The organism is Streptomyces flavochromogenes (assembly GCF_000717595.1).
Classification (GTDB): Bacteria; Actinomycetota; Actinomycetes; order Streptomycetales; family Streptomycetaceae; genus Streptomyces; species Streptomyces flavochromogenes.
In genome coordinates, this window is sequence record NZ_JNZO01000002.1 from 110,381 (window position 1) to 164,918 (window position 54,538).

56 protein-coding genes, 1 tRNA gene and 2 pseudogenes (2 of these 59 cut by a window edge) are annotated in these 54,538 nt (G+C 70.6%); 30 read left to right on the forward strand and 29 right to left on the reverse strand.

Features of this window, described 5'->3' with window-relative positions; all coding sequences use genetic code 11:
• On the forward strand, window positions 1-361 hold the 3' portion of the coding sequence (locus tag IF00_RS0102600; RefSeq protein ID WP_030313744.1) for a GTP-binding protein. The gene continues 263 nt to the left of window position 1, outside the view; only the last 361 of its 624 coding nucleotides appear in the window; its start codon lies beyond the left edge, outside the window; it ends in the stop codon at window positions 359-361.
• Window positions 358-924, forward strand: a pseudogene (locus IF00_RS43345) (GAF domain-containing protein); the annotation flags it as partial. The gene IF00_RS0102600 and the pseudogene IF00_RS43345, both read left to right, overlap by 4 nt.
• Before the next feature lie 38 nt (window positions 925-962).
• Here IF00_RS43345 and IF00_RS0102610 read toward each other — a convergent pair.
• The gene (locus IF00_RS0102610; RefSeq protein WP_030313746.1) at window positions 963-2,171 is read right to left on the reverse strand and encodes an acyl-CoA dehydrogenase family protein; all 1,209 of its coding nucleotides are present in this window, start codon (window positions 2,169-2,171) and stop codon (window positions 963-965) included.
• Between the two features lie 578 nt (window positions 2,172-2,749).
• On the opposite strand from IF00_RS0102610, the gene IF00_RS0102615 reads away from it, so the two are divergent.
• Window positions 2,750-2,823: transfer RNA gene (locus tag IF00_RS0102615), tRNA-Pro, on the forward strand.
• Window positions 2,824-3,887: 1,064 nt separating this feature from the next.
• On the opposite strand, the gene IF00_RS0102620 is transcribed toward IF00_RS0102615, so the two are convergent.
• The 3 genes from IF00_RS0102620 to IF00_RS0102630 are packed head-to-tail and all read right to left on the reverse strand — an operon-like array spanning window position 3,888 to window position 7,356.
• On the reverse strand, window positions 3,888-4,622 hold the full coding sequence (locus IF00_RS0102620) for an ATP-binding cassette domain-containing protein (protein ID WP_388308126.1): 735 nt from the start codon (window positions 4,620-4,622) through the stop codon (window positions 3,888-3,890).
• Window positions 4,610-6,442: a phosphate ABC transporter permease subunit PstC gene (gene pstC, locus IF00_RS0102625; RefSeq protein WP_078944507.1), complete on the reverse strand. Its 1,833-nt coding sequence runs from the start codon at window positions 6,440-6,442 to the stop codon at window positions 4,610-4,612. Before pstC ends, IF00_RS0102620 begins: the two co-directional genes overlap by 13 nt.
• A gap of 2 nt (window positions 6,443-6,444) precedes the next feature.
• A complete protein-coding gene (locus IF00_RS0102630; protein WP_030313750.1) occupies window positions 6,445-7,356 on the reverse strand; it encodes a phosphate ABC transporter substrate-binding protein in 912 nt (303 codons plus the stop codon).
• Between the two features lie 865 nt (window positions 7,357-8,221).
• Here IF00_RS0102630 and arsL point away from each other — a divergent pair.
• The 5 genes from arsL (at window position 8,222) to IF00_RS0102655 (ending at window position 13,259) form a co-directional block, all read left to right on the forward strand.
• Entirely contained in the window at window positions 8,222-9,472 is a 1,251-nt protein-coding gene (arsL, locus tag IF00_RS0102635; RefSeq protein ID WP_245234407.1) for an arsinothricin biosynthesis radical SAM protein ArsL, read from the forward strand.
• 30 nt (window positions 9,473-9,502) lie between these two features.
• Entirely contained in the window at window positions 9,503-10,765 is a 1,263-nt protein-coding gene (locus tag IF00_RS0102640; protein WP_030313754.1) for a GNAT family N-acetyltransferase, read from the forward strand.
• A gap of 37 nt (window positions 10,766-10,802) precedes the next feature.
• Complete coding sequence (locus tag IF00_RS0102645) at window positions 10,803-11,909, forward strand: GTP-binding protein (protein ID WP_030313756.1); 1,107 nt, start codon at window positions 10,803-10,805, stop codon at window positions 11,907-11,909.
• 19 nt (window positions 11,910-11,928) lie between these two features.
• The gene (locus IF00_RS0102650) at window positions 11,929-12,717 is read left to right on the forward strand and encodes a methyltransferase domain-containing protein (RefSeq protein ID WP_037637400.1); all 789 of its coding nucleotides are present in this window, start codon (window positions 11,929-11,931) and stop codon (window positions 12,715-12,717) included.
• 206 nt (window positions 12,718-12,923) lie between these two features.
• On the forward strand, window positions 12,924-13,259 hold the full coding sequence (locus IF00_RS0102655; protein ID WP_030313759.1) for an ArsR/SmtB family transcription factor: 336 nt from the start codon (window positions 12,924-12,926) through the stop codon (window positions 13,257-13,259).
• Between the two features lie 224 nt (window positions 13,260-13,483).
• On the opposite strand, the gene trxB is transcribed toward IF00_RS0102655, so the two are convergent.
• Window positions 13,484-14,482 (reverse strand): thioredoxin-disulfide reductase, encoded by a 999-nt coding sequence (trxB, locus tag IF00_RS0102660; protein ID WP_030313760.1) that lies wholly within the window; start codon window positions 14,480-14,482, stop codon window positions 13,484-13,486.
• Window positions 14,483-14,487: 5 nt separating this feature from the next.
• Window positions 14,488-14,907, reverse strand: coding sequence for an arsenate reductase ArsC (locus tag IF00_RS0102665; protein WP_030313762.1), 420 nt, complete (start codon window positions 14,905-14,907; stop codon window positions 14,488-14,490).
• A gap of 71 nt (window positions 14,908-14,978) precedes the next feature.
• On the opposite strand from IF00_RS0102665, the gene IF00_RS0102670 reads away from it, so the two are divergent.
• The 4 genes from IF00_RS0102670 to IF00_RS0102685 all read left to right on the forward strand — a co-directional run bounded on the left by IF00_RS0102670 (window position 14,979) and on the right by IF00_RS0102685 (window position 17,972).
• On the forward strand, window positions 14,979-15,287 hold the full coding sequence (locus IF00_RS0102670; RefSeq protein ID WP_030313764.1) for an ArsR/SmtB family transcription factor: 309 nt from the start codon (window positions 14,979-14,981) through the stop codon (window positions 15,285-15,287).
• Window positions 15,284-16,369, forward strand: coding sequence for an ACR3 family arsenite efflux transporter (gene arsB, locus IF00_RS0102675; RefSeq protein WP_030313765.1), 1,086 nt, complete (start codon window positions 15,284-15,286; stop codon window positions 16,367-16,369). Before IF00_RS0102670 ends, arsB begins: the two co-directional genes overlap by 4 nt.
• A gap of 75 nt (window positions 16,370-16,444) precedes the next feature.
• Window positions 16,445-17,503 (forward strand): ArsO family NAD(P)H-dependent flavin-containing monooxygenase, encoded by a 1,059-nt coding sequence (locus IF00_RS0102680; protein ID WP_030313767.1) that lies wholly within the window; start codon window positions 16,445-16,447, stop codon window positions 17,501-17,503.
• A gap of 88 nt (window positions 17,504-17,591) precedes the next feature.
• A complete protein-coding gene (locus tag IF00_RS0102685) occupies window positions 17,592-17,972 on the forward strand; it encodes an ArsR/SmtB family transcription factor (RefSeq protein WP_051819704.1) in 381 nt (126 codons plus the stop codon).
• 10 nt (window positions 17,973-17,982) lie between these two features.
• Here IF00_RS0102685 and IF00_RS0102690 read toward each other — a convergent pair whose 3' ends face one another.
• Window positions 17,983-18,396 carry an arsenate reductase ArsC gene (locus IF00_RS0102690; RefSeq protein WP_030313770.1) on the reverse strand — a complete coding sequence of 138 codons (414 nt, stop codon included), beginning with the start codon at window positions 18,394-18,396 and terminating at the stop codon, window positions 17,983-17,985.
• Window positions 18,397-18,483: 87 nt separating this feature from the next.
• Here IF00_RS0102690 and IF00_RS0102695 point away from each other — a divergent pair, with 87 nt between their 5' ends.
• The 7 genes from IF00_RS0102695 to IF00_RS0102725 all read left to right on the forward strand — a co-directional run bounded on the left by IF00_RS0102695 (window position 18,484) and on the right by IF00_RS0102725 (window position 24,580).
• Window positions 18,484-18,792: an ArsR/SmtB family transcription factor gene (locus IF00_RS0102695; protein ID WP_030313772.1), complete on the forward strand. Its 309-nt coding sequence runs from the start codon at window positions 18,484-18,486 to the stop codon at window positions 18,790-18,792.
• Between the two features lie 585 nt (window positions 18,793-19,377).
• Window positions 19,378-20,640, forward strand: a complete 1,263-nt coding sequence (locus IF00_RS0102700; RefSeq protein WP_051819705.1) for an ATP-grasp domain-containing protein — start codon at window positions 19,378-19,380, stop codon at window positions 20,638-20,640.
• A gap of 57 nt (window positions 20,641-20,697) precedes the next feature.
• Window positions 20,698-21,723, forward strand: a complete 1,026-nt coding sequence (gene mtnA / locus IF00_RS46715) for an S-methyl-5-thioribose-1-phosphate isomerase (RefSeq protein ID WP_030313775.1) — start codon at window positions 20,698-20,700, stop codon at window positions 21,721-21,723.
• On the forward strand, window positions 21,720-22,412 hold the full coding sequence (mtnB, locus tag IF00_RS46720) for a methylthioribulose 1-phosphate dehydratase (protein ID WP_051819707.1): 693 nt from the start codon (window positions 21,720-21,722) through the stop codon (window positions 22,410-22,412). Before mtnA ends, mtnB begins: the two co-directional genes overlap by 4 nt.
• A complete protein-coding gene (locus IF00_RS0102715) occupies window positions 22,409-22,984 on the forward strand; it encodes a 1,2-dihydroxy-3-keto-5-methylthiopentene dioxygenase (RefSeq protein ID WP_030313779.1) in 576 nt (191 codons plus the stop codon). Before mtnB ends, IF00_RS0102715 begins: the two co-directional genes overlap by 4 nt.
• Window positions 22,984-23,766, forward strand: a complete 783-nt coding sequence (gene mtnC / locus IF00_RS40880; protein WP_051819713.1) for an acireductone synthase — start codon at window positions 22,984-22,986, stop codon at window positions 23,764-23,766. Before IF00_RS0102715 ends, mtnC begins: the two co-directional genes overlap by 1 nt.
• Entirely contained in the window at window positions 23,759-24,580 is an 822-nt protein-coding gene (locus IF00_RS0102725; protein ID WP_030313782.1) for an S-methyl-5'-thioadenosine phosphorylase, read from the forward strand. The genes mtnC and IF00_RS0102725 overlap by 8 nt, the downstream gene beginning before the upstream one ends.
• Window positions 24,581-24,660: 80 nt before the next feature.
• On the opposite strand, the gene IF00_RS0102730 is transcribed toward IF00_RS0102725, so the two are convergent.
• Complete coding sequence (locus IF00_RS0102730; protein ID WP_030313785.1) at window positions 24,661-25,173, reverse strand: GNAT family N-acetyltransferase; 513 nt, start codon at window positions 25,171-25,173, stop codon at window positions 24,661-24,663.
• 117 nt (window positions 25,174-25,290) lie between these two features.
• The gene (locus IF00_RS0102735) at window positions 25,291-26,406 is read right to left on the reverse strand and encodes a permease (protein ID WP_030313787.1); all 1,116 of its coding nucleotides are present in this window, start codon (window positions 26,404-26,406) and stop codon (window positions 25,291-25,293) included.
• A 399-nt stretch (window positions 26,407-26,805) separates the two neighbouring features.
• Between IF00_RS0102735 and IF00_RS0102740 the strand changes: the two genes are divergently transcribed.
• Both IF00_RS0102740 and IF00_RS0102745 read left to right on the forward strand, forming a co-directional pair.
• Entirely contained in the window at window positions 26,806-27,135 is a 330-nt protein-coding gene (locus IF00_RS0102740; RefSeq protein WP_229902042.1) for an ArsR/SmtB family transcription factor, read from the forward strand.
• Window positions 27,136-27,146: 11 nt separating this feature from the next.
• Window positions 27,147-27,542: an ArsR/SmtB family transcription factor gene (locus tag IF00_RS0102745; protein ID WP_051819715.1), complete on the forward strand. Its 396-nt coding sequence runs from the start codon at window positions 27,147-27,149 to the stop codon at window positions 27,540-27,542.
• Between the two features lie 93 nt (window positions 27,543-27,635).
• On the opposite strand, the pseudogene IF00_RS46725 reads toward IF00_RS0102745, so the two are convergent.
• Window positions 27,636-27,719 (reverse strand): annotated as a pseudogene (locus tag IF00_RS46725) (GNAT family N-acetyltransferase); the annotation flags it as partial.
• A 15-nt stretch (window positions 27,720-27,734) separates the two neighbouring features.
• On the opposite strand from IF00_RS46725, the gene IF00_RS46730 reads away from it, so the two are divergent.
• Entirely contained in the window at window positions 27,735-28,184 is a 450-nt protein-coding gene (locus IF00_RS46730; protein WP_245234423.1) for a hypothetical protein, read from the forward strand.
• Between the two features lie 147 nt (window positions 28,185-28,331).
• A complete protein-coding gene (locus IF00_RS46735; RefSeq protein ID WP_245234408.1) occupies window positions 28,332-28,502 on the forward strand; it encodes a hypothetical protein in 171 nt (56 codons plus the stop codon).
• A gap of 90 nt (window positions 28,503-28,592) precedes the next feature.
• On the opposite strand, the gene IF00_RS0102755 is transcribed toward IF00_RS46735, so the two are convergent.
• The gene (locus IF00_RS0102755; protein WP_030313792.1) at window positions 28,593-28,955 is read right to left on the reverse strand and encodes an ArsR/SmtB family transcription factor; all 363 of its coding nucleotides are present in this window, start codon (window positions 28,953-28,955) and stop codon (window positions 28,593-28,595) included.
• Between the two features lie 64 nt (window positions 28,956-29,019).
• Window positions 29,020-29,232: a hypothetical protein gene (locus tag IF00_RS0102760; RefSeq protein WP_030313794.1), complete on the reverse strand. Its 213-nt coding sequence runs from the start codon at window positions 29,230-29,232 to the stop codon at window positions 29,020-29,022.
• A 451-nt stretch (window positions 29,233-29,683) separates the two neighbouring features.
• Here IF00_RS0102760 and IF00_RS0102765 point away from each other — a divergent pair, with 451 nt between their 5' ends.
• The 4 genes from IF00_RS0102765 to IF00_RS0102780 all read left to right on the forward strand — a co-directional run bounded on the left by IF00_RS0102765 (window position 29,684) and on the right by IF00_RS0102780 (window position 33,495).
• Window positions 29,684-31,051 carry an NAD(P)-binding domain-containing protein gene (locus IF00_RS0102765; RefSeq protein ID WP_030313796.1) on the forward strand — a complete coding sequence of 456 codons (1,368 nt, stop codon included), beginning with the start codon at window positions 29,684-29,686 and terminating at the stop codon, window positions 31,049-31,051.
• A 38-nt stretch (window positions 31,052-31,089) separates the two neighbouring features.
• Complete coding sequence (locus IF00_RS0102770) at window positions 31,090-31,557, forward strand: ArsI/CadI family heavy metal resistance metalloenzyme (RefSeq protein ID WP_030313797.1); 468 nt, start codon at window positions 31,090-31,092, stop codon at window positions 31,555-31,557.
• A 7-nt stretch (window positions 31,558-31,564) separates the two neighbouring features.
• Window positions 31,565-32,782 carry an MFS transporter gene (locus IF00_RS0102775; protein ID WP_030313799.1) on the forward strand — a complete coding sequence of 406 codons (1,218 nt, stop codon included), beginning with the start codon at window positions 31,565-31,567 and terminating at the stop codon, window positions 32,780-32,782.
• 377 nt (window positions 32,783-33,159) lie between these two features.
• Window positions 33,160-33,495 (forward strand): SCO4225 family membrane protein, encoded by a 336-nt coding sequence (locus tag IF00_RS0102780; RefSeq protein WP_030313800.1) that lies wholly within the window; start codon window positions 33,160-33,162, stop codon window positions 33,493-33,495.
• A 255-nt stretch (window positions 33,496-33,750) separates the two neighbouring features.
• Here the strand turns inward: IF00_RS0102780 and IF00_RS0102785 are convergent, their stop codons facing one another.
• The 9 genes from IF00_RS0102785 to IF00_RS0102825 form a co-directional block, all read right to left on the reverse strand.
• Window positions 33,751-34,428, reverse strand: a complete 678-nt coding sequence (locus tag IF00_RS0102785; protein WP_030313802.1) for a response regulator — start codon at window positions 34,426-34,428, stop codon at window positions 33,751-33,753.
• Entirely contained in the window at window positions 34,425-35,747 is a 1,323-nt protein-coding gene (locus IF00_RS0102790; protein ID WP_342451024.1) for a sensor histidine kinase, read from the reverse strand. The genes IF00_RS0102785 and IF00_RS0102790 overlap by 4 nt, the downstream gene beginning before the upstream one ends.
• Window position 35,748: 1 nt before the next feature.
• A complete protein-coding gene (locus IF00_RS0102795) occupies window positions 35,749-36,915 on the reverse strand; it encodes an acyltransferase family protein (protein ID WP_030313806.1) in 1,167 nt (388 codons plus the stop codon).
• Window positions 36,908-37,861, reverse strand: a complete 954-nt coding sequence (locus IF00_RS0102800; RefSeq protein ID WP_030313807.1) for an alpha/beta hydrolase — start codon at window positions 37,859-37,861, stop codon at window positions 36,908-36,910. The genes IF00_RS0102795 and IF00_RS0102800 overlap by 8 nt, the downstream gene beginning before the upstream one ends.
• A gap of 292 nt (window positions 37,862-38,153) precedes the next feature.
• The gene (locus IF00_RS0102805) at window positions 38,154-38,414 is read right to left on the reverse strand and encodes a GlsB/YeaQ/YmgE family stress response membrane protein (protein WP_030313809.1); all 261 of its coding nucleotides are present in this window, start codon (window positions 38,412-38,414) and stop codon (window positions 38,154-38,156) included.
• A 466-nt stretch (window positions 38,415-38,880) separates the two neighbouring features.
• Entirely contained in the window at window positions 38,881-39,891 is a 1,011-nt protein-coding gene (locus IF00_RS0102810) for a glutathione S-transferase family protein (protein WP_030313811.1), read from the reverse strand.
• Window positions 39,892-40,259: 368 nt separating this feature from the next.
• Window positions 40,260-43,541, reverse strand: a complete 3,282-nt coding sequence (locus IF00_RS0102815; protein ID WP_078944509.1) for a S8 family peptidase — start codon at window positions 43,539-43,541, stop codon at window positions 40,260-40,262.
• Between the two features lie 478 nt (window positions 43,542-44,019).
• Entirely contained in the window at window positions 44,020-45,261 is a 1,242-nt protein-coding gene (locus tag IF00_RS0102820) for a serine hydrolase domain-containing protein (RefSeq protein ID WP_051819717.1), read from the reverse strand.
• 281 nt (window positions 45,262-45,542) lie between these two features.
• The gene (locus IF00_RS0102825; protein ID WP_051819719.1) at window positions 45,543-46,073 is read right to left on the reverse strand and encodes an RrF2 family transcriptional regulator; all 531 of its coding nucleotides are present in this window, start codon (window positions 46,071-46,073) and stop codon (window positions 45,543-45,545) included.
• A gap of 111 nt (window positions 46,074-46,184) precedes the next feature.
• On the opposite strand from IF00_RS0102825, the gene IF00_RS0102830 reads away from it, so the two are divergent.
• Window positions 46,185-46,931, forward strand: a complete 747-nt coding sequence (locus IF00_RS0102830) for an SDR family oxidoreductase (RefSeq protein WP_030313824.1) — start codon at window positions 46,185-46,187, stop codon at window positions 46,929-46,931.
• A 156-nt stretch (window positions 46,932-47,087) separates the two neighbouring features.
• On the opposite strand, the gene IF00_RS0102835 is transcribed toward IF00_RS0102830, so the two are convergent.
• Complete coding sequence (locus IF00_RS0102835) at window positions 47,088-48,302, reverse strand: glycoside hydrolase family 64 protein (protein ID WP_051819721.1); 1,215 nt, start codon at window positions 48,300-48,302, stop codon at window positions 47,088-47,090.
• A 545-nt stretch (window positions 48,303-48,847) separates the two neighbouring features.
• Between IF00_RS0102835 and IF00_RS0102845 the strand changes: the two genes are divergently transcribed.
• The gene (locus IF00_RS0102845) at window positions 48,848-49,672 is read left to right on the forward strand and encodes a class I SAM-dependent methyltransferase (protein ID WP_030313831.1); all 825 of its coding nucleotides are present in this window, start codon (window positions 48,848-48,850) and stop codon (window positions 49,670-49,672) included.
• Window positions 49,673-49,944: 272 nt separating this feature from the next.
• On the opposite strand, the gene IF00_RS0102850 is transcribed toward IF00_RS0102845, so the two are convergent.
• The 5 genes from IF00_RS0102850 to IF00_RS0102865 form a co-directional block, all read right to left on the reverse strand.
• Complete coding sequence (locus IF00_RS0102850) at window positions 49,945-50,238, reverse strand: hypothetical protein (protein ID WP_425338253.1); 294 nt, start codon at window positions 50,236-50,238, stop codon at window positions 49,945-49,947.
• A gap of 141 nt (window positions 50,239-50,379) precedes the next feature.
• Window positions 50,380-51,051: a cation:proton antiporter domain-containing protein gene (locus IF00_RS0102855; RefSeq protein ID WP_051819722.1), complete on the reverse strand. Its 672-nt coding sequence runs from the start codon at window positions 51,049-51,051 to the stop codon at window positions 50,380-50,382.
• A 17-nt stretch (window positions 51,052-51,068) separates the two neighbouring features.
• Window positions 51,069-51,254 carry a hypothetical protein gene (locus IF00_RS46740; protein WP_051819723.1) on the reverse strand — a complete coding sequence of 62 codons (186 nt, stop codon included), beginning with the start codon at window positions 51,252-51,254 and terminating at the stop codon, window positions 51,069-51,071.
• A 164-nt stretch (window positions 51,255-51,418) separates the two neighbouring features.
• Window positions 51,419-51,835, reverse strand: a complete 417-nt coding sequence (locus IF00_RS0102860; RefSeq protein ID WP_030313839.1) for an SRPBCC family protein — start codon at window positions 51,833-51,835, stop codon at window positions 51,419-51,421.
• 44 nt (window positions 51,836-51,879) lie between these two features.
• The gene (locus IF00_RS0102865; RefSeq protein WP_030313841.1) at window positions 51,880-52,227 is read right to left on the reverse strand and encodes an ArsR/SmtB family transcription factor; all 348 of its coding nucleotides are present in this window, start codon (window positions 52,225-52,227) and stop codon (window positions 51,880-51,882) included.
• A 175-nt stretch (window positions 52,228-52,402) separates the two neighbouring features.
• On the opposite strand from IF00_RS0102865, the gene IF00_RS0102870 reads away from it, so the two are divergent.
• A complete protein-coding gene (locus IF00_RS0102870) occupies window positions 52,403-53,200 on the forward strand; it encodes a VOC family protein (RefSeq protein WP_030313842.1) in 798 nt (265 codons plus the stop codon).
• A gap of 73 nt (window positions 53,201-53,273) precedes the next feature.
• Here the strand turns inward: IF00_RS0102870 and IF00_RS46745 are convergent, their stop codons facing one another.
• Complete coding sequence (locus IF00_RS46745; protein ID WP_030313844.1) at window positions 53,274-53,618, reverse strand: GNAT family N-acetyltransferase; 345 nt, start codon at window positions 53,616-53,618, stop codon at window positions 53,274-53,276.
• A 75-nt stretch (window positions 53,619-53,693) separates the two neighbouring features.
• Window positions 53,694-54,538: the 3' portion of a pirin family protein gene (locus IF00_RS0102880; protein WP_030313846.1), read on the reverse strand. Its footprint extends 79 nt past the window's final position; the window shows 845 of its 924 coding nt (coding positions 80-924); its start codon lies beyond the right edge, outside the window; it ends in the stop codon at window positions 53,694-53,696.

Below are 54,538 nucleotides of genomic sequence, written 5' to 3' on the forward strand. Positions count from 1 at the left end.
CCTCTACCTCTTCGGCACCCCCGGCCAGGAACGCTTCTGGTTCATGTGGGACGAACTCTCCGAGGGTGCGCTCGGGGCGGTCGTCCTGGCCGACACCCGCCGGCTCCAGGAGTGCTTCTCCGCCGTGGACTTCTTCGAGCGGCGGGGCATCCAGTTCGTCGTCGCGGTCAACGAGTTCGACGGTTCCTTCCGCTACGAGCCGGACGAGGTGCGGGCCGCGCTCGACCTCAAGCCGGAGGTGCCGGTCGTCCTCTGCGACGCCCGGATCTCCAGCTCCGGCATCCGCACCCTGCTGACCCTCGTCCAGCATCTGCTCACCACCATCCCGGCCGCCGTGCCGAGCTACGGAGCCACGCCATGACGTACGACCCCACCGGTCACCTCCTGCTGACCCCCATCGACAAGGACGCGCCGGCCCGGGTGCAGCGGCTGCGTGAACTGGGTCTCGGGGAGCGGCCGGAGCCGGCGTTCGACGAGTTCGCCCACCGGCTCGCGGACGTGACCGGGGCCCCGTTCTCGATGGTCAACTTCATCGACGAGAACCGGCAGTTCTTCGCCGGGCTGCACACCCCCGAGGGCACCCACTCGGGCAGCGACCTGGGCGCTGCCGCCGCGGGCGCCGGCGGCGTCGGCCGCTTCATGGCCCGCGACCACGGCTACTGCCCGCACGTCGTCGTGCGCCGCAAGGCACTCGTCCTGGAGGACGTCTGCGACTACCCGCGCTTCGCGGGGAACCCGGTCGTGGACGAGATCGGCATCCGCTCCTACATGGGGGCGCCGCTGATAGACCGCACCGGTGTCGCGCTCGGCACGATCTGCGTGGTCGACACCGACGTCCGGCCGTGGGGGCGCGCCGGGCTCGAGACGATCAAGACGATGGCGGCCGAGCTGATGGAGCAGATCAACCGTCGCGAGGACGGCATGACGGGGACGACGGGGGCTCGCAGGGGTGAGCCCGGACGTCAGGCGTGGACGAGCTCGAGATCCGGTGTGCGGACCAGCTCGGAGAGCCGCTCCGACCAGCTGCCCTTGTCCTGGCCCAGGGCGACCTCGGCCAGCCGCAGCAGCTGGATGTCGGAGGTACCGGCTGGGGCGAAGATGTGGTGCGCGTCACGGAGGTACCGCTCGATGGCGCGGTCCGTGAAGAGTCCGGCGGCGGCGTGGATCTCCATCGCGTTGCGACCGGAGTCGATCGCCGACTCGACGTTCACGAGCTTGGCGTTCATCAGCTCGGTGTCGCAGGAGAGCCCCTGGTCGAGCAGGTGCACGGCGTGGTACGCGGCGAGCCGGGCGGTCATCAGACGGGACTGCATCTGGCCGAGCTTGAGCTTGACCGTGGGGAGGTCGTGGAGCGGCTTGCCGTACCGGATGCGCTCGGAGGCGAAGCGGGTGGTCTCCTCCAGGATCGCCTGGTGGATGCCGAGCGAGACGGCGGTGAGATTGGCCCGTCCGTACAGGACGCTGGAGGAGTACGCGACGGAGAGGCCGTCGCCCTCGTCGCCGAGGCGGTTGCTCGCCGGCACCCGGCAGTTCTCGAAGATCAGCTCGCCGAAGCTGAAGCCGTGGAGGCCCATGGCCTCCTGCTGCGGACCGGTCCTGAACCCCGGGCGATCGGATTCGACCAGGAAGGCGGTGAGCCCCTTCGAACCGGGACCGGTCCTGACCACGACTCCGTGCAGATCGCCCACGTGGCTGTTGCCGACGTAGACCTTGCTGCCGTTGAGGATGTAGTCGTCGCCGTCCCGTACCGCGCTGGCGCTCATGCCGAGGACATGTCCACCGGACTCCGGCTCGGTGACCGCGATGGTCGGCAGGCACTCGCCCGCGGCGATCGCCGGCAGCCAGGTCTTGCGCTGCTCGTCGCTGCCGAAGTGGACGATCTTGGCCGTGCCCAGCTGGGAGGCCTGGACCATGGCGCCCATGGCGCCGCTGACCCGGGACAGTTCCTCGATGATGATGGTTTTGGCCAGGTGGCCGGCGCCCATGCCGCCGTACTCCTGGCTGATAGTCGCCCCCAGCCAGCCCTGCTCGGCGATCAGCCGGGACAGCTCGTGGTGCACGGTACGGGACGCTTCCATTTCCGCTATCCGCGGCCGAACCTCACGCTCCGCGAAGTCGCGGACCGTCTCCCTGAGCCGATGATGCAGGCGACTGCTGAAGTAGCTGTCCATGCGAGTGCCTCTCCCCTGCGAAACGCCTGACCGGTTGTCCGGTCAGGTGGTGCATCGGCAGTGGTCCCGTCCCGAACAGGCCGACCACTTCATGGTGTTGATCTTTCTGGGAGGGATCAATATCGCCACGATATTTGTCCGAAACCCGAGCGGTTGACGATTGATTCGGACTGTGTTTCGTGTGGTCTTGGCCTGCTGGGCCCGATCCGCCAGACATTCCGCTTAGTCGTCTTTCTGCCACATGCCATCGGCAACCAAGCCATGGGCATATGGCCATGAGAGCGCCTCGCTCACCACATGAGCACCTTCATCCCCAAAGAACGGACATTCCGGAAGCCTTCCGCTCCCCCTCCCGCCCGGCCGGTGCGCCCCTCGGCCCCTCCGGACTCCACCTTCGCGCCCCTCCGGAAGGCCCGCGGAGGTGCTCCCCGGTGGATGGTTGCATCACGGAGAGTGAGCGTTCCACTCCTCGTGCGCCCCTCCCCGGGGTGCAGGGAAAGGGTTCGTGACCACCGGGGAAAGTGCGGTATTGTTCTCATGCGCGTCCAGCCGGGGGAAACCCCAGGTCAGACGGGCAACGGGACGTGGCGCAGCTTGGTAGCGCACTTGACTGGGGGTCAAGGGGTCGCAGGTTCAAATCCTGTCGTCCCGACTTTTCGAAGTCGCAGATCTAGGGGCCGTTTCAGAGCAATCTGAAACGGCCCCTCGATCGTTTTTGGGGACCGGTTGGGGACCAACTCGCCTGGACCGCGCCAGCGGGCGACCACGATCGGGCTCGGCAGGGCGCGCGGTGCGCGTAGCACGCCGAGGTGTGCCGGGAGTGCGGCGCCGGTGGCGGTGATCTTGTGCACGCCTCTGGAGGGTGCCGGGGTGACGGCCATTGAACTACCCGAGTTCGCGGACGCCGCACAGGCCCCCCAATCGCCACCTCTCTGACCGTGGCGCCGGAGGTACGGGCCGATGACGCCCCTGGTTCCCGCCCGTGACGGAGTCCGTGCTGCGAGGGTCGCCAGGTGGACGGAGTGGTTGGGTACGTGCATCCAGCCACTCATTCTCCCCGGGCTTCCTCCGCTCGGGGATGAGGCGATGGAGTGGGGGCCTCGCGGTACTCCACCGGCACGTGGCGAGGCGCCTGGCCCGGGAGGGTCGTGACCCCGCGTACGTCATCAACGGTCCGATCGGCCAGAACCTGCGCGCCCTCCGTGGCGAACTGGAGTTCGCACCGAGCCGGATCGGCCTGGCGCCGCCCTGCACCGCCTTGCCGCAGACGCCGACCGCAGTTCGACGCCGCCCTCCATGCACCTTGCCGGCGCTGCGCGGGCGGGTCGCCAGCTGTCGACCGTATGCCGGTGGGCGATCAACGCACCCAGCGCCCCGGCCGACATCAGCCGCCTCGCCGACGCTCCCACCCGCGGGACCGAGGGCGAGTTCGACGAGGACGGCGCCGCTGTCTTCGCCTGCCTGCTCTTCCTCACCGGCCACCCCGAGAGCGCCCAGTTCTGGTGGCAGCTGTCGGCCGGCGCCGGAAACCGGATCGCCGCCCACTGCCTTCACCTGCACCACCTCGCCCTCGGCGAGTTCCGTTCGCTCTCTGAAGTAGGGGCCGGTGAGCGGAGCCGCCGAGATCCTGGTCCTGCTCCTGGGCCTGGCATCGCGCATTCGTCGCGATGCCGGGCCCAGGTCCCAGCGGGCACGGAGTGCGGAGTGGACAAGCGATCAGACCGCGGCCGGGGACGGCTCGCAGGTGTTCGCCAAGTCGATGCGGACCGTCCGGTCGCAGAGCCGTTCCACCTGCGCGGGGTCGTGCGAGACGAGCAGGACCGTCCGGTTGCCGCGCAGAGCCGCCACGGACTCCTCGACCGTGTCGCGGCTCCGCTCGTCCAGGGCGCTCGTCGGCTCGTCGAGGAGGAGGGCCGCCGGTTCGAGGGCCAAGGCCCGGGCCAGGCAGAGCCGTTGGCGCTGCCCGTTGGACAGCGTCTGGGCCGGAGTGTCCAGTCGGCCGGAGACCTCGCTCCACAGGCCCGCCTCGCGCAGTGCCTGCTCGACGCGGTCGTGCATCTCCGTGCGGGACGCCCTCACCAGGTGACGGAGGCCGAACAGGGCGTTGTCCAGGATGCTGCCGCCGAAGACCACGGGTGTCTGCGGCACCAGGACGACTGTGCTGCGCAGATGTGCGTCCCCCTTGCCGTAACGGACCGGACGCCCGAGGACCTCCACCTCGCCCTGACGGCGGAGCCCGTGGGGCAGCAGGTCGACCAGGGCGCGGAGCACGGTGGACTTGCCGGCGCCCGACGGGCCGCACAGGCCGGTGGTGGATCCTGCGGCCAGCTCGAACGTCACTGGTCCGACCAGGCGCTTGGCGCCGTCGAGGATCTGCAGGTCGCGGACCGCGATGACAGTCCCGTCGACCATCTTGTCCGTGGTCGTGGCACCTGTTGTCACGTCGTCCATCGTCGTGCTCCTTCGAAGCGGTTGCGCAGGAGGACCGCCAGGCTGAGCAGGCCCGCGGTGATCAGGACCAGGACGAGGGCGCTGCCCCATGCCTGGGCGATCGCCTCGGGGGCGCCCGAGTCCTGCGACAGGGTGAAGATGTGCGTGGGCAGGGCCTGGACCGGAGCGTTGACGACGCCGGTCGGGAGGGCGGGTGCCCCGAAGAACACCGTGGCGGTGAAGATCAAGGGGGCCGTCTCGCCTGCCGCGCGGGCCAGGCCGAGCAGCAGGCCGGTGAGCGTGGCCGGCCAGGTGTACGGGATGACCACGGAGCGGACGTACTGGGAGCTGGTGAGGCCCAGGGCGAATGCGGCCTCGGTGATCTCCGCCGGCATGCTCCGGATCCGGCCCGCGGTGGTGAGGGCGACCACCGGCACCACCACGGGCACCAGGACCACGGCGCCGGCCAGCCAGGAACGGCCCCAGCCCATGGTCGTGCAGAAGAGGACGTACCCCGCCAGGCCCAGCAGGATGGTCGGCGTCCCGCCGATCGCCACGGTCAGGGTCTCCAGGACGCGGGCGGTCTTCGCGGAGGCACGCGTGCCGATCACGATGCCCGCTCCGTAGCCGAGCGGAAGTGCGATCAGCGCCGTCGTCGCGAGGAGCAGGAGCGTACCGAGGATCTGGTCGCGGATGCCGCCACCTGCCGCGCCCTCGGAAGGCGAGAACCAGAAGACTGGATTGAGTGCCGCGCCGCCGCGGGCCAGCAGGATGCCGAGCATGCCGACGAGCAGGGCCCCCGGCAGCAGCAGGGCCCCGAGACGGACGACGGTGGTGACCCGGTCCTTCGGAGTGCGCAGCCACGCGGAGGACCGACGGGCACGCGGGGCGCGCGCGGTCCGTCCCGTGGAGCCGCGGGTCCCCCATACGGTGGCTACGGCGACCAGGGCCAGCAGGATGACGCCCAGTCCGCACAGTGCTGCGAAGTACGGGCCGGAGGTGCCCGCCAGCATCGGCTCGGGGCCTGCCAGCTTGGTGGTGAGCGTCTGACCGGGGCGTACGAGTGAGGCGAAGATGTCCCCCAGCGATTCCGGCAACCGTCCGTCGGCGCGGCCGATGACCATGAAGACCGCGATGGCCTCACCCAGTGCACGGGCCAGGCCGAGGAGGACGCCGGCGCGCATGCCCGACCGGGCCTGGGGCAGGACGGCGGATCGGACGACCTCGCGGCGGGTCAGGCCGAGGGAGTACGCCGCCTCCCGGTACCGGCCGGGTACGGCGGCCAGTGCGTCCACGCTGACCGCCACGATCGTCGGCGTGATCATCACGGCGAGGACGATGCCGGCGGCGAGGAGGCTGTCGCCGCCGGGCACGTCACCGAGGTCTGCCACGAACGGCCGGATCACCATGATGCCGATCAGGCCGTAGACGATGGAGGGGACCGCTGCCAGGAGTTCGATGCTCAGGCGCAGTGGCTTGGCGAGACGGGGCGGCAGGTACTCGGACAGGGCGATGGCCGCCGCCCAGCCGATCGGGACGGCGAGCACCAGTGCCAGGACGCACACGGCCGCCGAGCCGTAGATCATGGCCAGGCCGCCGAAGGCGAGGGTCCCAGGATTCCAGGTGGACGAGGTGAACAGGGCCGCCCAGTCGACGGTACCGCTCGCGATGCCCGTGACCAGGTAGCCGAGCAGGACGGCCAGGGTGAGCAGTACGGACAGGATGCCGCTGTACGCCCAACCCCAGACCCATCTCGCCCGGCTGCCGCGGCCGCTCCCGGAGGAGGGCCGCGGCAGGGTGGGTCCGGGCGCCTGGGCGGGGCGCTCCAGAGTGAGACCCATGGTCAGAGGCCCATCTGCTCGCGCGTGAGGTAGCCGTGCTTGGGCAGCAGCTTCTGGCCCTCGGGCGAGAGGATGTAGTCGATGTACTGCTTGACGGTGCCCTTCGGCTTGCCGTTGGTGATCATGTACAGCGGACGGGTCATCGGGTACTTGCCGGACGCCACGTTCGCCAGGGTGGGGGCGACGCCCTCCAGAGGCACGGCGACCAGCTCGGGGTGACCGTCGATGAAGCCGGTCGACAGCGGGGCGACGGAACCGCGGGTGGACTTCAGCTTGTTGCGGGTCTCCAGGTTGCCGCCGACGATGGCGTAGTTCGCGGACTTGGGCGGGGCCGGCGGCTCGTCCTTGCCGTAGATGAACTTGTCGAGCACCTCACGGGTGCCGCGGCCGGGCTCCTTGTCGTACACGAAGACCTGGAGGTCGGGGCCGCCGACCTCCTTCCAGTTGGTGATCTTCCCCTCGAACAGGCCCGCCACCTGCGCCTTGGACAGGCCCTTGACCCCGCCGTCGGCCACTTCCTTCGTGATGATGACGCCGACGGCGTCCGCGCCGATCTGCGTGGTGACGAAGTCCGTGTCGGGGTACGCCTTGTGGTCCTTCTCGGACAAGGGCTTGGAACTGAGGGCGATGTTGATCTGGCCGGTCCCGAGCTGGGAGATGCCGCCGGCGGAGCCGCCCTGAGTGGCGACGGTGATGTTCAGGCCCTTGGCCTTCAGTGCCTCGGCGGCGTCGGAGGCGACCGGAGCGACGGTGGTGGAGCCGCTGGCCTGGATGGCGTCCGAGTCGGCCTTCGCGGAGCCGGCGCAGCCGGTCAGGGCGGCTGAGAGGAGGAGAACGGCGGAGGCGGCAGAGGCGCTCTGGCGGACACGCCGTCCGGTGAGGCGCGATGCTCTACTGCGGATTTCTTTGGACATGAAAGACATGGCGGTGCCTTTGCGGTGATGGAAGGGGTGGGAGTCGGGGAAAGCCGTCGGTGGATCGCCGCGGCTAGGGCCCCGTACGGCAAGCAGGTCTGGGGTCGGGACGGAGAAGGGGCGCAGTCGTGCCGACGGCGGCACCCCCGCCGTGGGGACGAGGCGGGCGGACACTGGCGAGCCTGCAGGCGCTCCGCGGGCGCGGCGTGGGACACCGAGGGTGCGGGTGATGGCTGCCGGCGACGCGCAGCCGAGATGTCCTTGCGATCCTTACCGCGTTCCCCGTTGAACTCGCTCAGGACCCTTGGGCTGCCGTAGGACGCTCGCGACCTGAGCGACGATGCTCGGCCCACTCCCCATTGACAGGGCTGAAGCATCAAGGCATCGGTACCCGTTCACCCGCTGACCCCGGGTGCGGACCGCGATGCCGTGGGCGAACGCTACCGCCTCGGAGTCGCCCTGGCGAGATCTTGAGGGGCGAAATCATCGATGATCAGCGATTGAATTTGAGTCACACGCCGGGTCGGCTGGTGAGTTGCCGGAGGTCGGCCACGAATTCCGAAGACGCGTGGGTCGCTGGTCGACACCCCCGCTTCATGCAGCTTCAAGCTGTGTGAACAACCGGATTCAAGGGCGTGACCTCTTTTCGCAACCAGCTACAGACGAGGGCGAATCGGGGCAGCGGTGCTCTGTGGCAACGGGGGGTCGGGGAGATGGGCTTTCAGTCATTCATCGATCTATTGACATACATCGCTCAACGCTGGCAGGGTTCCGGCCGTCGGTCGACAGCGTCGTTACCGACCTGGGCTCTGACCCGGCCCCAACTCGACCCGTCACGCTCCTTGATCACTCCCTGGGGGGAAGTGTGAGTAGTCCCCGTGTTCTGGTTGCCTCCGCGTTCGAAGCGGAGCTCCAGCCCTTGACGTCCGCGTGTGCGGCCGCCGCTCTACAGCAGCATGGCGCCGACGTCGTCGGCTGGGACGCGCACCTGCTTCCCGACGCCATTCCGGAAGGCCCCTTCGACCTCACGCTCGTCTCGGTCCAGCAGTTCGAGGGTCTCGAGCGGGGAATCGCCCTGGCGCGCAGGGTCTCGGAGGCGTACGGCACCACGGTCGTGACCTTCGGCCAGTACGCGCAGATGAACCACCGGGAGTTCCTCGAAGTCGCCGACGGCATCATCATGGAGGAGCCCGAACTCATCAGCGAGGAGCTGGCCCAGCTCGCCGCCGGCACCATCGCGCTCGACGCGGTGCCCGCCCTGATGACCCGCACGGGCATGCGGCCCAAGCCCCCGCGCCGGCGCATCTCGGTCACCAGGCCCGCCCGGGACCTCTTCCCCTCCCTCGTGCACTACCCGGCGCATCACTCGCCGTTCGGCCTGATGGGCAACATCGAGGCGTCCCGCGGCTGCCACCACAAGTGCACCTACTGCTCCGTCTACGGCGCGTACGACGGCGGTGTCGCCGCCTACGACGCCGACAGCGTCCTGGCCGACGCACTGCAGCTGGCGGAGGAGGGCGTCCGGCACTTCTGCTTCATCGACGCCGAGTTCTTCAACTCCCGCACCATCGGCATCGGTGTGGTCGAGCGACTCGTCGAGGCCATCGGCCCCATCACGTTCGAGTTCACCACCCGTGTCGACCACGTCCTCGACTACACCAAGGAACTGGAGAAGCTCGTCTCGCTCGGGCTGCGCCGCGTCACCTGCGCACTCGAGTTCCCCTCCAACCGCATCCTGCGCATCTTCGACAAGCACATCGATGTCGACCACATGCGCGAGGCGGTCGACGAGGCCGAGCGGATCGGCTTCGAGCTCTACCCGACGTTCATCCCGTTCACCCCGTGGATCGAGTACGAGGAGCTCCTCGGCTTCGAGGACTGGCTGGTCGAGACGGGCCTCGCCCGCGTCACCGACCCCACCGCCCTGCAGACCCGACTGCTGCTGTTCAAGGGCTCCCCGCTGCTCTCCTCGCCCTGGATGGAGGACATCGCCACCGTCGACCGCGGCTTCTGGGTGGAGTGGACCCACCCCGACAAGCGCGTCGAGGAGCTCTGGCAGGAGCGCCGCACCGACGCCGAGGACGCGGGCAAGATCCGCTGCTGCGTGAAGTGCTGACCCACCCGCTCACAAGAAAAGGACACTGACATGGGTGGATCACCCCGCGTCGTCATCTCCACCGGCCAGGCCCTCCCGGACATGGACTGGACCGGCGAACTCGACGGCCTCACCGACTCGTGGCCGTACCTCGGACCCACCTGGCTCCGCGCCACGGAGAAGGTACTCCCCGACGTCCAGCCCTGGCACACCCTCGCCCACCGCGCCCGCGGCGAGCTGGCCCTCCTCCCCGGCTACATCCTCACCACCCCGCCCGTCGTCGACCACGAGCCGCGCACCTACCTCGGATGGCAGGCGCCCTCCGGTGAAGAGGTCTGCTGCGGCGCAGAGACCGACGCCGCGCGCAGCGACGAGGTCGACGCCCTGGGAACCGAGCCCTTCTTCCCGACGCTCCTGCTCGGCTCCCCACTGGGCTACCGCACCGAGGTCGCCTACAACTTCTGGACCCCCACCCTGATGGGGTCCATAGTCGACAAGCTCGTGCCCGCCGCGTTCGAGGCAGGCATCCGCTGCATCGTCGCCCCCTGGATCCCCAGCCGGCGCGGCAACGACGCCCTCGTCGACGCGCTCGACGCCGCCGGCGCGTCCACCACCTTCTGGGGCTACGAGGACTTCATGAGCCTCGACGCGCCGAACTGGGAAGGACACCTCGCCGCCCTGCCGCTGAAGAAGCGTCAGCGCATCAAGGGCGACGTCCGCCGCGCCGAGGCCGCCGGCGTGACCATCGAGCGCGTCGACGGCACCGACATCCGGCCTTACGTCGCCCGTATCGCCGAACTCACCTGCCTCAACCGGGAGAAGAACGGGGCCGGCGAGGAGCCCGAGCACATCGTCGGCATCCTCTCCGCGCTCATCGACGAGGGCGCGGATGTCCGCGCCTACCTCGGCTACAAGGACGGCGCGCTCGTCGCCACCTGCGTCACCATCCGCAAGAACCACCGCCTCTTCCCGAAGTGGGCCGGCTTCGACTACGCCGCGATCGGCGAGCGCAGCGGCATCTACTTCGCCCTCGTCCTGGACGCGCCCGTCCGCGACGCCTACGCCGAGGGGCTGCGCACCGTCGAGTTCGGCGCCGGAGCCCACCAGGCGAAGGCCCTTCGCGGCTGCACCCCGCGCGAAGTCCGTACGTCGATGCTGCTCTCCGACCCGGCGCTGCGGCCGCAGGCGAGCGCCTGGCTCGACGCCTTCGGCAACAGCAGGCGCGTCGCGTTCGGCGCCGCGTCCCCCGCCCCGGCCCAGCCCGCGAACCTGCCCCTCCTGGGCGGCTCCGGCGACAGCGGCTGCTGCGGCTGACCCTGCCCGACTCCACGACAAGGACGAGAAGGACCACATGATCACCTTCATCCCCCTGACCGGATTCCTCGGGGCGGGCAAGACCACCACCATGACCGCCGCCGCGCTCGCGCTCCAGGAGCAGGGCCGCAAGGTCGCCGTCATCACCAACGACCAGGGCGTCGAACTGGTCGACACCAAGCTGGTGCGCAGCAAGCTGGACAGCGTCGCCGAAGTCACCGGCGGCTGTTTCTGCTGCAAGTTCGAGGACCTCGTCGAGGCCATCGTCGCGCTGGTCGCCTCCGACAGCGTCGACACCGTGATCGCCGAAGCCGTCGGCAGCTGCACGGACCTCCAGGCCACCGTCGTACGACCGCTGCGCCAGTACTACGGAGACGACATGGTCGTCGCCCCCCTGACCACCGTGGTCGACCCACTGCGTCACCTGGCCTTCGCCCGCGCCGCCGAGCGGGGCGAGCCGGAGTCGGACCTGTCGTACCTCTTCCGCCAGCAGGTCACCGAGGCCGACGTCATCGCCGTGAACAAGCTGGACACCATCAAGGCGGACCGGGCCGAGGAGCTGCTCGCCTCGCTCCGTACGAGCAACCCGAAGGCGACCGTCGTCGGTTACTCGGCCACCACGGGCGCCCACCTGGAGGCGCTTCTCGACGCGTGGCAGGCGCCGGCGACGAACGAGGACGTCGTCCTCGACATCGACTACGACCGCTACGCGGCGGCCGAGGCCCAGCTCGCCTGGATGAACCAGGAGCTCGACCTCACCGCCGCCGGGGAGGGTTTCGACGCGACCGCGTGGGCCCGAAAGGTCCTTCAGGAGCTGTCCGTCTGGGCCGCGGAGCACGACGCCGTGATCGGCCACGCCAAGATCACCGTCGAGATCGCCGACGGCGACTTCGCCAAGCTCAGCCTCACCGAGTCCGGCGCGCAGCCCACCCTCGACCGCGCCGCCGACGCGCACGCGCCGGCCGGCCGGGCCGTCGTCAACGCCCGGGTCGCCTGCGAGCCCGACGCCCTGGACGCGGCCGTCACCGAGGCCGTCAAGGCCGCCGACCTGGCCACCGCCGTCACCTCCTCGGCGACCACCCCGGTGTCGTTCAAGCCCTCCTACCCGCGCCCCGTGCACCGCCTCGCCCCCGCCGGCGCCTGACCGAGAAGGACCACCCGTCATGAGCGACACCACCACCGCCGGCAGCCTGCAGGAAGAGGTCCGGGAGTACTACCGGGCCAAGGCCGCCGAAGCCGAGACGAGCGGCGCCTGCTGCTCGCCCGACCCGCAGACCTTCGGCCCCGCCGCGTACGACGAGATCGGACCCGGCACCGCCCCGGACGCCGCTCTCCTCGCCAGCCTCGGCTGCGGCAACCCGAGCGCCGTCGCCGAACTGCGCGAGGGCGAGACGGTCCTGGACCTCGGCTCGGGCGGCGGCCTGGACGTCATCCTCAGCGCCCGGCGCGTCGGCCCCGACGGCCGCGTCTTCGGCCTGGACTTCCTGGAGGAGATGCTCGCCCTCGCCGCCCGAAACGTCGCCGACGCCGAGATCGACAACGTCGTCCTCCTCAAGGGAACGATCGAGTCCATCCCGCTGCCCGCCGACACCGTCGACGTGATCATCTCCAACTGCGTGATCAACCTGTCGCTGAACAAGCCCGCGGTCTTCGCCGAGATGGCCCGCGTCCTCACCCCCGGCGGCCGCCTCGGCATCAGCGACGTCGTCGCCGAGGACCGGCTCAGCCCCGAGGAGCGGGCCGAACGCGGCGGACACAGCCAGTGCATCGCCGGCGCTCTCTCGGTCGCCGAGTACAAGGAACTCCTCGACGCGGTCGGCCTGAAGGACGCGGAGGTCGTCTTCACCCAGGAGGCGGCCGACGGCCTCCACGCCGCGATCATCCGCGCCCACAAGCCGGTCGACAGCACCGCCGGCGCGCAGGAGTGCGAGCCAGGCGGCACCTGCTGCTGACCACTGACCGTCGTCACGGCCGGGGTGTTCGTGTCCGGAGCCGAAGCTCTGGCCGCGGGCACCCTGGCCACGTTGTGCACCCTCGTGCTCGCCGCGTGCCGATCCCGGCGCGCGCAACGGCCGACAGCTCTTGATTGCACGGCCGGTTCGCCGCTCGCCGCGGCCGGCGCGGCGGCGGTTCTCCTCGTGGGCCGCTAAGGATTCCCATGTCCGAAACGTCGCTCGACCGGGAGACCGTCGAGGAGTACGCCCGCTGGTTCCGAGCGCTGGCCGACCCCACGCGCATTCGCATCATGCGGTTCCTGAGCGGTCAGCCGGGGCCCGTGCCGGTGGGGGAGATCGTCGACCATCTTCGACTCAACCAGTCGACCGTCTCGCATCACCTGAAAATCCTCCACACCGTTCGCTTCCTGACCCGGCGCCGTGCCGGAGTCAGCATCCGGTACGCCATCAACCCCCGCTGCATCACCGAGTTTCCCAGCGCTGCCGACATCCTCATCGGCGCCCCGGTCCACTCCTGTCAGGAACCGGGATCCAGCTGAAGGCCCCTCGGCCGCTGCCATGAGAGCAGATCAGCCGGCGGCGAGACTCGTTGCCGGCTTCCTGTGCTTGCTCGTGGCCACGGAGCGGAGGGAAGACCGGCTGGAGTACGACTCACCGTGCCGACCGGAGCAGAGGGCCAGCTCCTGCCCGTCAAGTCCGCCAACGTGGCGGGCAGGAGCTGGTGTTCATGGGGACGGTCGACAGCGTGGGCCTCGGTGTGGCCTCAGGCCGTGACAGCGACGCTTGCGGCGGCCTCGCTCCTGTCGGCAAGGGCGGCGAGGTATCGCTCCGCGTCGAGTGCGGCCTGGCAGCCGGAGCCCGCGGCCGTGACGGCCTGGCGGTAGGTGTGGTCGACGACATCGCCGGCGGCGAAGACGCCCGGCACGTTCGTGCGGGTGGAGGGCGCCTCCACCGTGATGTAGCCCTCGTCGTCGAGGTCGACCTGGCCGGCGAAGAGCTCGGTGCGCGGGTCGTGGCCGATGGCGATGAAGAGTCCGGTGGCGCCGAGGTCGCGGGTCTTGCCGGTGAAGGCGTCGCGCAGGACGACGCCGGCGAGCATGCCGTTCTCGGACTTGATCTCGGCGATCTCGCTGTCGAAGGCGAAGGAGATCTTGTCGTCCGCGAAGGCCCGGTTCTGCATGACCTGGGAGGCGCGCAGGGTCGAGCGGCGGTGGACGACGGTGACGGAGCGGGCGAAACGGGTGAGGAAGGTGGCTTCCTCCATGGCGGTGTCGCCGCCGCCGACCACGACGATGTCGCGGTCGCGGAAGAAGAAGCCGTCGCAGGTGGCGCACCACGAGACGCCGCGGCCCGAGAGCTCGTCCTCGTTCGGCAGGCCGAGCTTGCGGTAGCCGGAACCGGTCGCGATGATCACGGCCTTGGCGCGGTGGACCGTTCCCTCGCTGTCGGTGACTTCCTTGATGTCTCCCGTCAGGTCGACGGAGACGATGTCGTCGTCGATCATCTCGGCGTCGAAGCGCTCGGCCTGGGCCCGCATGTTGTCCATGAGGTCGGGGCCTTCGACGCCGGTGGGGAAGCCAGGGAAGTTCTCGACCTCGGTCGTCGTGGTCAGGGAGCCGCCGACGAAGATCGAACTGCCGAAGAGCAGGGGCTTGAGCTGGGCTCGGGCGGTGTAAAGGGCGGCGGTGTATCCGGCGGGGCCGGAGCCTATGACGATGACCTCACGGACGTCGCCCCCGGTCGCTGCATTCCCGTCGGGCAAGGGGGTCACGCCTTCTGCTTCGCGTCGATCTCGGCGATGAGGCCCTCGATCAGGACTTTGATCTCGTCACGGATGGGGCGGACGGCCTCGACACCCTGGCCGGCCGGGTCCTCCAGGGCCCAGTCGAGGTACTTCTTGCCGGGGAAGATCGGGCAGGCGTCTCCGCAGCCCATGGTGATGACGTAGTCGGATGCCTGGACGGCCTCGGTGGTCAGCACCTTCGGCTTCCGGTCGGAGATGTCGACGCCGACCTCGGCCATGGCCTCCACGGCGGCCGGGTTGACCTGGTCGCCCGGGATCGAACCGGCGGAGCGGACCTCGATGCGGTCGCCGGCCAGGTGATGAAGGAATCCGGCGGCCATCTGGGAGCGGCCCGCGTTGTGGACGCAGACGAAGAGCACGGAGGCGAGCGGAGCGGTGGTCATCGGTTCTTCCTTGCCGGCAAGAGGTCAGCCCCGGCTGGTATCAGCAGCGAGTGATGTGAGAGTATCAGTCCATGATGACGTCAGTCGACACTGATCTGATCCGGGTTCTGGCCGATCCTCTCAGGCTCCAGATCGTGACCCTGCTCGCCCGCGAGACCCTCTGTACCACCCACCTCGTCGAGGAGACGGGCGCCAAGCAGACCAACCTCTCCAACCACCTGCGCGTGCTGCGTGAGGCCGGTGTGGTGGAGACCGAGCCCTGTGGTCGCTTCACCTACTACCGCCTGAAGCCGGACGTCATCGCCCAGCTCGCCGGCCAGTTCGCCGACCTGGCCGAGTCCGCCCGTAGCGCTGCCGAGAACAAGAGGGCCTGTCCGTGACCCCGACCCAAGCGCCCGCTCCGGCGGCGGACTCCTCGGTCGTCGCGAAGCTGTCGACGCTCGACCGCTTCCTCGCCGTCTGGATCCTCCTTGCCATGGGCCTCGGCCTCGGGCTCGGGCGGCTGATCCCCGGCCTGAACGACGCCTTGGCCGAGGTCGAGACAGGCGGCATCTCGCTGCCCATCGCCGTCGGCCTGCTGATCATGATGTACCCGGTCCTCGCCAAGGTCCGGTACGACAAGCTCGACGCCGTCACCGGCGACCGGAAGCTCATGGTCTCGTCGCTCGTCATCAACTGGATCATCGGTCCGGCACTCATGTTCGCCCTCGCCTGGATGTTCCTGTCGGACCTGCCCGAGTACCGCACCGGCCTGATCGTCGTCGGCCTTGCCCGCTGCATCGCCATGGTGATCATCTGGAACGACCTGGCGTGCGGCGACCGTGAGGCCGCCGCGGTCCTCGTCGCGCTGAACTCGGTCTTCCAGGTCCTCGCCTTCGGCGTCCTGGGCTGGTTCTACCTCGACCTGCTGCCCGGCTGGCTCGGCCTCGGCGAGGGCGAGACGCTCGACGTCTCGATGTGGAAGATCGCCCTGAACGTCGTCATCTTCCTCGGCGTCCCCCTGGTCGCCGGCTTCCTGACCCGCCGCATCGGTGAGAAGCGGATGGGGCGGGAGTCGTACGAGACGAAGTTCCTGCCGAAGATCGGACCTTGGGCGCTCTACGGGCTGCTCTTCACGATCGTCATCCTCTTCGCCCTTCAGGGGAAGACCATCACATCGCAGCCGCTGGACGTCGCAAGGATCGCCCTCCCGCTCCTCGTCTACTTCGCGGTGATGTGGTTCGGCACCTTCGCCCTCGGCAAGGCCATCGGCCTGAACTACGACCGCACCGCGACGCTCGCGTTCACCGCCGCCGGCAACAACTTCGAACTCGCCATCGCCGTCGCCATCGCCACCTTCGGCGTCACCTCCGGCCAGGCGCTCTCCGGAATCGTCGGTCCCCTCATCGAGGTCCCGGTCCTGGTTGCGCTCGTGTACGTGTCGCTGGCCTGGCGCAAGAAGTTCGCCCCTGCCCAGCGGTAACCCCGCCACACCACTCCTCGGTGCCTCGCCCCTCCGGCCGGGCGGGGCACCGTCGTACGAAGGGAAGTCGGAGAGATGAGCAGCTCACTCGACGTCGTCGTGATCGGCGGTGGCCAGGCGGGACTCGCGGCCGGATACCACCTGCGTCGCCTGGGCGGCCTCGACTTCGCCGTCCTGGACGCTCACCCCGCGCCGGGAGGGGCCTGGCAGCACGCGTGGGACTCGTTGCACCTCTTCTCGCCGGCCGCGTACTCGTCCCTGCCCGGTCGCCTCATGCCGCCGCAGCAGGGGGAGACGTACCCCGAAGCCGCGCACGTCGTCGACTACCTGACCGACTACGAGCAGCGATACGAGCTCCCCGTCCACCGGCCCGTTCGCGTTCAGGCCGTCCGCCGCGACGGCGCGCACCTTCGCGTGGAGACCGACTCCGGTACCTGGCGCGCCCGCGCCGTCGTCAGCGCCACCGGAAGCTGGTCACGACCGTTCCTCCCCGCCATCCCCGGCCGTGACGCGTTCCAGGGGCGGCAGCTCCACACCGTCGAGTACCGCACCCCGGGCGAGTTCGTCGGAATGCGGGTCATCGTCGTCGGAGGCGGGAACTCCGGAGCTCAGGTCGCTGCCGATCTCGCGTACGACACCGACCTCACCTGGGTCACCCAGCGCCCCGCGCGGTTCCTGGCCGACGACATCGACGGCCGTGCCCTCTTCGATCACGCCACCGCCCGCCGCCGTGCCCTCGATGAAGGCCGCACCGACGGCGGGGGAGTCGCTTCGCTCGGTGACATCGTCGCCGTACCGCCTGTCCGAGAAGCCCGCGATGCGGGCCTCCTCAAGGCGCAACCGATGTTCACGCGTGTGACGGGGACCGGCGTCGAGTGGGCTGACGGTACGCGGGCCGAGGCCGACGTGATCATCTGGTGCACAGGCTTCCGACCTGCTCTCGCTCACCTGGCCCCGCTCGGGCTCCGCGGTCCTCGCGGACACATCCCCACCCGGGGAACGGAGGCTGTCGGAGAGCCTCGACTTCATCTGCTCGGGTACGGCGACTGGACCGGGCCCGCCTCGGCCACCCTTGTCGGCGTCGGCCGTCCCGCCCGCGAAGCCGCGCGGGCCGTCGCTGCGCTTCTGCGATGAGGCTGCGTGGGTGAACGAACGGTGAACGCCTGACGGATATCGATCCTCGGATTCGCCGTGCGATCTTGTCGGCTCGTATGGTGTCAGGATGGCAATTCCTTTGGCGGGTATACCGATCGAGGACCTGAGCGCGGGGCCCTGTGTTCCATGCTCCCCGGGGCTGCTGATCGACCGCGACGAAGTCGAGATGCTGACCGCGCAGTTGAAGGCGATGGCCGACCAGACCCGCCTCCAGATCGTCCACCTCATCGACCAGTCGCCGGCCGGAGAGCTCTGCGTCTGCGACCTGACCGAGTCGCTCGACCTGGCGCAGCCCACGGTGAGCCGTCACCTGAAGATCCTCACCACGGCAGGGCTGCTGCACCGCGAACAGCGAGGAACCTGGGCCTGGTTCTCGATCCGCTGGGATGCTCTTCAGGGGCTCAGGAGGCATGCCTTCCCCCGGGGTATCGACTGCTCGTCGGCCTGACCTCTCAGGTTCAGCGCGTCGGCGCCGCGTCCATCTCCACGATGAGATTCTCGACGAGGCGTCTGATGGCGTCGCGGATGGGGCGCACCGCCTCCACGCCCTGCCCGGCGGGGTCGTCGAGCTTCCAGTCGAGGTAGCGCTTGCCAGGGAAGACCTCGCAGGTGTCCCCGCAGCCCATCGTGACGCACACGTCCGACTCGCCGACGGCTTCCGTGGTGAGGATCTTGGGGACCTCTGCGGAGATGTCGATGCCGACTTCGCGCATCGCTTCGACCGCAGCCGGATTCACCGCCGAAGCCGGGGCGGAGCCCGCCGAACGGACCTCGATCCGGTCGCCGGCCAAGTGACGAAGCCATGCGGCGGCCATCTGGGACCGGCCGGCGTTGTGAATGCAGACGAACAGGACAGAGGGCATCCGGGACACCTACGTCTCCTCAAATGGGTTGCGGTGCAAGGGGGTTGAGAATCTGGTGGTTGACACTGGTTGTGCTCGGTGTGCCACGATCGGGCCATGCTGACGTCGGTGAACGCGGAACTACTGAGGGCCCTGGCGGACCCCCTGCGGCTTCGCATCGTGTGCCTGCTTGCCCGCGAGTCGCTGTGTACGACTCACCTCGTCGAGGAGACGGGCGCGCGGCAGACGAACCTGTCGAACCATCTCCGGGTTCTCCGGGAAGCGGGCGTCGTGGAGACCGAGCCCTGCGGGCGTTTCACCTACTACCGGCTGCGTCCCGAGGTGCTGACCGACCTGGCCACGTTCTTCGGTGGTTTGGCCGACGGGGGATGCGAAGCCTCTACACCCCGGCGGCCTTGCGGTTGAAAGCGCGGCCGCTTCTCCATCGGAGCGCCCGTGTCGTCTCGACGTTCACTCACCCGTGACCTCGCGGGCTGCGGATCGCGGTCCGTGCGCGAAGGCTATCCTCTCCCCGCCTCTCTGGCGACCCTGGTGCGGGTGGCTTGATCGCCTCGGCAACCACGCGGAGGAGATTGGAATCAGAGTCGTCCGCCAGGTCTGAAAAATCGATAGTCGCCGATCGACTCTACCGCGCGTCTCGCGATCCAGGCGTCATCGCCCAGCCCTGGAGGCGGAAATCCGTCAGAGACCCAAGGCGCGTGGGCGCTCTTGGTCCTTACCGGTCTCATCTGTATGAACACCCACCCGGGGTAACCTGAGCGGCTAGCGCAAGAACCCACAGAGGTGGGCGAATCGGGGCAGTCGTGCCGTGTGGCGGTGGCGTCCGCCAAGGGGTGACCTTTCGGCTATTCATCGATCTATTGACATACATCGCTTAACGCTGGCAAGGTTCCGGCCGTCGGCCGACAGCGCCGTTGCCGACCTGGGCCCTACCCCGTTCCGTCGGCCGGCCTCGGCCCCGACCACACGTCGACACAAAGGTTTCCCATCATGGCCGCCACGCCCCACGCGCAGTCGTCCAACACCGAGGCACCGGTCCTTCTCCTCATGGGCAGCGGCGACCGCCGCTACCGGGAGTACATCGTGGCGGCCGTCTCCCGCCACTTCCGCCTGTGGCTCCTCGACGCCCACGAGCCGAGCTGGCAACTGCCGTACGTGGAGGGGACCACGCTCCTCGACACCAAGAACCTCGACGAACTCCTGGTCGAGGCGAGGAAGATCATGCAACAGCTGCCCGTTGCGGGGGTCTTCACCTACGACGAGTCCCTCGTGCACGCCGCCGCGCGACTCGCCGAAGCCCTCGGGCTGCCCGGAAGCGCGCCCGACGCGGTGCTCGCCTGCCGCGACAAGGCGACCACCCGGGCGCGGCTGACGGCAGCCGACGTGCCACAGCCGGCCTGCACCGCGGTCTCCACGGCGGCCGAGGCACGTCGTGCGGCCGACGCGACCGGCTATCCCGTGGTGGTCAAGGCCCGTGGACTCGCCGGCAGCCTCGGTGTCGTCCGGGCCGACCACGGCGACGCCGTCGAAGCGGCCTTCGAGGCGGCCAGCTCCGCCAACTGGCCCGGAGTACCCCGCTACGAGGCCGACGTCCTGGTCGAGGAGTACCTCACCGGCCCCGAGATCAGCATCGACGCGGTTGTCGTCGAAGGCGTGTGCACCCCGATGATCGTGGCGCGCAAGCAGGTCGGCATGGACCCGTACTTCGAGGAGACCGGCCACACGGTCGACGCCGCTGACCCCCTCCTCCAGGACGCTGAACTCCTCGACCAGCTGCACCGCATCCACAAGGCGCTCGGCTTCGAACACGGCTCCACGCACACGGAGTTCAAGCTCACCCCCAAGGGGCCCCGCCTCGTAGAGATCAACGCTCGCCTCGGCGGCGACTTCATCCCCCTCATCGGAATGCTCGCCACCGGGACCGACCCCGCCGTCGCAGCCGCCCACGTGGCGGCCGGACTCGTCCCCGACACCGCGCCGAAGGCGCAGAAGACCGCGGCCATCAGGTTCCTCTACCCGGAGCGCGACTGCGAGGCGGTCGAAGTGACCGTCCGCACCGACCTCTTCGGGCCGACGGTTCACAGCGCGGTCGCGACGGCCGGCCCCGGCACCCGGCTCGCCCTCCCGCCCCGGGCGTACATGAACCGGTACGGCTATGTCATCGCCGTCGGCGACGAGCACGAGCAGGTGACCGCCGACGTGGAGGCGGCTCCCACCCTGGTCGAACTGCGGGCTCGTCCCCTGACCGGCTGACCGGCTGACCGTCAGACCGACCGGTTCCACCTTTCAGGCCCCAAGGAGCCGCCGCCCGTGAGCAAGCCCTCCGATCAGCCGTCACTGCGCTGGGACGACAACGCGATCGTCACCCTCGACCAGCGCGCGCTGCCCCACGAGCGGCGGTTCCTGCACCTGAGCACTGTGGACGACGTCGTCACCGCCATCACGACCCTCGCAGTACGGGGCGCCCCCTCCATCGGTCTCGCGGGGGCCCTGGGCGTCGCGCTCTCGGCGTACGCCCACTGCTCGCAGGGCAGCACCGGCGACGGGCATGAGGCCGTGCGAGCCGACGCGCATCGGCTCGCCGCCGCGCGCCCGACGGCCGTCAACCTGGCCTGGGCCGTCGACCGGGCTCTCGCAAGGCTCGATGATGGTCCGGACGCGGTCCTGGCCGAAGCCACCGCCATGATCGACGAGGACCTGGCGGTCAACCGGCAGATGGTCGCCCACGCCGTCCAGGCGGTACGGGACCGCTGCCCGCAGCGGTCCCTGCGGCTCCTGACCCACTGCAACACCGGCCGGCTCGCGACCGCCGCCGTGGGTACGGCCCTCGGCACGATCCTCGCGCTCGCCGACGCCGGAAGGGTCACCGAGGTCCTCGTGGACGAGACCCGACCGCTCCTGCAAGGAGCCCGGCTGACGGCCTGGGAACTGGCCGAAGCCGGTGTGCCGCACCGCGTGTGCGTCGACAGCGCGGCCGCCGCGGCCATGAGCCAGGGGCTCGTCGACTGCGTCCTCGTCGGAGCCGACCGCATCACCGCGCGCGGGGACGTGGCCAACAAGATCGGCACCTACGCGCTGGCGATCGCCGCCGCCCACCACGGCATCCCGTTCATCGTCGTCGCCCCCGAATCGTCCTGGGACAGGTCCCTCGCCGACGGCCGGGACATCGTCATCGAGGAACGCGCCGACGACGAGGTGACCTTCTACGGCGGGACCCGCACCACCCCGCTCGGTACACGCGCGTACAACCCCGCCTTCGACGTCACCCCCGCCTCCCTGATCTCCGCCATCGTCTCCGAGCACGGTGTCCACCACGCATCCGAGGTGAGCGCATGACCTACGCGCCGTCCACCGCCGCCGGCAAGCAGACCGCCCAGCAGCTGGCCGACATCTCCCGCACCCTGTACGAGCGCGGATGGATGCCGGGCACCTCCGGCAACATCTCCATGCGGCTGCCCGACGAACCCGGCCGCGCGCTGATCACGGCGAGCGGCCGGGACAAAGGCGAACTGACCGCCCGGGATGTCGTCGAGGTCGCCGCCCGCACCGGCCAGGCGTCCCATCCCGGCCAGGACCGCCCCTCGGCGGAGACGTGCATCCACGCGGCGATCTACCGCGTCACCGGAGCCCGCGCTGTCATCCACGTCCACTCCCCGTACGCCACCGTTGTCGCCCACAGTGCCGCTGCCCGGGACGCTGTCACCTCGGTCCGAGTGGAGCGCTTCGAGCTGCTCAAGGGCTTGGGGCTGAAGGATCCGACCTTCGCGGACCTGCCGGTGTTCCCCAACTGGCCCCAGGTCGACCGGATCGCCGACGACGTGGCCGCCCACCTCACGGCGGACCGGGACGGCCCGCCCGGGCTCCTCCTGGCCGACCACGGCATCACCGCGTGGGGCGACTCGCTGGGCCAGGCCAAGAACCGGCTCGAGTGCCTCGAATCGCTCTGCCAACTGCTCGTGCTCTCCCACGCCGAGCTGCATGTCTCCCGTGCCGCGCAGGCACCCGACCACAGGACCGCGCCATGACACTGCTGCAGATCATGCCGGACGACGCGCCGGACACCGTCCTGCTCCGCACCCGCGACGAGGACGCCATCGCGCAGGCCCTGCGCGAACGGTCGGTCTCCTTCACTCGTTGGCCGCAGCGCGCAGAGGTGACTCCGCAGACGACGTCCGAGGAACTGCTCGACGCCTATCGGTCGGAGGTCGACGAGCTGTGCGCCGACCAGGGGCTGCGCCTTGTCGATGTGGCCCGTCTGCACCCAGAGGAAGGAGCGGAGTGGCAGGAGCGTGCGGCCAAGGCACGCTCGACGTTCCTCGACGAGCACCGGCACGCCGAGGACGAGGTCCGGTTCTTCGCCCACGGCACCGGCTGCTTCTACCTGCACCTCGACGACCGCGTGTACGCCGTGGTGTGCGAGGCAGGTGACCTTCTGTCGGTCCCGGCCGGCACCCGGCACTGGTTCGACATGGGTCCGGTACCGGACTTCTGCGCCATCCGGTTCTTCGAGAAGGAGGACGGCTGGGTGGGCGACTTCACCCAGGAGCCCATCGCCGAAGGCTTCCCCCGCCTCGACGCGCTCCTTGGGGAAGGCTGATGCCGGGCAGCCGACGGGCCCGCGTTCCCGAGATCGGGCTGCGGGCCGTCGTGCTCGACATCGAGGGAACCACCGGCTCCCTCAGTCACGTACGGGAAGTTCTCTTCCCCTACGCGCGTGAGCGGCTTGCTCCCTGGCTCGCCGCTCGCCGCGGCACCGCCCCCTGGCGGCAGATCCTCGACGCGGTCACCGCATACACCGGGGAGGCCCAGGACGAGGCGAGCGCTCTGGCGCTCCTGGAGCAGTGGGCCGATGCCGATGTGAAGGCGCCGCCCCTAAAGACGCTGCAGGGACTGATCTGGTCCGGCGGCTACGCTGCGGGCGAGTTGCACGGTCACGTGTACCCGGACGTGCCGCCCGCACTCGAGTACTGGCAGACACAGGGAACGGGCCGCTTCATCTACTCCTCCGGCTCTGTTGCCGCCCAGCGGGACTGGTTCGGCCACACTGCCCACGGCGACCTGCGTCAGCTGCTCGACGGCTACTTCGACCTGACGACGGCCGGCCCCAAGGCGGACGCCGACTCCTACCGTGCGATCGCGGCGGAGCTGGGGCACGCACCCGCCGACCTGCTGTTTGTCAGCGACGTCGGTGCCGAGCTCGACGCCGCGGCCGAGGCCGGCTGGCAGACGGTGGCCGTGCGCCGCCCCGACGACGAACGCGCGGCAGTGACAGGCCACGAGGCCGTCGCCTCTCTCACCCCACTCGTTCCCCGACCCGGCCAGGGCAGCTCCACGGCCCTGGTCGACACGCAGACGCAGGAGGACCCAGACGATGAGTGATCCGTCCGACTCGGCGCCGAAGGCCGACATCGCGGTCATCGGCGGCAGCGGCTTCTACGAACTCCTGGAATCGGTACAGCGCGTCGAGGTCACCACCCCGTACGGCGCACCCTCCGACGCGGTGTCCGTCGGCACCGTGGGCGACCGCAGAGTGGCCTTCCTGCCGCGGCATGGCAGCCACCACGAACTCCCCCCGCACCGCATCAACTACCGTGCCAACATGTGGGCCCTGCGCTCGCTGGGAGTACGGCAGGTCCTCGCCCCCTGCGCCGTCGGCTCGCTGCGCGGTTCTCTCGGCCCCGGCAGCGTCGTCCTCCCCGATCAGCTCGTCGACCGGACCGCCGGCCGCGCACAGACGTACTACGAGCACGGCGCGACCCACGTGTCGTTCGCCGACCCGTACTGCGCGTCGGGCCGCGCGGCCGTGCTCAAGGCCGCGGGGGAGGCGGGCGCCGACGTCCACGACGGGGGAGTGATGGTGGTCGTCGAAGGCCCCCGGTTTTCCACCCGGGCAGAGTCCCAGTGGTACGCCTCGGCAGGCTGGTCCCTGATCAACATGACTGGACACCCCGAAGCCGTACTCGCCCGTGAACTCGCCCTCTGCTACACCTCCATAGCCCTGGTCACCGACTACGACGCGGGTGTGGAGCACGGAGAAGGCGTCTCGCAGGACGAGGTGTTCCGTGTGTTCGCGGCGAACGTGGAACGCCTGAAGGGCCTGGTCCTGAAGACCGTCGACGTCCTGGAGCGCGAGCGGGCCTGCGCGTGCGCGACGGCGCTGGACGGGATGGACCTGCCGTTCGAGCTCCCCTGACATGGTGGTCGGTACGGGCCGTGTCCACACCGATCAGAGACATGCAGACTGATGCCGGTCACCGTGGTGACCGGCATCAGTCATTGGACCACCGGGCTACGGCGCTCCACCAGCAGGACGTCGCGCCAGACGCCGTGGTGGCGGGCCACGCGCTCCCGACGGCCCAGCACGCGGAATCCCGCGGACTCGTGCAGGGCCAGGCTCGCCACGTTCTCGGGAAAGATGCCGGCCTGGACCGTCCAGATGCCCGCCTTCTCCGTGGAGTCGATCAACGCCTCCAGAAGCGCGCGCCCCACGCCGGCTCCGCGCGCCGCGGGACTGACGTACACGGAGTGCTCGACGACCCCCGCGTAGGCGGGACGAGCCGAGACGCGGGACACCGCCGTCCAGCCGACGACCCGCCGTCGCGGGTCGAGCGCCACGAGCCGGTGGGCCGGCAGCTTGGAGGTGTCGAAGACGCTCCACGGCGGTGCGACCGTCTCGAACGTGGCGTTTCCCTCGTCGATGCCCTGCTGGTAGATCGCCATGACGGCGGACGCATGGTCGTCGGTCATGGGGGCGAGAGCGATCGTGGTGCGTCGGGGTGTGGCCATGCTCGGCTCCTTTCCGGGTGCGCTCCTGGAAGCTGCGCACGGGCGGGTACGGCGACGCTCCTGTGGCGGCGCCGGCCGCCACAGGAGCGTGGGTGGGGGGTGAGGAGGAGTTCCAGGTCAGAGAATCGCCAGCGAGACCAGGCCGATGCCCACGCTGCCGAGCAGGCCCACGCCGAGGTAGAACGCGAAGACCTTCGCCTTGACGACGCTCTTGACGGCCACCATCGCCGGGATCGTCGTGATGGCACCGCCGAGGAGGAAGGTGACACCCGCGGCAGCGACCATGCCTTGGTCCAGGAGGCCCTCGACGACCGGGATCGCACCGACGCCGTTGAGGTAGAGAGGGACGCTGATGAGCCCGGCGACCAGGACGGAGAGGACGCCGTCCGTGCCCAGGATGCCCGACACGACGTCGGTGGGCACGTAGCGGACGATCAGGGCTTCGAGGACGATGGCGAGCAGCAGCCACTTGCCCAGGATCAGCGAGTCGCTGACGATCTCCTTGAGGATCTCGCCGGCGCGCAGGTTCTTGATGTCACGCCGGACGAGCACACGCCACGGAGTCCCGTCGTCGTCCTCGTCGTCCCGTGCGGCGGTGGAGCAGCCTCCTGCCGCGGGCGCGGGCTCCTGTGCGGCACCTCCGCAGCCGCCCTCGGACGTGCCGCCGACGCCGCCACCGACAGTCACTGGCTCGGGCACGGTCGCCTTCGCCGTGGAGCATGCCGTCTCGGGAACGGTCACCGTCTCCTGAGAGCAGGTCTTCGCGGGCTTCTTCTCCTCGGTGGAGTCGAGCAGCGGATCCGCGAAGCGCCCACGCCGTTCGAGCGCCAGGACGATGAGACCTGCGCCGAAGCTCAGCACCAGGGCGCCGATGAGGCGAGCCGTGGCGATGGGGAGACCGAGCTGAGCGGCGGAGAGCGCGTAGATCTCCGGGTCCATGGAGGGGGAGGCGATCCAGAACGACATGACCGCCGAGAGCGGGACGCCGGCTATCAGGAAGCGGCGGATCAGGGGGATCACAGTGAAGGAGCAGAAGGGGCTGAACGCTCCGATGGCCGTGACGATGGCGATGCCGAGGATGCCCCTGCGCCCGTGGGCGAAGCTGCGGCGCGCAACCACGTCGATCGACAGACGCTGTACGGCGATCCCCAGGACGATGGCGACCAGGAACCACGGGAGATAGTGCAGCACCTCGAACAGGATGAACCGGCCAAGGGCCAGCAATTCGTCCACAGGTGAACCTCTCTGAGACGGTGACACATGAGGGGGAGCGGCGCCGTGAAGGGGCGTACGGGGGACGTGGCGAGCCGCGTGGGGAGGCTCGATCGGCATCCCCTTTATCGAATATCGATGATAGACGATTAAAGAGATGCCCGGCAATGGGGATCCGAGGTCCCTCGTCGCGCCGAAGAAGCCCGCCCTGCGCTTCCGGTGGCGGTTGCCGGGAAGTGAGCCTTGTTCCCAGGTCGCACTGGCGTGGCTACCTTCCATGTGGTGTCTACACAGTCGCTCACGCCCGCAGTCTCGGGCGCGCCTGTGGCGCTGGCGGGCCTCAGCGGGCCCTCCGCAGGCCCCATCTGCGTGGAGCGAACCTTGCCGTCGCGGGTGGTCATCGAATAACATCGATGGATCATGAGCGGTACGATGAATGCCCAGCTGATCGACCGAAGCACGGCCGAGTCCTACGCAACCTGGTTCAAGGCCCTCTCCGACCCCACCCGCGTGCAGATCCTCAATCTCCTCGCGCTGGCAACCGGGCCGATGAGTGTCGGAGAGATCGTGGACCGGATGGGCGTCGGACAGTCGACGGTGTCCCACCACCTGAAGCTGCTCGCCGACGTGCGATTCGTCCTGCGCGAGCGCCAGGGGACCTCGATGCTCTACTCCATCAACGTCGCCTGCGTGGCCTGCTTCCCCAGTGCTGCCGACGCCGTCATGGGCCGCCCCGCGGCCTCGGCTTGAGGACCGGCCCCTTGACCAAGTCGACCCCGCGCATACCCGGTGCGGCCCCTGCCGCCTGCTGCCCACCCATCGTGACCGCCGCGCTGTCCGAAGGGGACGCCGAGATCATGGCGGCGATGTTCAAGGCGCTGGCCGACCCCGTCCGACTCCGCCTCCTGTCCAGAGTGGCCTCGCACCCCAACGGTGAGGCATGCGTCTGCGACATAGCCGACGTAGGCGTCTCACAGCCCACGGTCAGCCACCATCTGAAGAAGCTCCGGGAAGCGGGCCTGCTCACCTCCGAGCGGCGCGGCACCTGGGTGTACTACCGTCCGGCGCCCGGCGTTCTCGCCTCGCTGGGGGAGTTCCTCGCCGACACCGAGAAGGCCGGTAAGGGAGAGAGCTCTCTGGCGGCCCAGGCATCCTGACGTTCGGCGCCGCCGCCTCTGAACAGGGGCGGCGGCGCCGTTCTGCCGTGGCCTACCTGCATGCGGGCAGGCGCGCGCCCGGGCTTGCTCGCGTCAGTCGATGTGCGGGCTGCGACGCTCCACGAGGACGGTGTCGCGCCAGACGCCGTGGTGGCGGCCGACGCGCTCACGCGTGCCGTGGGGATGCCTGTCGTGACCACGGACCAGAACCTTGTTCCGCTTCGATCGACGCGCTCGGCACCCGTCGTGTTCGGGGCGGAAGCGGCCATCGGCGTACTGGGCGGAATGATCGGACTGGGCGGCGCGGAGTTCAGGCAGCCGCTGCTGATCGGCCTGTTCGGGTTCGCCGCTCTGTCGGCCGTCATCCTGAACGAGGCGATGAGCCTGGTCGTGGTCCTGGTCGCGCTGCCCACCCGACTTCCGGCGGTCCCGGCAGCGGCGGTGGCCGCACGCTGGCCCGTCGCGGGGCAACCTGCTGGCCGGCAGTCTGCTCGGTGCGTGGGCCGGAGCTTCCTGGGCGGTGCGCATGCGCACCGCCGGCCTCTACAAGGTGCTGGCCGGATTGATGGTGCTGATGGCGGCTGCCCTCGTGGTCACCCGCACCACGACCTTGGGGACGCTCGACCTGCCGCTGTGGGCTGAGGTGCCTTCTGGCGTGGTGGCGGGGTTCGGCATCGTGGTGGTCGCCGCGATCATGGGTGTGGGCCGGCGGCGGGCTGCTGATTCCCACGTGCTGCTCTTCGGAGAGGACATCCGGACCGCGCCTCCCTGCTGGTCTCCCTGCCGACGATGCTCGTTGCGTTTGCCCGCTACAGCCGGGACGGCAGCTTTGCGGTACTTGGCGCGAACCTGCGCTTCATCATGGGTATGGTCGCAGGGTCTGCGGCGGGTGCGGTATTGATTCCTGCGCCGGCTTTGATCCTGCTGGTCTCGGCGGTGAAGCTCTCCCGCCACGAATGACGGTGCCGAAGCATCGGTGATCAGCATCGCCCGGCCTGCCGCCGTCACGTGAAAGTCCTGCCGAGAGCACCCCGGCGACCGTGAGGTCGGTCAGGTCGAAGCCGCCTTGGTGAGGAGGGCGCCCATGGCCGCGAGCACGGTGGGCTCGACGCGGTAGTACACCCAGGTGCCGCGCCGTTCCGAGGAGAGCAGCCCGGCTTCCTTCAGCTTCTTCAGGTGGTGGGAGACCGTGGGTTGGGAGACGCCGACGTCGGAGATGTCGCAGACGCACGCCTCGCCGCCCTCGTGCGAGGCGACGGACGAGAACAGCCGCAGCCGGACCGGATCGCCGAGTGCCTTGAACATGACAGCGGTCCGCTCGGCCTCCTCGGCGGTCAGCGGCCGCTCGTTGAGAGGCGGGCAGCAGGGCTCTATTTCGGGCTCCAGTACAGGTAGCACCTTCACATTCGACATCTATCTATGTTGACATATGTCGAACCAACCGCCAAAGGCTCTGTGGACGGGGCGGCCGGGGTTGCTATGGCGCGTAGCGCCACGGCCCGTCTTCGCAGTCGACGCGCACCCCGTTCTTGTAGAAGCAGAACTTGACCCGCAGTACGTCCTCGGTGTGCGTCACGGCCTTGCCGGAGTTGTCGGAGCCGTTGTCATCGATCTGGTCGGAGTAGGTCAGGCTGTTCTTCCACTGGATGTACGCCCCGATCGCGGAGCCGTCGGCGTTTCCGTCGTACACCCATACCCACGATTGGTTACCGGCCCGGTTGGGGCCGTTGTCGACTTCGATCTGGTTGCCGTAGAAGGTCCACTCGCACCGCCACCCGCTACAGCCATCGGCGGTGGCGGGGCTTGCCGACAGCGCTACCAATCCGGTGACCGTCGCCGCAATTCCGAGGAGGCGCGAGTGCCTCGATGTCCGGGTCATGGCGGGCGAGCGTAGTGCTGTCCCCAGAGCCGCACCCAGCCTCGTTCCAGCCGTACTGCGGTGGTCGTCATCGGCTTCGGCCGGAACTGCTCGCAGCTGCGTGGCGCAGCCGCGCGCGCCAATGCGGTCGGGCTGCCTCGTTTCGACGGCACGCGCTTGGCGGTTATGACTTCGACGGATGTCTATGTTGACGCTCGTCGAATCAAGTGCCATGCTGAGGACGTAAGAGATCGACGAACGTCGAATCAAAAGGGGAAGATCCGTGAACGTCACCGCCATCGACCAGTTGCCCGTCGTGGTCGTCGGAGCCGGGCCTGCCGGTCTGGCCGCTGCCGCGCACCTCGTCGACCGGGGTCTGGAACCCTTGGTCCTGGAGGCCGGCACCCAGGCGGGAGCCGCTGTGCGGGAGTGGTCCCACGTGCGGCTCTTCTCCGCCTGGGGCGAGGTCGTCGACCCCATCGCCGAGAAGCTTCTGGCTCCGACGGGCTGGGTGAAGCCTGACGCGGACACCTACCCGACCGGCGGGGACTGGGCGGTCGCGTACCTACAGCCGCTCGCGGACGTCCTCGGCGACAGGGTCCGGCTCGACGCCCGTGTCACTGGTATCTCCCGCACCGGACGCGACCGCGTCGTCGACGCCGACCGCGAGCAGCAGCCCTTCACCGTGCACATCCGGTACGGCGACGGACGCGAGGAGCGCGTCCTCGCCCGGGCCGTGATCGACGCCTCCGGTACGTGGGCCACCCCGAGCCCCGCCGGCGCCGACGGCCTCCCGGCCCTGGGCGAGCGCGCGGTGGCAGACCGAATCTCCTACCGCGTTCCCGACCTCAAGGACCCCGCCGTGCGGGCCCGTTACGCAGGCCGGCGCACCGCCGTCATCGGCTCCGGAGCCTCCGCCTTCACTGCTCTCGCCTCGCTCGCGGCTCTCGCGAAGTCCCGGGACGGCGCGGACACCCGCGCGACCTGGATCCTGCGGCGCGCCATCTCGGGCAACACCTTCGGCGGAGGCAGCGCTGACCAGCTCCCCGCCCGCGGCTCCCTCGGCCTCGCGGCGAAGGCCGCGGTCGACGAGGGGTACGCGGACGCCGTCACCGGCTTCCGTACGGATGCGATCGAGCGCGACGGCGAGCACCTGGTCCTGGTTGCCGAGGACGGCCGACGGCTCGACCCGGTCGACGAGGTCATCGTCCTCACCGGCTTCCGCCCCGACCTGACCTTCCTCGATGAGCTCCGCCTCGGCCTGGACGACCGTCTCCAGGCCCCGGTCGAGCTGGCTCCGCTGATCGACCCGAACCAGCACTCCTGCGGCACGGTCTACCCGCACGGTGTGAAGGAGCTGGCGCACCCGGAGGAAGGCGTGTATCTGGTGGGCATGAAGTCCTACGGCCGAGCTCCCTCCTTCCTGGCCCTCACCGGCTACGAGCAGGTCCGCTCGGTCGTCGCCGCCATCGCCGGCGACCGTGAGTCCGCCGAACGCGTCGAGCTCGTACTCCCCGAGACCGGGGTCTGCGGCGGCGCCGGCCTCTTCGACCAGCCCGCCGACACCCCGACCGACGACGGCGGCTGCTGCGCGAGCCCGACGGCGCTCCAGATCGGCGTCGGAGCCCCGGCCGTCTCCGGCGGCTGCTGACCCCGGCCCATCCACCCACCCGCAGCTGGAGGAACACGATGTCCCGCGTACAGCTCGCCCTGCGCGTACCCGACCTGGCGGCGTCCGTCGCCTTCTACAGCAAGCTCTTCGGCACCGAACCGGCCAAGCTCCGTGACGGCTACGCCAACTTCGCCATCGAGGAACCGCCGCTCAAGCTCGTCCTCGTCGAAGGCGCCGAGAACGAGGACACCCGTCTGGACCACCTCGGCGTCGAGGTGGGCACCACCGAGGCGGTGCACGCCGCCACCGCCCGCCTGGGCGAGGCCGGTCTGCCGACGACGGAGGAGAACGACACCACCTGCTGTTACGCCCTCCAGGACAAGGTGTGGGTCCACGGCCCCGGCCGTGAACCGTGGGAGGTGTACGTCGTCAAGGCAGACGCCGACACCCTGACCAAGCAACAGGGCAGCACCTGCTGTGCCGGCACAGCGACCACCGCTGACAACGAGGCGAGTGAACCGGTCGCCGCCGGCGGATGCTGCTGATCTCTCGATGACCGACCTTCACACCCGCGGAGCCGCGACCGGAGCAGGGGACCGGTCGCGGCCCCGTGCCGTTCTGCCCGCGCTCTGCGCCACCCAGATCACCAGCTGGGGCATCGTCTACTACGCCTTCCCGGTCCTGAACCCACAGATCACCGCCGACAGCGGATGGTCCACCGGCGCCACGATGGCGGCGTTCTCGCTTGCCCTGGTCGTCTCCGGGATCGCCGGGATACGCGTGGGCCGCATCATCGACCACCGCGGCCCACGCACGGTCATGACGGCGGGCTCCGTGGCCGGGGTCCTGAGTCTGGTGATCGTGGCCCTGGCACCGAACCTTCCGGTGTTCTTCGCCGGGTGGCTGCTGGGCGGGTTGGCCATGGCGGCCACCTTCTACCAGCCCGCGTTCGCCGCACTCACCCGCTGGTGGGCCCCCGACCACGTCCGCGCCCTCACGATCGTCACTCTTGCCGGCGGCCTCGCCTCCACGGTCTTCGCCCCGCTCACCGCGGCCCTGGCCGACCAACTGTCGTGGCGCGAGACCTATCTGGTGCTGGCGGCGATCCTCGCCGCCGTCACGATCCCGGCCCACGCGATCGCCCTCAGAGCCCCCTGGCCCCCGGCGGCACCCTCCCCGGCCGGTACGGACGCGAGCCCCGGCTCGGTCGCCCGCAGCCGACCGTTCCTCCTGCTCGCGGTCGCGTTCACTCTCTCGGCCTTCGCGATGTACGCCGTGGTCGTCACTCTCGTCCCGCTCCTACTCGAACGCGGCTACACCACATCCCAAGCGGCCTGGGCTCTCGGCCTCGGCGGCGCGGGCCAGACCCTCGGCCGCACGCTCTACGCCCCGCTCGCCCGCCACACCGGCACGACAGTCCGCACCACGACCCTCATCGCACTGGGCGCCCTGACCACCGCGGCCCTCGCCGTCACACCGGGCCCGTACGGCCTGGTGATCGCGGTGTCGATCGCAGCAGGCATGGTCCGCGGCAACCTCACTCTCCTCCAGGCGACCGCGATCACCGACCGCTGGGGTACACGGCACTACGGCCGACTCTCCGGAATCCTCGCCGCTCCAGCCATGACTGCCTCAGCCCTCGCCCCCTTCGCCGCCGCCCTGCTCGCCGGACCGCTGGGCGGCTATCCAGAGCTCTTCGGAGCGCTCGCTGGTATCGGGGTGGTGGCAGCGCTCGTCGCCACGGCGACATCCGTCCGTATCGCGAGGTAGACCCCGAACCAGGCGTGTGAGCGTCTGGGGACCAGACTTGGGGACCAGTGTGCACTGCAGGGGTCTCAGCCAGAGAGCTTGGGTGGCGTCTGGAGAAGCATGCCCGCGGTTAGCAACACGCCTCGACGGCGGGCCCGCCAGGGGGAGGCTCTTCACGTGAGCCCGCAGGGGCCATGCGCGACCGACGCCGACCGGCGCGCACCCCGACCACCGTCGCCGCCCTCACGGCGGCCGCCGCCGTGATCAGCTACCTGGCTCTCAACGCGCAGGCCCCACGGCGAGTTGAGTAGCGCTACTCAGGCGCCGGGGGGCTGCGCCTCGCACGATGGAACCGTCGTCGACACGGCGGCACCGGTCCCGTCCAGGAGGAATCGATCATGCGAGACAGCCGCCCACGCACTCTCGTCCGGCTCGCGTTCGCCAACCCCGCCTCGCTGGTCTACCTCGGCCTGGTGGTCGCAGCGGCGCTCCCCATGCTGTTCGCCTCAGCGACCGCAGACAGCAGCTTCGCGGCCGTCTGGATCCTCCTGATCACTGCGCCGACCAGCATGGTCCTGCTCCTCCCCGACTTCGCGGACGGCGACTCGGGCCTGGCGACCGGGTACTTCCTCGCTGTGCTGGCCTTCTCCGCGCTGCTCCACTCCTTCCTCCTCGGCCTCGCATACCGGGGACTCCGGGGAATCCCGGCGCAGCAGGCCCGCATCACCACGTGAAACCCCCCGACTCCACAAAGCGCCATGAGCCAGAGCCGAGCCCGGACAGCAGGGTACGTACCGCGCAGAGGCGGTCGACATCGTTGGCTCAGCGTGGCTCGGGGTACCCGTCCAGACCAAAGGGGGCCGACGATGTGCGCGACGGCGCACGACCGACACCCACCCGCACAGCCTGCGCCCGGATTACCCTTGACCCTTACTTTCGGGGGCCATCCGGGCATCAACTCGCCCTGACCGGTGTCGTCAGGGCGTGTTTCAGTGGCCGGCCGGCCGGACGAGGCCGGTGTCGAAGGCGAAGACGGCTGCCTGGGTGCGGTCGCGCAGCCCCAGCTTGACCAGGATGCGGCTCACATGGGTCTTGACGGTCTGTTCGGCCACGACGAGACAGGTCGCTATCTCCGCGTTCGACAGGCCCTGGGCGACGAGGGTCAGGACCTCGGTCTCCCGCTCCGTCAGCGCCCCGACGCGGTCCTTCAGAGGGCTGCGAGGGGTGGCACTGAGCCGCGAGAACTCCGCGATCAGACGTTTGGTGAGGTCGGGGGCGAGCAGGGCGTCGCCCCGCGCCACCACCCTGACCGCCTCGGCGAGTTCGTCGGCGGAGGCGTCCTTCAGCAGGAATCCCGAGGCGCCGGCCCGCAGTGCCTCGTAGACGTACTCGTCCAGGTCGAAGGTGGTCAGGACGAGGACCTTCACGGTGGAGCCGGCGGCCGTGGTGAGGACGCGGGTGGCCTCGATGCCGCCGGTGCCGGGCATGCGGATGTCCATGAGGACGACATCGGGCGAGAGATCCGCGACCTTGGCCACCGCGTCGGCGCCGTCCACCGCCTGACCCACGACCTCGATGCCGGGCTCGGCGTTGAGCAGCACCGTGAACCCCTGTCTGACCATCATCTGGTCGTCCGCGATGAGGACGCGGATGGTGCCGCCGGTCATGTGCCGTCCTTGGGGGTGTCGAGGGGCAGGGTGGCGGCCACCTCGTAGCCGCCGTCGGCGGTCGGCCCGGTGACCAGCTCGCCGCCCAGCATGGCGGTGCGTTCCCGCATGCCGAGCAGGCCGTGGCCGAGTCCCGGCGACAGGGGGAGGGCGGCGGGGTCCACGGGGCGGGTGGCCGGGGCGTTGGTGATCCGGAGGGTGAGTCCCGTGGTCAGGTAGCCGGTCTCCACCCGCACGGGGGCTCCCGGTGCGTGCCGCATCGCGTTGCTGAGCGCCTCCTGGACGATGCGGTACGCGGACAGCTCGACGCCCGGCGCGAGCCGGCGGCGTTCTCCACGGGTGGCGTTGTCGACGGACAGGCCGGTGGCGCGGACGTTGTCGAGCAGCTCGTCGAGCCGGTCCAGGGTGGGTTGCGGGGTGTGCCGTACGGAGTCGGCCGCCGGGTCCTCCGCGCGCAGGACGCCGAGGACGCGGCGCAGTTCGGTCAGCGCCTCGACGGCGTTCTGGCGTATGCCCGCCAGATTCTCCCGCAGTTCCTCGGACGGGTTCTCGACGAGGTGCGGCGCCACCTGAGCCTGGATGGAGATCACGGACATGTGGTGGGCGACGACGTCGTGGAGTTCGCGGGCGATCCGTCCGCGCTCCTCCAGGACGGTGCGCATGGCCCGCTCCTCGGCGGTGAGGACCTCCTGCTCGACCAGTTTGTTCCGGGCCACCCGGCTCAGCCGCAGGGAGGCGCCGACGACCGCCGCGATCGCGAAGGCGAGCGTGCCGCCGGCCAGGTCCTCGTTGTGCGCGATGTCCGAGGGCACGGCCGTGCTGCCCAGCCCGGAGAGCACCGTGAGCAGGAACGTGACGGCGGTGACGAGAGGGGGGACGCGCAGCGCGAGGAGCAGCACCACGAAGGTGTGCACGACGATGCCCCACATGCTCCACGGCCAGAGCAGGTCGGGTCCGACGGTCGTGTCGGCGATCTCGGCGGTCAGGATCAGGCTGAGCGTGGACAGCCACCAGGCCGGCACCGGTCGGCTCAGGGCGAGGACGAGGGAGGCGGCCTGGAGGATCACGAGGAGTTCGACCGGGGCGGAGAGGCCGTTCATCGCCTCGCTGTACTCGGCCATCTTGGCGACGCCCGCGAAGACGGCGAGCAGCACGAGGTGTCCGTGCGGCAGCCGGCCGAACCAGGTCAGACGCGGCAGCGGGTCGCGGGCCGTCGTCCACAGGTCGCGGCGCAGCGTGCTCGGCGCCCTGCGCAGGGCGGCGCCCAGCGCCCGCCCGTAACCGTCCCCCACCCGATCCCCCTTGTCGGTCACGTCCACCCTATGCACGCTGTACCTGCTTTCTCGCGGCGGGTCGCCGCACTCGGGACGGACGGCGGCCGCCCGCTTCGTACGTACGGAAGACGGCGACGCACACGAGCAGCGCGATCCCGAACACGGGCAGCCAGGCGAACCGTGCGAGGACCCAGCCGTATCCGTCGGGGGCGGTGTGCAGACCGGTCGCCGGGCCGTGCCCGGTCAGCCCGCCGGCCCAGAGGCCCAGCATCGTGACGGCCATCATCGCGGTCTGGTGCCACAGGAAGACCGTCATGGCGGTGAGGTTGACGAGGGCCACGGCCGCCCAGGCGGCGGGCCGCCTCAGGACCCGGCGCAGTGGGCCGACGAGCAGGAACGCCGCGCCGCACTGGGCGATGCCGAAGGTGACGGCGGCGAGCGTGGGCGGGTTGAGGTTGGAGACGGCCGCGTCGGGCACGCCGACCATGGACGCCGGATAGCCGGCGAGGACGACGAGGAGGACGGTGGCCGGAGCGCCCGTGATCAGCAGGGCCCGCCCGGCGGACCGCTCCCTGATGCCGCGCCGGGCCCACAGGGCCCCGAGGCAGTACGGAACGAGCCAGCCGGCCGCCACGTTCGTCCAGCCGAGCCACTCGGGTCCGCCGAAGCCGAAGCGGATCACATCGATGTGCACGACGACGGCGAACGGCCACAGCGGGTGCACCCTGGCGACCAGCGGGGTCGCCGCCGTGAGGGCGGCGAAGACCAGCAGGAACCAGAGCGGGGAGAGGACCAGCTTGCCGAGCGTGTGGACGGTCTGCCAGGGCACCCCGCCCAGGGTCATCACGAGTGCCGCGGCGGCCCACACGGAGAGGACGACGGCCACGGGCCGGAACAGCCGGCCGAGCCGCGCGGTGAGCCAGTCGCGGTAGGACGTGCCCTGGACGAGGGCGGCGGTGTGGCTTCCGGCGGCGACCCGTCCGCCGACCAGGAAGAAGACGGCCAGTGTCTGGAACACCCAGGAGACCGGGGTGAACTCGGGCAGCCGGCTCAGCGGGCTGACGGCCCGCAAGGTGCCGCTGTCGGTGGTCAGGGCCGTCACCAGCCAGTGTCCGAGGACCACGCCGAGGATGGCGAGGGCGCGCAGGGCGTCGAGGGCGCGGTCGCGGCCCGGCGGGGTGGCGGCGTCGATCCGGAGGGCGAGGTCACGCATCGGCCGGGTCCCGCCCCGCGACGATTCGGGCCATGTTCCGCAGGGGTACGGAGCCGGGGCGGAGATAGTCGCTGTGGCCGCCGGTTCCGGCGTCGAAGACCCGGGCGCCGAATTCAGGGGAGACGGGGTCGGTGCCGAAGCCGAGTTCCCCGAGGACCAGGGAGAGGCGGACGTGGGGGACATGGGCGATCCAGTCGTCCGTGCCGCGCCCGGCCCAGACGGTGGCCGCGGTGTCGAGGTCGGCGGCGCGCCCGGCGCCGGTGCCGGGGCTGCCGTAGAGCACGAGTCCGGCGACGGGGAGCCGGTCCGCGGCCTCGGCGCAGACGACGGAGCCGTACGAGTGGCACAGCAGCGTGAGGCGGGCCCGCGGTGCGGCGGTGGCCAGTTCACGGACGAAGGAGGCGAGGAGCGGGGCGGCCTCCTCGGCGCGACCGGGGGTCGTCGCGGCGGCGCTGAGGGTGGCGGGGGTCCGGTAGCCGAGCCACGCCAGGACGGCTGTCCCGCGGCCCAGTTCGCGCTGCAGTGCGGCGGCGCCGGACCGGAAGCGGTGGCTGTCGAGCCGGGTGTCCGAGCCGGGCACGAGGACGGCTATCCGGACGGCGCCGACGAGGTCGCCGAACACCTCGACGCTGCGGCCGCCGTCTCGGCCGTCGAACGAGAGGAGTCGATGGTCCTCCCCGGCCATGGCCCGCAGGGTGGCGGCGCGTCCGTGGTCGCCGTGGGCGTCGGCCATGGCTTCGGCGGCCCGGACGGCGGAGCGGTTGGCGGCGTACCGCGCGGTGAGTTCGCCGGGCACGGCGAGCGAGAGCGGTGCGAGCGGGGCGGGGACGGGCGCGGGCACGGCGGCCGGGCCTGCCGCACCCACGGTGGGCACCGCCACGGAGGCGGCGACGAGGGCGGCGAGCAGGGTGCGGCGCAGGCGGCGGCTGCGCGGGCGGGACGCCATGGCGTGGTCCTTCCGTACCGGGTGTCTCTCGATTCCGGTGCCGAAACTATGGATCACGCGGGGTCGTCGACGTCCCGCCAGGGGGGACACTTGCCGCGTAGCTCTGGAGTACTACGGGTATGGGGCGCCGGGGGCCCGGCCCGGCTCTTGGCGACGACTCCGGATCTCCACGAGATCCGGAGTCGTCGTCACCCGGCATTGCGTCACATGAGTTTCCTGACGGGCACGTTCGGTTGCGATTCGCTCATGTCGGGGCCACCGCGGTCGCTACGGGTGGTGGATCGTGGACGCGTCACCTGCGCCGGGCGAACAGGCGATAGACGGCGAGGAGGATGAGCGCCCCCACGATGGCGGCGATCCAGGTGGACAGCTCGAAGAATCCGTCGATGGAATCGACGTCGAAGACGACCTTGCCCAGCCATCCGCCGAGCAGTCCGCCGGCGATGCCGATGAGTGTGGTGACAATGATGCCGCCCGGGTCCTTTCCAGGCATCAACATCTTGGCGATGATGCCCGCGAGAAGCCCGAGGAGGATCCAAGCGAATATTCCCATGATTCCTTCTGTCTCCCCATGCGAATCGTTTGTCAGGGCTGTTCGTCAGTGCCGTTCGTCGCTGTGACGCGGTGACGGGACGGAGAGTGCGAACCGGACTACATCTTGTGCCGAACAGCAGTCGGCAGCACGGCATGGAAGGCCCGTCGGAATGTCATCCGCACGCCCCATGCCATCAGGTGGAGCTCCCATTTCGTCAATCGCACCAGGCTTCGGCGGACGAGGGCCCGCGGTGTCCACCGGGCGAGGACCCGGTGTCTGCCCCGTCTGCGGCTGCGGCGGCCCGCGCCGAATTTCACGGATATCTCCTCCCGGCCGCAGAGTTCTGGGAAGTCGTGTCGTCCAGGAATGGATTCCTTCGTGACTTTCGACGTCTGCATGTTTCTTCTGCGCCGTCGCTTCGACTTTAAACATCGATAGCGATATCGACGGAAAGGGTCTTGTCCGGGCCGGGAGGCGCCGGACGTCACCCCCGTCGTGCCACGGCGTCCGGGGCGAGCGGCGGCACGCGCTCCGACGCGGGCGGTGGTGCGGGCGGGGTGCCGTCGCCGAACGGGCGGCCACCGAGCTGCTCCCGCCCGTGCGGCGAGAGCCAGCCGCCCGGGTCCGGGCCCCGGGGGATGATCCCGGTCGGATTGATGTCGTGATGGACCACGTAGTAGTGGGCCTTGATCTGCGCGAAGTCGATCGTGTCACCGAAGCCGGGCGTCTGGAACAGGTCCCGTGCGTAGCCCCACAGGGCGGGGAGCTCGGTCAGCTTCTGCCGGTTGCACTTGAAGTGGCCGTGATAGACGGCGTCGAAGCGCACGAGGGTCGGGAAGAGACGGATGTCGGCCTCGGTGACGGTGTCGCCGACCAGATAGCGCCGGCCGCCGAGACGTTCCTCCAGCCAGTCCAGCCGTTCCCACAGGCGTCGGTACGCCTCGTCGTACGCCTCCTGGCTGCCGGCGAAACCGCATCGGTAGACGCCGTCGTTGATGTCCCGGTACACCTTGTCGGCCACGTCGTCGATTTCGTCGCGCCACCTTTCCGGATAGAGGTCCGGTGCGCCGTCCCGCTGATGGGCCGCCCACTCGCTGCCCAGGTCGAGCGTGATCCGCTCGAAGTCGTTGGTCACCACCCGGCCGGTGGGGATGTCGACGATCGCGGGCACGGTGATGCCGCTCGGATAGCCGGGTTCGCGCCGGTGGAACGCCTCCTCCAGCCTTTCGATGCCGAGGACGGGGTCCCGCCCGCCCGGGTCGAGATGGAAGGACCAACTGCGCTCGTCGTGGAGGGGCCCGGCGATCCCCATCGAGAGCACGTCCTCCAGGCCCATCAGGCGTCGGACGATGGCGCTCCGGTTCGCCCACGGGCACGCCCGGGCGATGACCAGGCGGTAGCGCCCGGGTTCCACGGGATAGCCGTCCCGCCCGTCGGCCGTGATCCGGGTCGTGATGTACGTGCGGTCACGCTCGTAGGAGCCGCTGCCGGTCATCGTTCCGACCCTTCGTCGTGCCTCGGTCCGGGAGCCGTCGTCAGGCCGACGGCTTCGTCGCGCACGGGCTCCCTGCGCCCCGCATGCCGGTTCATCTCGGCTCATGAGGGTCCCGCACCAGGGCGTCCGGCTCCCTCGCCAGGGGGAGCGGGTGAGCCCGGCGGCCGCCTACCGCCCCTCATGAGGAGATCTGCCATCGGCCGTGTACAGGCGGGTACCCGCGCCGGCCCGTACTACGCCCGCCGCATCACGTCTGACGGCGCCACCACCCGAGGGTGGTGGCGCCGTCAGACGTGAACGCCTGGGAACGGTGTCACGCGGTGCAGCGGTTGAGCACTGTCACGCGGGCAACGGTCGGCAGGGCGGCGTCACTTGCCGATCCACGCGTTGTGGACGGTCAGCGTCGACGTGTTGCCCTGCTTGTCCTTGACCACGGCGGAGAGTGAGATCCCGCTGTCCTTCGCCGGACTCTTCACGAAGATCGCGCCGTTCCGGACCGGCACGCGCTGCCAGGTCTTCCCGTTGTCGTAACTCACGGAGATGTCAAGAGACTTGAGATTCCTGCCGGCCGCGGAGCCCTGCACGGTCACCGGGACGACGACCGGAGCGTGCTCCGGAGCGCGCGAGGTGAGGTCGACGGGGGCGGAGAAACGGACCGTGGACACCGGCAGCGCGGTGGTGGCCGTGACCTGCTTCGAGCGGAACGTGAAGCCGGTGTCGACCCGCGTGGAGGCGGCGGCGAGCTGCGCCGAACGCTCCACGGAGGTCACCAGCCGGTACTCGGCGTCGGAGCCGTCGACCGTGAAGGGCTCCGAACCGGTCAGCGGGTCCTCGTTCTCGGCGACCTTGACGCCGTCGCGGTACAGCGTCGACGTGGCCGAGGTGGACGGGGAGTACCCCGAGTGTCCCTTGCCGTCGGCGAACAGCGGCAGCGAGCCGACGAGCCGCTGCTCTCCCGTCGCCGGGTCGGGAGCGGTGCGGAACACGCCCGCGTTCCCGCCGAGGAGCGGGCCGAAGACGCCCGTGCCGAAGGTCTCCCGGTACGTCCGACCGGCTTCGTAACGCTTCGGCCGGGCCATCTCCCAGCTGCCCTCGAAGGTCGGGTAGCCCCACGTGTCGGGCTCTCCCACCTGGTCGAACCTGGTGAGCCACTCGACGTCGTCGGCGGTGGAGACGTAGAAGGTGCGTGTGCCCGGCGCCGGCTGCAGGTCGAAGAAGCCGTTGCCCTCGGGTGCGCCCGGGATGCGGGCGAAGGGGGAGACGACGGCGGACTTCCCGGGGGCGGAGGCGCCGAGGCCGACCTTGAGCGTGGCCAGCTCGTTCGCCTTCACGTGCTTGGTGTAGCCGGTCGAGACCTTGCTGGTCGGGCCGCCGAAGGCCACCGAGTACTGGCTGGTGGCGTCCTTGAGGAAGTGCGCGTCCCAGGTCTGCAACAGTGAGCCGTCGGTGACGGCCGGACCCAGGTGGGCGGTGCGGAAGCCGGTGAAGCTCCGGAGGACCCAGCCGTTGCCGACGCGGCCGATGTCGGTGCCGCCGAGCTCGTAGTACGTGCCTCCGGAGTCCACCGAGTCGATGCCTGGCACGGTGAGGTCCACCGGCCTGGTGGTGCGTGCGTCGGCGGTGACGGTGGTGTCGCCGGAGATCTCCAGCTTCGGCTGGGCGATCCAGTCGGTGCCCTTGGTGTAGTCCGACGGGTCCTGGTAGACGGCCGTGTTGAAGGTGTACGTGCCCTTGGGGACCCGGACGGTGTGGCTGCCCGGCTCGTTGCCGATACGGATCATGAAGCCGGCGGCGGGGCCGCCGACGCCGATCAGCGAGCTGTCGAAGTTCTGGGCGTCGGCCCCGTCGCGGCCGACGGCCCGGACCGTGACGTCGTACGACTCCGCCTCGCGGACGGCCACCGCGGCCGTGCGGACGGACTGGCCCGCGGCGGTGGCGGTGACGTAGCCGGAGTAGCTGCCGTCGGCGTCGCCGATCCGGGTGTCGGCGGTCAGGTCGACCTCGGCCCGGCCGCCGGCGGGCACGGTCACCTTGTCGGCGCCGAGCGTGAGGAATCCGGCCGGGGCCGGCTCGCCCTTCGGGTCGAGCGTGGCGACCGACAGGTCGAGGGTGACGTCGGTGGCCCCGAGGTTGCGGTAGGCGACCTTACGGGTGAGGGGCCGGTCGTCGGCGTGCGGCCACCGCGCCGTGCCGAAGTTCAGCGACACCGGTTCGGCGACGACGCTCTGGGCCAGTGCCCTGTCGACCTGGACGCGGCCGGAGCCCTGCTGGAAGGCGGTGTAGGCGCCACCCTTGGTGGATGCGGTCAGCGCGCCCTTGAGCTCGGTGGACTTCCAGTCCGGATGACGCTGCTTCAGGATCGCCGCCGCGCCCGCGACGTGCGGGGTGGCCATGGAGGTGCCGTCCAGCTGCAGATATCCCGGAGCGGGGTGCGGGGTGCCGGGGCGCAGGTCGATCGCGCTGCCCGCCGCGGCGGCCGCGGCGATGGCCACGCCGGGCGCGGTCACGTCCGGCTTGACGCCGCCGTCACCGACGCGCGGGCCGGTGCTGGAGAAGGCCGCGAGGCGGTCGTCCTTGTCGACGGCGCCGACGGTCAGCGCGGCGTCCGCGCTTCCCGGCGAGCCCACCGTCGAGGCGCCGTCCTCGCCCTCGTTGCCCGCGGCTATGGCGAACAGGATCCCCTTCTCGGCGGACAGCCGGTCGACCGCCGCCTCCAGCGGGTCGACGCCGGGGCTGTCGGGGCCGCCGAGGCTGAGGTTGACCACGTCGGCGCCCTCGGCGGCGGCCCACTCCATGCCGGCGAGGACGGCGGAGTCGTCACCGAAGCCGTTGTCGTCGAGGACCTTGCCGCTGATCACCTTGGCACCGGGGGCGACGCCCCTGAACCGGCCGCCGGACTTGGCGCCCGTGCCCACGGCGATCGAGGCGACGTGGGTGCCGTGTCCGACGCGGTCCACGGCGTCGGCGGAGGACGAGAAGTTCTTCTCGCCGACGACCTGGGCGCTGAGGTCGTCATGGGTCTTGTCGACGCCGGTGTCGAGGACGGCGATCTTGACGCCGGTGCCGTCGTACCCGGACGCCCACGCCTTGTCGGCGCCGATCTGCCGGACGCTGCGGTCCAGGCTCGCGGCCCGCACCCCGTCCAGCCACACCTTGCCGATGCCGGATGCGGTGGCCCGCAGGCCGCTGCTCCGGCGGTCGGTCAGCGCCTCCCACACTTTGGCGACGTCGTCCGGGGAGGTACGGACGGCGTCCGCGTCGAGGGTCGGGAACGTCCGCCGTACCTGGGTGTCGCCGGCCGCGCGCACCTCGGCCCGCGCGGCGCCGGCGCCCCCCTCGTACTGCACGATCAGCTTGAGCCCGTCCCGATGGCTCTCGCGCAGCCGCGTGTCGGTGAGCACGTCGAGGTCGAAGAGCCGCTGGTCCAGCTTGCCGGCGGCTATCAGGCGCTGGGCGTCGCTGGGCACGACCAGCGTGCGGTGCTCGGTGCGCTGCACCTGTACGGGTATGTGCTCACGGCCTCGGGCGGGCTCGAAGCCCACCATCCGGCCCTCGGCGTTCACCACCACGCGGTCGCCGGTGACGAGCGGGATCCGCTGGTCGCCGCCGGGGCGCGCGGTGTCGGGTGTGGCCGTGGCGGGGCCGGTCATGCCTGCCACCAGGGCCACGGATGTGGCCGCTGCGATGGTGAAGGCGCGTGCTCTCTTCACATGTGGGCGCAAGTCTCCCCCAGGAGCTCGGGATGAGGTCGATCGGTCGGTTCCGGCCGGGACGCAACGACGCCCGCCAACCGGTCAGCGCAGTATGTGAGCTGATCAACGGCGGTGCGGGCGTGGGGGATTGGGCGGCGTGGTTTCCGGCCAGCGGGAAGGCCCCGAGTGCGATGGGGCCACGACGGCTCCGTGACGGCACCGTGACGGCCGGACGATCCTTGTGCGACAGCGGGGCCCCCGCCCCCTCCGCTTCGCAGTCCCCGCCGACCTTCCGGACACCACCGCACGCGCGGTCGGAGCGCCTCCCTCCCCTTGGCCGTATCCGCACCCCGGGGGAAAGGACTTCCCCCAGGGCACGGGACCCGGCCGGCGCCGCGCGGTCGCCGGGTGGAGCGGTCGACGCGGTGCGGTGCGGTCAGCCGAAGTCGGGGATCGGGTGGTCCGGGGCGAGGGTCGCGGCGATGCGCTGGGCGATGGTGTGGGCGCTGTGGCCGGCCTGGGCGGTGGGGCCGTTCGTGGTCGAGACGGCGATGGCCAGGCGCTTCGCCGGGAGGTAGGCCTGGGAGGCGGAGTAGCCGAAGAACAGCGGGTGCTGCGCGATCCAGTCGCCCAGGATCAGCACGCCCATGCCGTAGTGGGTGGCTTCGGTGTTCGGGAGGCAGACCGTCGCGGGGCACGTCTTGGTCGGGTGGCCCAGGCCGACCGTTCCCGGGTTCAGGAGTTCCCGGTACGAGGCCGGGGACACCAGTTCTCCCGAGCCGATGCCGGCGGCCGAGCGGGCCAGGTCGCAGATGTCGGTGGTCTGCACCGCGCCGGGGGCCGTGGTCCACGAGGGGTTCCAGAAGGTGGACTCCTCGTACGTCCCCCGGTCGGCGGTGAAGGCGTGCAGGACGGGCTCGGGGATCTCGGGAGTGAAGCTGTTGCGGGTCTCGCGCAGTCCGAGGGGGCGCAGGACCTCGTGCCGGAGCAGGACGTCGAGGCGGGTGCCGGTGATCTTCTCCAGGGCGGTGCCGAGCAGGACGAAGTTCGCGTGCGAGTAACTCCAGTTGGTGCCCGGCTCGTACCACCGCGGACGGCTCGTCGAGATGGCGACCAGTTCCCTGGCCGTCCACTGGCGGAACGGGTTCGCGTAGACGCTCTCGCCGAACCCGGCGGCGGTGACGTAGTCGACGAGCCCGGTGGTGGAGGCCGCGAGCATCCGCAGAGTGATCCTGTCGCCGCCCTTGAGGTCGGGCAGCCAGCGGGACACCGGGTCGTCGAGACGGACCGCGCCCTGGTCGACCAGGCGCAGCAGCGCGGTGCCCATGTAGCTGATCGCGATGTTGCCGTTCCGGAAGTGCATGGCGGGGGCGGCCGGCACGCCCGTCATCGACTCGCCGAGCGCGGTGGTGACGATCTCGCGGTCGGCGGCCGTGACCCGCACGATCACGGACTTGAGGCCCATCTCCGCCTTGGCCCGCTCGGCGATCCGGAGGACGTCGCGCGCCGGGCCGCGGTCGGGAAGCCGCGAGGCGACGCAGGGACGGCGGTCGTGGCCGCCGCCGGCGGGGTCGCCCACGGCCGTGACGGGAGAGCCGAGCGCGAGGAGCGCGGTGACCGCGGTGACCGCGGTGACCGCGGCGAGGCGGGACCGGAAGGGGGAACGGGCTGATCTCATGGCGGGAGTATTGGCCGGGGCATACCCGCTCGGGGGCGGAGGAGCCGCCGACCCGCACCAATGTCACCCGTCAGGCCCGCGCGCGGGCGGTCTGCCCGGAGGATGGCCCTCGTGCGGGCGGTCTGCGCGGCGGATGGTCTGCCCGGAGGCTGGTCGGCCCGGCGGGCGGTCTGCCCGGAGGATGGCCATCGCCCGGACGGTCTGCCCGGTGGTTGACCTGCCCGGCGGACGGTCTGCCCGGCGGACGGGAGGGACTGTGGTCTCCGCCTGCGTCCCCCGCCTCAGGTCCGGGGGGTGTCGGTGCCCGCGGGTGCGTCCGCGCCCGTGGTCGCGTCCGCGCCGGCCGTCAGCCAGGAGCCGACACCCGGGAGCGCCTCCGGCCCGCTCTCGCCCTCCACCGTCGCGACGAGATCGGCGATCGTGGTGCCCGCGAGTGAGGCCCTCCACGCGGCTTCCGCGGCTCCCATCGCGCGGGCGATGGGGCAGGCCCTGGTGCACTTCTCCGGTGGGGTCGCCAGCGGTCCGCGCTGCCGGATCTCGGTGCAGACGAACGCCGGATCGGGCCCGTCGACGGCCTGCACGACGTCGAGCAGGGTGATCTCGGCGGCCTCTCTGGTCAGCACGTATCCGCCGGTCTTCCCCTGCACGGAGCGCACGAGACCGGCCCGCGACAGTGCCTGCATCTGCTTGGCCAGGTAGCTCGGCGACACGTCGTGCAGCTGCGCGAGGCGGGCCGCCGGCACCGGTCGGCTCGCGGCCGTGAGCACCACACAGCAGTGGAGCGCCCACTCCACACCACCGGACAGTTTCATGGCGCCTCCCCGTTTGACTCGGACACATACTATCCGAGTATCATCTCGGACATCGGGTATCCGAGTTTGCGCTCCAGGGGGCCCCGCCGGGCCCACGAGGGAAGGCACACCATGAAGATCACCGTCATCGGCGGCACCGGCCTCATCGGCACCCAGGTCGTCGCCCTGCTCCAGAAGGCCGGCCACGACGTGGTCGCGGCCTCCCTCTCCTCGGGGGTCGACCTGCTCACCGGCGCAGGCCTGGACGAGGCGCTCGCCGGCGCCCACACGGTCGTCAACGTCAGCAACTCCCCGACCTTCGACGACCAGTCGCTCGGCTTCTTCCGCACCACCGTGGGCAACCTGGTCGGCGCGGGTGAGCGCGCGGGCGTACGCCATCAGGTCGCGCTGTCGATCGTCGGCGTCGACCAGGTGCCCGACCTGGACTACTACCGGGCCAAGGTGCTCCAGGAGGACCTGCTGCGCGACGGCCCCACCCCGTACTCGATCGTCCGCGCCACCCAGTTCTTCGAGTTCATGGACGCCGTGATGTCCTGGACGGCGACCGACGGGGAAGTCCGCCTCCCCGCCACCCCGTTGCAGCCGATCGCGTCCGCGGACGTGGCCGCCGCCCTCGCCGACGTCGCCGTCGGGGAGCCGCTGAACGGCACGCTCGACGTCGCCGGACCCGACTTCCTCGCGCTGGACGAGATCGGCCGGATCACCCTGGCCGCCCGCGGTGACGACCGTTCCGTCGTCGTCGACGACCGGGCGGGCATGTTCGCGGCCGTCCGTGGCGACGTCCTCACTCCCGGGCCGGGCGCGCGCCTGGCCCCCACCCACTACCGCGACTGGCTGAGCACCTCCCTCGCCGCCTGATCGCCCCCGCCGTCCGCCGCCCGGTCGAAGGGCGGCCGGTCCCGTCGACCCGCCGGTGGGGTCGACGGGCCGACGGTCCGCCGGCGTGGCGGCTCGGCAGTCCGCCGGTGTGGTGCGGTCCCGGTTCGGTGGGCCGGCGGTTCCGCCCGCCCCGTCCTAGTTGAACGGGTCGAGCGTCACGTACGCCTGCTGCGGGTTGCCGTCGTGCACCAGCGACTCGTGCGCGCCGACGTCGTCGAAGGCGAAGCCGTACGCCTTGCCGTCGGCCATCTGGGCATGGATCTTGCGGGAGTAGTGGTTGGTCACCGCGTCCTTGTAGAAGTCCGCCGACGACGTGTCCGGCTGGTTCGGGTTCGTCAGCAGGGTGGAGCGGTTGAAACCTGCGCAGAGCGTACGGGAGATGGGGCCGCGCACCTGGTCGTTGGGGGCGTCGAGGTGCTTGTAGCAGCCGAAGACGCTGTCGGAGTCGGGCTTCTGGAACGAGGTGACGACGGCGCCGGACGTGTTGGTGAAGTTCATGACGTTTCCGGAGACCCGGCCGAAGTACTTCACGGAGGGCTGGTTCGCGAACGGCGTCACGGTCAGGGTCGACGAGGCGTACTTGGTCCAGACGCGGTTGATGTAGTCGTTCATCACCCCCGAGGGCAGTGCGCCGGCCTCGATGCCGTGACCCGGGGCCAGGGCGCGCAGCACGGTGCCGTCGGCGCGGGTCTGGATGAGGTTGGCCCAGCCGCCGGGCTGGCCGCGCAGGGCGTCGTAGAAGCCCCGGTAGCCACCGGGCTTGAGGCGGCCCGTGTTCGCGACGGTGCCGTCGGGGCGCTTCACGCCGACGGCGTAGGGCGCGGAGACCATGTCGACCTGGGTGCTGTTGATCCAGATGCCCGCGTCGTTGAGCGTGTACTCGGACCAGTTGAAGAGGATGTTCCTGTTGGGGTCGCTCGGGTTCTGGACCGCGGGCTGCACGAGGCCGCCCGTCGCCACCTTGAACACCAGCTTCTGTCCGTAGCTGAAGTAGATCCGGCCCGAGAACTTCGGCAGCCGGATCGTCATCGACCCGCCGTTGGCGGGACCGGCGATGGCGGCGTCCGGCGCGGGAACGGGGACGGAGCCGCCGGCCGGCCAGGGGTGGAAGGTGCCGTTCGCGTCGGCCCAGCCCTGCCTGCCCGTCGAGAGCTCGGTGCCGAGGTTGTAGACGTAGACCTGGTCGCCGCGGCCGGAGTTGTTCGTGAAGGTGAGCGGAATGGTGGCGGGGACGGCGGCCTCGACGGTGTCGGACGGGCCGGCGACGGTGACGACCGTGCCGATCGACGCGGCGGCGGCCAGGGTCACGAGTGCGGCGCGGCTGTGCCTGCGCCGGCGGTGTGCGGACACGTGGGGCTCCTCGGAGGTGGGGACTCCGTGTGGGGGGAATCCGTGGGTGGATGGGCGGGCTTTGAGGCCTGAGCGGCGTGAGAGCGCTCTCAACAATGGTGAGAATGAGCTGGACCTGTCAATGGTCGCGGGCGGAGCGGCAGCGGCTTCGAGGTGGCTTGAGGCGGCCTTAAGGCAGCTTTAAGGCGACTTCGCGTTGGCCGGCTTCGCGTTGGCCGGCTTCGGGGTGGCGGGCTTCGGGGTGGCGGGCTGTGTGATGGCCGGCTTCGGGGTGGCCGGGCTTCGAGGTGGCTTCGAGGCGCCCGATCGGCGCAGGACCGGCGCGCCTCGGCCGCATGCGCGCTGGTCCGTGGAGGATCGACGGGGGGTGGCCGCGGTGTCGGTGTCCGGGATGCCGGCGACGCCTCCAGGCCGCCCTGGAATCGCCCCACCGCCTGAAGAGATCCGGTCATGACATTGTTCGAGGACCCCCTGTTCCCGCGCCTTGCCGACCGGGCGCCGGAGCGCGTCGAGTCCGACGCCCGTCTCGTCGCTCCGGTGACGGCGTGACCACCGCCCCGCGCGGGGGCGCGCCGGGTGAAGGCCGTTACGGCGAGGCCGTGTTCCCTCCCGAACGGGCGGGCGAGGGTGAGCGCATCGACTTCGGCGCACTCGCCTACGACGACATCACCATGGCGCGATTCCGTGCGCTCGGGGTCGGTCCGGGGTGGCGGTGTCTCGACGTGGGCGCCGGCACGGGCACCGTCTCCCGTCGGCTGCTCGACGAGGCCGGGGTGACGGGCGTGCTCGCCGTGGACCGCGACGTGCGTTTTCTCGTCGAGCGTCCCGTGACCGGCCTCGACGTCATCGAGGCCGATGTCACCGACCCGGACTTCGACCCCGGACGGTTCCGTCTCGTCCACGCGCGCTTCGTGCTCATGCATCTCCCCGAGCGCGACCGTGTGATCAGACGCCTGGCCGAACTCGTGGAACCTGGCGGGTTGTTGGTGCTGAGCGACGCGGTGGACCTGACGAGCGACCGGGCGCCCGGCACTCCGTACGCCACGGTGATGCGGGCGATATGGCAGGCGCTGGGGGAGACCATCGGCACCGACGTCTCCCAGGTGCCCGCGTACCCGCAGCTGCTGCGCGGTGCGGGCCTCGTGCCCGTAGCAGCCGAGATCCATGTGCCGCCGCTGCTGGCGGGGAGTCCGATCAGCCGGTTCTGGGCGGACACGTGGGAGCGGAGCAGGGCGCCGATGCTGGCGACCGGTCTGGTCGACGACGCGGCCGTCGACGCGGCGATCCGGTACCTGGGATCCGACGAATGCGCCGCGCTGTCGGCAGGCATGCTCACGGCCTGGGGCCGGAAGCCGGGGGAGAGCCCGTAGTCGTCGAACCGCCGCGGTCGCGGGTGCCCGCCGGGGGTCTGCGACGGTGAACACCCTTGCGGAAAGCGGTACCTGGGTCGAGCAGGTCTCGCTCGCCGCCGCCGTGCGGTCGAGTCCCTGGTGCGGTCATCGGGCCGTTCGGTGTCGGGTGCGGGACTCGGGCCCGCTCTCGCCCCGGTCGTCAGGACGTTCGCCCCTCCCACTCGCACCGGGGCGAGTCGTCCTGCCCGCACCGGGGCGAGTCGCGGCCGCCGCGCGGCCGGCCCGCATGCTTACCCGCCGGGGGTGATCGCGTCCAGGCCCTTGGCCAGGTCTTCGGGGTTCATGACCGGCGAGTAGTGGACCTTGGCGTTGAGCTTGAGGAAGAAGGGCTCCGAGATCTTCGGCATCATCGACGGATCGGCCATGTCGAAGAACAGGTACCCCGTCCGGCAGCCGTTCTCGACCGTGAAGTAGGCCGCTTCGGGACGGAGCTCCTGGAGGGTCTCCTCCACGATCTTCCGCAGCATGCCTGCTCGGATGGCCTCGTTCGAGGCCGGGGTGTCCATCTGAACCTTCAGGAGCATGCGCATGATGTCGCTGCCTCTCCCGACCGGGCCGGCGTGCCGCCGGCTACGCCCTCGACACCCGGACGCGCTCAGTTCCAGCGTCCTCCTTCCCCTCCGCCGCGACCACTCGACGGGCGCGGTCGGCACCGGCCGTCGCTCTCAGGGTGCGGGTTCCGCGGGTGAGGGTTCCGCGGGGGTGGGAGGCGCCGGGACGGGAGGCGTGCCGGGCTGGGGGTTGCGGGCGAACCAGCGGGCGACGGGTTCCGCCGTGAGACCGTGCAGGATCACGCTGAGCAGCACGGTCGCGGCCGTCGCGTTGACGACGAAGGCCGCGTCGTCGCCCTGGAGCTGGGTGTAGGCGAGGGTCGCGAAGACGATCGACGTGACCCCGCGAGAGCCGAGCCGGCCGACCGCGCCGCGCTCGGCCCAGGTGAACACGGTGCCCGTGAGCGCGGCCGCCACCGGTACGAGCCGGGCGACGGTCAGGACGAGCGCCGCGTAGCCGACGACCTGAGGGGTGATGCCGTTCGAGAACTCCTCCGCGACCACCGTGCCGAAGGTGAACCACACGGCCAGGGCCAGCAGGTGACTGATGTCGTACACCAGGTCGAGGGTGTGTTCACCGAGTTCGGATGCGGTGCCGGCGAACCACAGGCCGGCGACGGAGGCCGCGACGAAGCCGTTGCCGTCGATCAGTACGGAGGCGGCGTAGGCCAGGAACGGCAGGGCCGGGGCGGACACGCGCAGGCCGGCGGGTCTGGCCCGGCCGGACTCCAGGGCGCGCCGCATCAGGAAGGCGCCCAGGTAGCCCAGTACGGTTCCGGCGAGCATCGCGTACCCGGCGCCCTTCAGGACGTGGCCCGCTGGAACGCGTGGGTGTCCACCTCGAGCGGGGCGAGCGGGTCGTCGCCGCCGCTCGGTACGACGCCGACCAGCGCGAAGGTGAGGGGCGCGGTGATGCTCCACCGGGCCGGCCGGTCCGATACGAGCGTCCACACGAAGAGCAGGGACAGCAGGACGAGAACGGCGATCACGGCGACTCGCAGGAGCGGGGACGACGGATGAGGTCAGCCGCCCCATCAGGTGACCGCCGCGGTCCCCGGTCCGGCACCCCCACACCGGTGTCGCTTCGAGGCAGGGCGGCCGCCCGGCCTCCGCGGCCGTCGCGGCGTCCCGGCGGTGGGTTCCGCCGGCCGGTCTACCGTGCGGCGGCGTCCAGCGCGGGCTCGATTCGCCTCAGCAGGCCGGGCCAGCCGCGCCCCATTCCCTCGAAAGCGGCCTTGCCGAGCGGTGAGTCGAGGTCGAACCCGGCGTGGTCGAGGAAGAGCCGCGTACCGGTCCCCTCGGCCTCGAGCCGCCAGGTGACGGTGGTGTCGAGGGTTCCCGGCGCGAAGCTGTAGCTGAGGAGCCGCTCCGGCTCCACGGCGAGCACCTCGCACTCCTGGTGGCCCCACTGCCCCATGTCCAGGGTGAACCGGTGCCCCACCTCGGCACGGACGTCCCCGGCGGCCCACCAGTGCGCGTGCAGCTCGGGGTCGGTGAGCGCCCGCCAGACGGCCTGGGGCGGGTGGGCGATGAACTGGTCGCAGTGGATGGTCCGGAGTTCGGCGGTCATGGAGATTCGTCCTCGGTTCTTGTCGCTGTCAGCTCGCGCCGCTGTCAGCTCGCGCCGCTGTCAGCTTTGTCGCTGTCGCTGTCGCTGATCTCGTCCAGTACGTCACGCAGGGCGCCCATGCGGGCGCGCCAGTAGTGCTCGAACGGGTGGAGCCAGTCGCCCACCTCGGCGAGCGGCTCCGGCCGCAGGTGGTAGTAGCGATGGCGCCCGCGGGGCTCCTCGTGCACCAGCCCGGCCCTCTTGAGCACGGCGAGGTGCTCGGAGACGGCCGGACGGCTGAGGGAGAACGCCCCTGCCAGCTCGCCGGCCGGGCGTGGTCCATCGATCAGCCCTTCGAGCAGTCCGCGCCGGACCGGATTGGCCAGCGCGCTGTAGACGTCGACGGTTGGCATGCCGACAGAATGTGTCGGAGATCTCCGACGCGTCAACTTCTTCCGACGTGTCGAGAGGGTGCGGAGGGGACGGCGGGGGTGTCGCCGGCGTGGATCCGTCGGCGCGCGAGGGGTCGTGTCCGGTGCAAGGCTGAGGGCGTACCCGGCGTCCCCAGAACCGTGAAAGGCCTTCGCCATGATCACCACGGACTTCGTCCCCGGCTCCCCTTGCTGGCTCGACCTCGGCGCCCCCGACGTCCCGGCCGCCGCGGCCTTCTACGGCGGTGCGCTCGGGTGGGACTACGAGTCCATGGGGGAGGGGGAGGGCATGGAGGGCGGGATGTTCCGGAACGACGGACAGATCGTGGCCGGTCTGGGCAAGCTCACCGAGGAGGGCGCGCGTTCGGCCTGGATGATCTACTACAGCGTCGCCGACGCGGACGCCACGACCCGGGCCGTGGAGGAGGCCGGCGGCACCGTGCGCGTCGCGCCGACGGACCTCGACGAGTGGGGTCGGATGGCGCAGTACAGCGACCCGCTGGGCGGTCAGTTCGCCGTCTGGCAGCCGGGTTCGAACAAGGGCGTCGAGCAGGTCGACACGCCGGGCTCGCTGTCCTGGACCGAGCTGTACACGAGCGACGCCGCGGCGGCGAAGCAGTTCTACGGCAGTGTCTTCGGCTGGCAGTACAGCGACATGCCGATGCCCGGCGGGGAGGGCATGTACACGATCATCACCCCCGCCGGACTGCCCGAGGAGCGCATGCACGGCGGCCTCATGCAGGTGAGCGAGGCGGACCTCGCCCTCGCGCACGGCCGGCCGTACTGGCACCCCGTCTTCGCCGTCACCGACTGCGACGCCGCGGTCGCCAGGGTCACCGCGAACGGCGGCAACGTGCAGATGGGGCCGGACGACGCGGAGGGTGTCGGGCGGCTCGCCGTCTGCCTCGACCCGTCGAACGCCGATTTCGTCGTCCTGGCCCCGCCCGCCGGCTGAACGGCGGGGCCGGGGCCGAGGGTCCGGAAGCAGTGGGGCCCGGCAGGGAGTCGCCGGAGCCGTGACCCCGGGGTCAGTGGGCCAATCGGCCCTCCAGCCACGTCAGGACCTCCGGCGTCACCGGGTCGGTGATGTCGGCGAACTCCTCGTGCTTCTTCAGGAACTTGGCCACGTACGGGCAGACCGGCACGATCCGCATTCCGGAGGCGCGCACGTCGGTCAGCGCCTGCTCGACCAGGATCGAGGCGAGTCCCCGGCCCGCGTAGGCGTCGTCGATCTCGGTGTGGAAGAAGACGCGCCGGTCGTCGCGGTCGCGGTACGCCGTGAGGCCCGCGCGCTGGTCGTCGACCAGGATCTCGTAGCGGTGGCGGGGGTCGACGTGGCGGACGACGGGGGTGGTTGCTGCCTGCTCGCTCATGATGTGCCTTTCGGGTCGAAGGGTGCGTACGGTCCGTGGGGTCTGGGGGTTGCGCGAGGTGCGGCGGTGCGTGGATCAGGCGCGGAGCGGGTTTCCGCGGGGAGTGAGGGCGGCGTTCGGCAGGGCCGGGGCGGGGAGGCGGTCGCCCGGGTAGCCGTCGACGTGTCCGAAGCGGTCGGAGGCGCGCTCCCATGCCTCCCTGGCCTCGACGATGTCCTGGTTGCTGCGGCCGATGAAGTTCCACCACATGACGATCTCCTCGCCGAACGGCGTACCGCCGATGAGGACCGCCCGCGCGCGGCGGTCGGACTCGTTCGTCAGGGTCAGGGCCTCGTGTCCGGTGTCGACGTATCCCAGTTCGGCGGGGCGGAGGAGGGTTCCGGAGAACCGGACGTCTCCTTCGTCGACGAGCAGACCGTGCTCGTGGGCAGGGTCGACGGGAAGGACGACCGTGGCGCCGGGGTCGAGGAGGAGCTCGGCGCCGAGCAGGGGGGTGAAGGTGCGTACGGGGGAGGTCTCGCCGGCGAGCGAGCCGAGGAACGCCCGGAGTTCCGCGCCGTCGAGCCGCACCGGCTGCGGGGCGTGGTGCTGGAAGTCGCGGTCGGCGTGGCGGTGTTCGTCGGGCAGTGCCACCCACAGCTGCACCCCGTGCAGGACGGTGGTGCCGGGGGTGGAGACCTCGGTGTGGCTGATGCCGTGGCCGCCGGTCATGAGGTTCAGTTCCCCGGGCCGTACGAACGCGTGGCTGCCCAGGCTGTCACGGTGCTCGATCTCCCCGCTGAAGAGCCAGCTCACGGTCTGCAGTCCGGTGTGCGGGTGGGGTGCGACGTCCATGCCGCCGGACTCGGCGACCCGGTCGGGGCCGTAGTGGTCGGCGAAGCACCAGGCGCCGATCAGGGTCCGGGACCGCTGGGGCAGGG

Excerpts from the sequence above, each read along its gene's own strand:
- IF00_RS0102800 (WP_030313807.1), bottom strand. The coding sequence starts at position 37,861 with ATGGCGTCCCGCCCGCGCAGCCGCCGCCTGCGCCGCACCCTGCTCGCC.
- IF00_RS0102870 (WP_030313842.1), top strand. The coding sequence starts at position 52,403 with ATGATCACCACGGACTTCGTCCCCGGCTCCCCTTGCTGGCTCGACCTC.
- IF00_RS0102695 (WP_030313772.1), top strand. The coding sequence starts at position 18,484 with ATGCTGACGTCGGTGAACGCGGAACTACTGAGGGCCCTGGCGGACCCC.
- IF00_RS0102815 (WP_078944509.1), bottom strand. The coding sequence starts at position 43,541 with ATGACCGGCCCCGCCACGGCCACACCCGACACCGCGCGCCCCGGCGGC.
- IF00_RS0102795 (WP_030313806.1), bottom strand. The coding sequence starts at position 36,915 with ATGCGTGACCTCGCCCTCCGGATCGACGCCGCCACCCCGCCGGGCCGC.
- IF00_RS0102850 (WP_425338253.1), bottom strand. The coding sequence starts at position 50,238 with ATGCTCCTGAAGGTTCAGATGGACACCCCGGCCTCGAACGAGGCCATC.
- IF00_RS0102860 (WP_030313839.1), bottom strand. The coding sequence starts at position 51,835 with ATGACCGCCGAACTCCGGACCATCCACTGCGACCAGTTCATCGCCCAC.
- IF00_RS0102655 (WP_030313759.1), top strand. The coding sequence starts at position 12,924 with ATGTCCGAAACGTCGCTCGACCGGGAGACCGTCGAGGAGTACGCCCGC.
- IF00_RS0102770 (WP_030313797.1), top strand. The coding sequence starts at position 31,090 with ATGTCCCGCGTACAGCTCGCCCTGCGCGTACCCGACCTGGCGGCGTCC.
- IF00_RS46735 (WP_245234408.1), top strand. The coding sequence starts at position 28,332 with ATGCTCGTTGCGTTTGCCCGCTACAGCCGGGACGGCAGCTTTGCGGTA.
- IF00_RS0102810 (WP_030313811.1), bottom strand. The coding sequence starts at position 39,891 with ATGACCGGCAGCGGCTCCTACGAGCGTGACCGCACGTACATCACGACC.
- IF00_RS0102640 (WP_030313754.1), top strand. The coding sequence starts at position 9,503 with ATGGGTGGATCACCCCGCGTCGTCATCTCCACCGGCCAGGCCCTCCCG.
- IF00_RS0102740 (WP_229902042.1), top strand. The coding sequence starts at position 26,806 with ATGAGCGGTACGATGAATGCCCAGCTGATCGACCGAAGCACGGCCGAG.
- IF00_RS0102630 (WP_030313750.1), bottom strand. The coding sequence starts at position 7,356 with ATGTCCAAAGAAATCCGCAGTAGAGCATCGCGCCTCACCGGACGGCGT.
- IF00_RS0102830 (WP_030313824.1), top strand. The coding sequence starts at position 46,185 with ATGAAGATCACCGTCATCGGCGGCACCGGCCTCATCGGCACCCAGGTC.
- IF00_RS0102865 (WP_030313841.1), bottom strand. The coding sequence starts at position 52,227 with ATGCCAACCGTCGACGTCTACAGCGCGCTGGCCAATCCGGTCCGGCGC.
- IF00_RS0102775 (WP_030313799.1), top strand. The coding sequence starts at position 31,565 with ATGACCGACCTTCACACCCGCGGAGCCGCGACCGGAGCAGGGGACCGG.
- IF00_RS0102825 (WP_051819719.1), bottom strand. The coding sequence starts at position 46,073 with ATGAAACTGTCCGGTGGTGTGGAGTGGGCGCTCCACTGCTGTGTGGTG.
- IF00_RS0102785 (WP_030313802.1), bottom strand. The coding sequence starts at position 34,428 with ATGACCGGCGGCACCATCCGCGTCCTCATCGCGGACGACCAGATGATG.
- IF00_RS0102820 (WP_051819717.1), bottom strand. The coding sequence starts at position 45,261 with ATGAGATCAGCCCGTTCCCCCTTCCGGTCCCGCCTCGCCGCGGTCACC.
- IF00_RS0102685 (WP_051819704.1), top strand. The coding sequence starts at position 17,592 with ATGGCAATTCCTTTGGCGGGTATACCGATCGAGGACCTGAGCGCGGGG.
- mtnB (WP_051819707.1), top strand. The coding sequence starts at position 21,720 with ATGACCTACGCGCCGTCCACCGCCGCCGGCAAGCAGACCGCCCAGCAG.
- IF00_RS0102620 (WP_388308126.1), bottom strand. The coding sequence starts at position 4,622 with ATGGACGACGTGACAACAGGTGCCACGACCACGGACAAGATGGTCGAC.
- mtnC (WP_051819713.1), top strand. The coding sequence starts at position 22,984 with ATGCCGGGCAGCCGACGGGCCCGCGTTCCCGAGATCGGGCTGCGGGCC.
- IF00_RS0102805 (WP_030313809.1), bottom strand. The coding sequence starts at position 38,414 with ATGGGAATATTCGCTTGGATCCTCCTCGGGCTTCTCGCGGGCATCATC.
- IF00_RS46745 (WP_030313844.1), bottom strand. The coding sequence starts at position 53,618 with ATGAGCGAGCAGGCAGCAACCACCCCCGTCGTCCGCCACGTCGACCCC.
- IF00_RS0102725 (WP_030313782.1), top strand. The coding sequence starts at position 23,759 with ATGAGTGATCCGTCCGACTCGGCGCCGAAGGCCGACATCGCGGTCATC.
- IF00_RS0102780 (WP_030313800.1), top strand. The coding sequence starts at position 33,160 with ATGCGAGACAGCCGCCCACGCACTCTCGTCCGGCTCGCGTTCGCCAAC.
- IF00_RS0102610 (WP_030313746.1), bottom strand. The coding sequence starts at position 2,171 with ATGGACAGCTACTTCAGCAGTCGCCTGCATCATCGGCTCAGGGAGACG.
- IF00_RS0102730 (WP_030313785.1), bottom strand. The coding sequence starts at position 25,173 with ATGGCCACACCCCGACGCACCACGATCGCTCTCGCCCCCATGACCGAC.
- IF00_RS0102665 (WP_030313762.1), bottom strand. The coding sequence starts at position 14,907 with ATGACCACCGCTCCGCTCGCCTCCGTGCTCTTCGTCTGCGTCCACAAC.
- IF00_RS0102855 (WP_051819722.1), bottom strand. The coding sequence starts at position 51,051 with ATGCTCGCCGGAACCGTACTGGGCTACCTGGGCGCCTTCCTGATGCGG.
- IF00_RS0102680 (WP_030313767.1), top strand. The coding sequence starts at position 16,445 with ATGAGCAGCTCACTCGACGTCGTCGTGATCGGCGGTGGCCAGGCGGGA.
- IF00_RS0102700 (WP_051819705.1), top strand. The coding sequence starts at position 19,378 with ATGGCCGCCACGCCCCACGCGCAGTCGTCCAACACCGAGGCACCGGTC.
- IF00_RS0102715 (WP_030313779.1), top strand. The coding sequence starts at position 22,409 with ATGACACTGCTGCAGATCATGCCGGACGACGCGCCGGACACCGTCCTG.
- IF00_RS0102755 (WP_030313792.1), bottom strand. The coding sequence starts at position 28,955 with ATGTCGAATGTGAAGGTGCTACCTGTACTGGAGCCCGAAATAGAGCCC.
- IF00_RS0102670 (WP_030313764.1), top strand. The coding sequence starts at position 14,979 with ATGATGACGTCAGTCGACACTGATCTGATCCGGGTTCTGGCCGATCCT.
- pstC (WP_078944507.1), bottom strand. The coding sequence starts at position 6,442 with ATGGGTCTCACTCTGGAGCGCCCCGCCCAGGCGCCCGGACCCACCCTG.
- IF00_RS0102650 (WP_037637400.1), top strand. The coding sequence starts at position 11,929 with ATGAGCGACACCACCACCGCCGGCAGCCTGCAGGAAGAGGTCCGGGAG.
- IF00_RS0102645 (WP_030313756.1), top strand. The coding sequence starts at position 10,803 with ATGATCACCTTCATCCCCCTGACCGGATTCCTCGGGGCGGGCAAGACC.